The sequence below is a fragment of the Longispora fulva genome (genome assembly GCF_015751905.1).
GTDB classification, from domain to species: Bacteria; Actinomycetota; Actinomycetes; order Mycobacteriales; family Micromonosporaceae; genus Longispora; species Longispora fulva.
The window spans coordinates 8,624,755-8,676,660 of sequence record NZ_JADOUF010000001.1; the positions used below are offsets into that span (position 1 = coordinate 8,624,755).

The window sequence follows — 51,906 nt, forward strand, 5'->3', positions numbered from 1 at the left end:
ACGCCGTCTGGCACGGCGACGAGGTGACCGGCGCGTGCGTCTTCCAGCTGGAGGCGGGCCTGGACACCGGGCCGGTCTTCGGCACCCTCACCGAGACCATCCGGCCGAAGGACACCGCCGGTGACCTGCTCGGCCGGCTCGCGCTGTCCGGCGGGGAGCTGCTCGTCCAGGTGCTGCACGGCATCGCCGCCGACGCGCTGCGCGCCGTGCCCCAGCCGGCCGACGGGGTCAGCCTGGCCCCGAAGATCACCGTCGAGGACGCCGGCGTGGTCTGGACGGAGCCGGCGTTCGCCGTCGACCGCCGGGTCAGGGCCTGCACCCCCGCGCCGGGCGCGTGGACCACCTTCCGGGGCGAGCGGATCAAACTCGCGCCGGTGACCGTCGCCGGGGAGCCGCTGGCCCCGGGCGAGATCTCAGTTCAGAAGAACAATGTGTACGTAGGGACGGGAACGACATCAGTACTACTCGGCGAGGTCAGGGCCCAGGGCAAGAAGGCGATGGAGGCCGGCGCGTGGGCGCGGGGCGTCCGGATCGAGGCGGGGGAGAGGCTCGGGGGCCCGCCAAGCGCCCCAACCTCCCGGTAGACGCGCCCCGGTTCGTCGCCTTCCAGGTCATCCGCGCCGTCTCCGACAACGACGCGTACGCGAACCTGGCGCTGCCGGGCCTGCTCCGCGAGCGCCAGCTGTCCGGCCTGGACGCGGCGTTCGCCACCGAGCTGACCTACGGCACCCTGCGCAGCCTCGGCACCCTCGACCGGATCATCGACCGCAACGTCGACCGCGAACCCGACTCCGCGGTCCGCGACGCGCTGCGGATGGGCGCCTACCAGCTGCTCTACACCAGGGTCCCCCCGCACGCCGCGGTGGACACCACGGTGACCCTGGTCCGCGAGACCGTCAACGACGGGGCGGCGAAGTTCGCCAACGCCATCATGCGACGGGTATCGGAGCACACCCTCGAGGACTGGCTGGCCACGGTCGCCCCCGACGCGGCGGAGAACCCGGCCGGCAACCTGGCCGCGCGCACCGCGCACCCGGAGTGGATCGTGCGGGCGTTCACCGACGCGCTCGGCAAGGACGCCGCCGAGATCACCGAACTCCTCGAGGCCGACAACGTCCGGCCGCCGGTGCACCTGGCGGCCCGGCCGGGGCGGATCACCCAGGAAGAGCTGATGGCCGAGTCGGGCGGGTCGGCGGGGCAGTGGTCGCCGTACGCGGTGACGCTGGCCGGCGGCGACCCCGGCGCGCTGTCGTCGATCCACAAGGGCCGCTCGCACGTGCAGGACGAGGGCAGCCAGCTTGTCGCCACCGCCGTGGTGAACGTGCCGGTGCAGGGTCAGGACGACCGCTGGCTGGACCTGTGCGCCGGCCCCGGCGGCAAGGCCGGCCTGTTGGGCGCGTTCGGCGCCGAGCGCGGCGCGGACGTGCTCGCCGTCGAGGTCACCGAGCACCGTGCCGAGCTGGTCGCCAAGGCCACCCGGGGCCTGCCGGTGTACGTCAAGCACGCCGACGGCCGCACCGTCGGCCACGACCCGGACCTCGTCGAGCAGGGCTTCGACCGGGTGCTCGTCGACGCGCCGTGCACGGGCCTGGGCGCGCTGCGCCGCCGCCCGGAGGCCCGGTGGCGCCGGATGCCGTCGGACCTGCCGCCGCTGACCAAACTCCAGCGCGAGCTGCTCGCCGCCGCCGTCCGCGCGGTGCGGGTCGGCGGGATCGTCGGGTACGTGACGTGTTCGCCGCACGTCACCGAGACCCGGATGACCGTGATGGAGACGCTGCGCAAGTCGAAGATCCCGCTGGAGCTGCTCGACGCGCGGGAGTTCATGCCGGCCGGCATGCCGGGGCTCGGCGACGGGCCGACGGTGCAGCTGTGGCCGCACCGGCACGGGACGGACGCGATGTTCCTGGCGCTGCTGCGCCGGGTCGGCTAGACCTTCAGCACGCATTCCAGGTGCACCATCGGCGTGCCGGCCTCGTCGGGGGCCGCGCGACCGGTGGGGCGAAAGCCCCGGGCGGCGAAGAGCAGGCCGGCCCGGGCGTTGTCGGCGTGCGTCCACAACGTCGCCCGGCGGTAGCCGTCGCGCATGCCCGCCGCGAGCACGGCGTCGAGCAGTAGCCCGCCGAGACGCTGACCCTGGCATTTCGGGAGGACGCTGATCCCGGTCAGGTGGCACAGGTCGGGGATCAGCGGCCCGGTGCCGTCATCGGCCCGGCCGGGCAGTCGCAGGGCCATGCCGACAAGCTGACCGCCGACCTTGACGATGTGTAGCGCGGAGTCGGGGTCTCGCGCCCACCCGCGCAGCCGCTCGGCGTGCGCCGGCAGGTTCTTCCCCTCGTTGGCCCGGCTCCACACCGCCACCGCCGCGTCGATGTCGCCGGGGTTTCCTGATCGGACGGTCACCGGGTCGGTTTCGGTCATGGGGACATTGTGCGCGGCCGGGCGAGCGGGTTTCGGGGTCAGCGAGTCATTTTCGGGGTCAGGACGAGCTCCAGCCCTGGACGCGGAGCCGTTCGAAGCCTTCCAGCAGCAGGTCCAGGGAGAACTCGAACTCGAACTGGTCGTCGCAGCCCGGTCCGACCACCGAACCCTCGTCGTGCTCGGCCCGCAACGCGATCTCCACGAAGTGGGGGTAGATCCCAGCCATCGCGCTGAGCGCCGCCGCCTGGGCGTGCGGGTCCGGGGCCGCAGGTGCCGCGTACAGCTCCTGGGCGAAGCCGAACATCCGGCTGCCGAGCGCGTGCATCACGTGGTGGGTGAGGTCCACGGACATCCCGCCCGCGCGGAGCATCCCGATGGTCGAGTCCATGTACCCCAATGTGACCGGCGTCGGGGTGGTGCGCGACTCGATCGCGCGGGACGCCCATGGGTGTCGCAGCAGCGCCTGGCGCGCGGACAGGATCCGCCGACGGACCCGGGACTGCCAGCCGTCGGCGGCGGGGCCGGGCGGGTCGATCTCGCCGACGACGACGTCGACCATGCCGTCGAGCAGCTCCTCCTTGTGCGCGACGTGCTTGTACAGCGCCATCGGCACGACGCCGAGTTCCTGGGACAGCTTGCGCATGCTCAGCGCGTCGATGCCGGAGCTGTCGGCGAGCGCGACGGCGGCGCGCAGCACCCGGTCCCTGCTCAGTGGGGAGCGGCGTGTCATCGGTCCAACCCTTCCGCTTGACAGGCGTACAGCGTACACCTTAGGGTTCCGCAGCATCAGGTGTACGGAGTACACCTACGAGGTTGGGGGAAGTCATGAGCTCACTGCGAAGGAGCGCGCTGGTCGTCGGCGTGCTCTTCCTGGTCACCGAGATCGCGGCGATCGCGGGCCTGGTGCTCTACCAGCCGGTGCTCAAGGACGCGAACTACGTCCTCGGGGCCGGCGCCGACACCCGCGTCCTCCTGGGCGCGCTCTGCGAACTCGTCCTCGTCGCCGCCGTCATCGGCACGGCGGCGGCGGTGTATCCCGTGGTCCGGCGGCAGCGCCCCGCCGTGGCCCTCGGCTACGTGTGCGTCCGCCTGCTCGAAGCCGTGATCATCGTCGTCGGCGTCCTCAGCGTGCTGGCGGTCGTGAGCCTGCGACGGGACCCCGCCGGCACCGACGACGACGCCCTGGCCACCGTCGCCCACGCGCTCGTCGCGCTCCACGACTGGACCTTCCTGCTCGGCCCGAACGTCGCCCTGGGGGCCAACAGCCTGCTGCTGGCGTACCTGCTGTACCGGTCCCGGCTCGTGCCCCGGTTCATCGCCGTCCTCGGGCTCGTCGGAGGCCCGCTGATCCTCGCGTCGGCGACCGCCGTGATGTTCGGCCTGTACGAGCAGGTCTCGCCGGTGGGGTCACTGGCGGCGCTGCCGGTGTTCGCGTGGGAGGTCAGCCTCGCCGGCTACCTCCTCGTCAAGGGCTTCAGGCAGGCCGCCGCGTCTGAGCCGCCGGTGCGGCAGAGGGAGTTGTCCGCAGTGTGAGGCGGGCCGGCCGCCGCCCGCGGAGGGGCTGGCCGCCGCCCCGCCGGGCACGGGCTGCGGGGCCCGGACCGGCGGCAACGGGCCGGCCCGACCCGCCGGGTACCCGATAACGCCCGATCCTGAAAGAAACGTCCGGGTCGTCAGCGGAAATCGGTGATCTTACTCACCGAATACATCAGGTGAACTCTCCGTAGACTGTCCGCGTGTCGTACATCATCGCGCCCAGCATCCTGTCTGCTGACTTCGCACACCTCGCCGACGAGGTAGCCACCATCGAAGGCGCGGCCGACTGGGCGCACGTGGACGTGATGGACAATCATTTCGTGCCAAACCTGACATTTGGTTTGCCGGTTGTCAAGAGCCTGCTCGCCGCGACCACCCTGCCCCTCGACTGCCACCTGATGATCGAGAACCCGGACCGCTGGGCCCCGGGATACGCGGAGGCCGGCGCGCACAACGTCACCTTCCACGCGGAGGCCACCGGCGACCCGGTCGCCGTAGCCCGCGACATCCGGGCGGCCGGCGCCCTCGCCGGGCTGGCGATCGACCGGGACACGCCGATGGAGCCGTACCTCGAACTGCTCCCCGAGTTCGACACCCTCCTGATCATGACGATCAAGGCCGGCTTCGGCGGCCAGTCGTTCATCCCCGAACTGCTCGACAAGGTCCGCCTGGCCCGCAAGCACGTCAACGCCGGTCACCTCACCATCCGGATCGAGGTCGACGGCGGCATCTCCGGCGACACGATCGGCCTGGCCGCCGAGGCCGGCGCCGACGCGTTCGTCGCCGGCACCGCCGTCTACAACGAGCCGGACCGCGCCGCCGCCGTGCACCGACTGCGCGCCCTGGCGGCACCGTCGCCGTGATCCGCATCGTCCGCCGGAGCAGACTCCGGGAGTTGCGTGAGGCGTCCCCGCTGACGGGGCTGCCCGGCAACACCCGCATCCGACGGGAGATCGCGCGCCGGATCGACGGCGGGGCACCGTTCGCGGTCTGCTACCTGGACATCGACCGGTTCAAGAGCGTCAACGACGCCTACGGTTTCGTCCGCGGCGACGAACTGATCCTGCTCCTGGCGGCCGTGCTGCGGGTGGCCGTCGCCCGGGCCCCCGACGCGCCCAAGCCGGCGCGGGACCGTGCCGTGTTCCTCGGCCACGTCGGCGGCGACGACTTCGTGGTGATCTGCCCACCCGACCAGGTGCGGTCCCTGCTCACCGGGGTGCTCCGCGAGTTCGGGCGCCGGGTGCCGGCGGTGTACGACCCGGAGCACGCCGAACGGGGCTACCTGGTCAGCGTCGACCGGCGGGGCGTGAAGCACGAGTGGGACCTGGCGACGCTGTCGGTGGGGGTGGCGACGACGGAGTACCGGCGGTTCCGGGACCCGGCCGAGGTCGTGGCGGTGGCCACGGAGATGAAGTCGGTGGCCAAGGGCGAGGCGGGCTCCCACGTCGCGGTGGACCGCCGCCGCCTCTGAAACCCGCTCTGACGGGTACCGCGCCGCCAGCCCCGCCCAGAGGGTGCGTCCTCGGGTACACCACCTTCTCGTGGCCACTGTGTACGGCTGTGGCCGAGCGGCGCGCGCCAACTTGTCCGCCGGAGGGCGGCCTGCGCCTAGCATGGGTACACGTGTACCCCGAGGAGGCCGCCATGTCATCGCCATCGACCAGCCCGGGCGACCGGGTCCGCGCGCACCGCAAGGCCAGGGGACTGTCCCAGTCGGACCTCGCGGCCCAGTCGGGTCTCAGCGCCACAACCGTCAAGTTCATCGAGAACGGGAAGCGGTCGCTGACCCTCTCTGCGGCGCAGAAGCTCGCGCCGGCCCTGCGCATCGATGACCTGGCCGAGCTGTTCGGCCCGCAGGTCGGCACACTCCCGATGACCGGCAGGCTGACCCACCCGAGCATCCCGGCCGTGCGGCGCGCGCTGACCAACTGGTCTCTGACGGTGACCGGCGAGCCGCAGTCGGTGGACTATCTGCGGGCCATGGTGGATACGGCGTGGACGACCTGGCACACCTCCCAGTCCCAGCGGACCGAGGTCGGCGAGGTGCTCCCCGCGCTCCTGGAGGAACTTCAGCGTGCCGCCCGGCTGCACACCGGCCCCGAGCGGCGCAAGGTCCTCGCCCTCCTCGCGCAGGCGTACCACCAGGCCCAGGCGTATCTCGCCTGGCACGGCGACCAGGAACTCGTGTGGCTGTCCGCCGACCGGGGGATGTCCAGCGCTCTGGAGGCCGACGACCCGGTCACCATCGCAGGATCGGTCTGGTACTCCGCGCACCTGCTCCGAGCCACCGGCCGCACGGACGAGGCCGTCGAGCGGTTGCGGGAAGCCGTCGACCTGATCGGGCCCCTCGTCGAGGCCGGCCCCCGCGACGGTTCACCCGCGCGCGTCGCGGACCACACCGAGACCGTGGCGATGCTGGCCGATCTGCACCTGTGCGCGGCTCTCACCAGGGCCAGGGCCGGCGACCAGGCGGCCTGGGCCGAGTGGGGGAAGGCCCATCGGATCGTCACGACCATGCTGCCCGAGGGATACGCGCACCCGTGGACGAAGGTCGGCACGGTGCGGACCGAGGTCTACGGCGTGATGTGCGCCGTCGAGCTCGGCGACACCGCGTCGGCGACCCGGCTGGCCGACCCCCTCGACCCGGCCGCGATCCACTCCACGGAGCACCGTGCCCGGCACCTGCTGGAACTCGCCCGGCTCGCTGACCTGGAAGGTTCCCGGGAGGGTGTGCTGCACCTCCTCGGTCAGGCCGCGCACGTGTCGGCGGAGGTGGTCAGCTTCAGCCCGGTCGGCAGGGACATGGTGCGCCGGGCGGTCGAGACCGCTCCCGCCTATCTGCGTGCCTCGGCCGTCGCCCTCGCGGGGAAGGTCGCGATCGTCCTCGACTAGAGGTACAGGGCGTACCTCGACACCTGGTGTACCCGGAGTCCCTGTCGCTTCGACCTAACGTGACTGTGGAGAGACGCACGGCTGTTGAGTGGCTAGCCGCGCGTCTCTCGGCGGTCCTGCTCCGGTGTGCCCGGAGGGAGGACGGACCGTCGACGCGGCGGTGCCTGGCGACCACGAGCGCTGCCGCGTCTCTCCACACCAGCCTGGAGGAGGCCGACGTGCGGCGCGTGACGATTCCTCCGCCGATCGTGGCGGAGTTGCCCACCCTGACCGAACGGGAGACGTGGACCGAGGAGGAGTTGGGAGCCAGGGCCCAGCTGATCGGCCTCGTGCACCGTCCCGATCGTCCTGCCTACGTCTGGCGGGCTCCACGCTGGCGCTGGCTTCGCCGGCTGCCCCTTGTTCCCGTCGCCCGGGTCCAGCGGTGCACCGCGCCGTGCGACGTTGCGGCAGTCCACCGGCACGATCGGCACCGCGCAGGCCGCGTTCAACGACTATGCCGCCGATCCGCGCTACCGTGCACACCAGGCGTGGATATCCATCGAGCCGCTGACCCGCCGGCCGCGCTGGGTGTTGGAAGCGCTCTGTGCCGGAGTTTCCAGACCACTCACGAACCGGGAATAGCCCGCGCTTCCCAGGACAACCCCTCCGCAGGGGACCGGTCCCGGACAGCCCGGCCCCGGACAGCCGGTGGAGACCGGGTCGGGGACCACCGTAACCGTCTGATGATGTTGATCTTTGAAAGCCCTAGAGTGTGGCTGCATGGAGCGAGTGCGGACACTCAGTGAGAAGCTCGTGATCGACGCGCCGGCCGAGCGGATCTACGCCCTGGTCGGCGACCCGCGCCGGATGGCGGCCTTCAGCCCGGAGTGTTTCTCCGTGTGGGGGCGGGGCGAGCGGGTCGGGGACCGGTTCACCGGGTGGAACCGGCGGGCGGCGTTCGTGTGGTTCACCAACTGCCGGGTGGTGGCGGCGAGCCCGGGGCGGGAGTACTCGTTCGACGTGCGGACGTTCGGGCTGCCCGTGGCCCGGTGGGGGTACCGGCTCGTGGCCGCCCAGGGTGGCACCGAGGTGACGGAGTTCTGGGAGGACCAGCGGCGCGACGACTGGCGCGGTCGGCTGGTGGAGGCCCTGGGGCTGCTGTTCAGCGGCACCCCGGCCGGGGACCGCGCGGAGCGGAACCGGGCCGGGATGCGCGCCACGCTGCGCAACCTGTCGCGTGCCCTGGCCTGACCGTCAGGGCACGCGGGGGGTCACACGGCGGTGAGCGTCCAACGCTGCAACGCCGAACCGGTGTCGGCGGCCACCGTCACCTTGGCGTTGTCCGACGTGGACGCAGTGGTCAGCACCAACCCTGCGGGGGTGGAGATGATCGACCCGTTGATTTTCCACTTCTGGCTGGCCCCGCCCGAGCAGGGGTTCTGCACGACGTTGGCACCGCTGACGTCCGCGCACATGCCCGAGGCGCCGTTGGTCAGGGTGACCGTGCCGTCGGACTGCGGGGTCGACCGCCACTGCTGGTTGGTGCCGCCGTGCGTGGTCCAGGTGATCAGCTGGGTGCCGGCCGTGCCCGAGCTGCCCGGGTCGTCGAGCGCCTTGCCGCCCGTGGCGATCTGGTAGACGGTGGCGGTCGTGCCGTACACCTCGAACTCGTAGAGGGAGTAGCCCCAGGTGGTGGCGCGGGTCGTGCCCTGCATCCGGATGTAGCGGCCGGTGCCGGTGACCGCGAGGTCGTCCACGCCGCCGTCGGAGTTCGTCGTGGTGTTGACCGTGGTCCAGGTGGCGTCGTCGTTCGACGTCTGGATCTTGTACGCCTTGCCGTAGGCGGCCTCCCAGCGCAGTACGACGCGGCTGACCGGCTGGCTGGTGCCGAGGTCCACCCGGATCCACGAGGTGTCGGAGTAGCCCGACGACCAGCGGGTGCCCGGGTCGCCGTCGACGGCGTAGCTGGCCGGGAAGTTCGCGGTCTCCGTCCCCGACGAGGTCACCGGCTTGCCGAGCGCCAGGTTGCCCGCCGGGCCGGCCGGCCAGCCGGGCGCGTGCCCGACGAGGTCGGCGATCGGGGTGAACTGCGCGTACGTGGCGACGAGTTTCGGTGAGCCCCAGGTCTGCTGGGCCAGTCCGCGCAGCGGCAGCCGGATGCCGGCGGCGATCTGGTCCTCGGACTCGGCGTTCGGGTTGTCGCACCACACGTGGATGCTGGAGCCGAGGTTGCGGGTCGGGGCGTTGACGGTCTGGCTGCCCTGGAACAGGTCGGGGGTCCAGGTCTCGTACATCCACTTCGTGTCCGGCTTCGCGCCGCCGAGCACGTAGTAGGTCGGGGTCCAGGACTCGTTGGCGACCGTGTGGCCCCGGTCGAGGAGCTGCTGGGGGCTCAGGCCGTAGTTGTACCAGAAGTCGACCACGATGTTGGTGGCCGGAGTGATGGTGCCGTCGCCGGACTTGATGCCGTCGTTCCACATCCTCGTCTGCTTGCCACCGGCGCGCACGAGGTCGTTGGCCCAGTTCACGAAGCCGTAGTAGGTGTCCTTCGCCGTCGCGTTCGCGCCGTAGTGCGCCGTGGCGTAGGTGCCCAGCTGGGGGTACTGGGAGTAGTCGGAGACGTACTCGTCGGCCCCGATGTGCCAGTAGGGCCCGGGGAACAGCGGCAGGTACTCGGTGATCAGGTCCCGGATCAGCGTGTAGCTGGCGTCCATGGACAGGTCGATGAACTCGTTGCTGATCGCGCCCGTCCTGCTCTTCAGCTTGAGCTCGGGGTGCGCGGTGAGGGTGGTGTTCATGTGCCCGGGCATGTCGATCTCGGGCACGATTCCGACGTGGTACTTCGCGCCCAGCGCCACCAGGTCCGCGATGTCCTGCTTGGAGTAGTGGTCCGTCGACGTCAGCTCCGGGTGCGTCGCGCTCTCCAGCCGGAAGCCGAACGTGTCGGACACGTGGAAGTGGAAGGAGTTGAGCTTGAGGTACGCCAGCTCCTTGATGTGCTTCCTGACCCAGTCCACGGTGAAGAACTTGCGGCCCTGATCGATCATCAGCCCGCGCTCGGCCTTCGTCGGCCAGTCCCGCGCGGAACCGGCCGGGACGGTGCTGGACTGCTTGAGCAGCTGGAGCACGGTGCGGGTGCCGTAGAAGGCCCCGGCGTCATCGGAGCCGGCGACGGTGATGTTCGCGCCCACGGCGAGGGTGTACCCCTCCACGGGTACCGTCGCGCCGAGGGTCATGTGGATGTCGCCGGCGGCGGGGGAGCCCTGGGCGACCGTGACGGTCCTGCCGGTCAGGTCCTTGAGGTCGTCGGCGAGGACCTGCGCCTCGTCGGTGAGCCGGCCGGCGTAGACGGGGTCGACGGTGATCCGGCTCGCGGTGCCGAACGTGTAGGAGCCGGTGCCGGCTGTCCATTCGCGCAACGCCGGCACCGTCTGCGGCGGGCCGGCGGCGAGCGGGGCCGCGGCCGCGGCGGGGGTGGCGGGCATGGCCAGAGCAACGAGCATCCCGCCCAGCACCCATCGGAGAGCTTTCATGGAACCTCCCAGGAACATGCGTGAAGGTGCGTGTTCCTGGGAGGTTATGAGCACGACCACGCGCACTCAAGGATTTCGATAAATCAATCACGAACCGCGCAGGGTGCGAGCACGTCTCGTGCGGGTCCACTGTGTGGTGCGCAGGCCGGGTGCGCATTGCACGCCCAACCACCACGCTCGGTGAAAGTTCCGACAAAGTGGGTGACTGGCCGGCCGCCGGGTCCAGGTCCGCCAGGGTCTCCCGGAGCCGGCGGACGGGCTGCGGGACGAGGCGGGCTGCCGGGCCGGGTAGACGGGTTGGGCTGTCAGGCCGGGTAGATGTGGGTCTCCGTGGCCTTCACGGCCGCCCACACCAGGGCTCCGGGGGCCAGCTCCAGCGCCGCGAGCGCCGCCGGGGTCACGTCGGCGGCCACCGGCAGCTCCCCGTCGAGCCGGACCCGCACCTTGTCCCCGTGCTGGTCCACGGCAGCCACCCGCCCCGGCCACACGTTGCGGGGACTGCCGTCGGGCCGGTCGCGGAACAGCGCGACGGCCGACGGCGGGAACGCGACGAACACGTCCCCGGTCCCCGCCTCGCCGGCGGTCAGCGTGACCGGCCGGCCACCGGCAGGGGCCGGCCCGGGCGGGGGGCCGGGGACGTGTTCGTCGGCTCGCGTCCCGCCGCCGACCGGGGCCAGCTCGGCGACCACCCCGTCGCGGGCCACCCCCCGGTAGAGGTTCAGCCCGACCAACGTGGCGACATACTCCGTGCGCGGCCGGGACGTGATCTCCACCGGCGTGCCCTCCTGGGTGATCCGGCCGTCCTCGAGGATCAGGATCCGGTCGGCGAGGGTCATCGCGTCCAGGGGGTCGTGCGTGACGAGCAGCGCCGCCCCGGGGAACTCCGCGAGGTGCCGGCGCAGTTCCGCCCGGATCTCCAGCCGGCTGCGCACGTCGAGGGCCGCGAGGGGCTCGTCGAGGAGCAGCAGCCGGGGCTCGGTCGCCAGGGCCCGGGCGAGCGCGACCCGCTGGGCCTGCCCGCCGGACAGCCGCCCGGGCCGGGACCGCAGGTGCCCGCCGAGCCCGACCCTGCCGAGCCACTCGGTCGCGACCTGCCGCGCCCTGGCCTTCGACACCCCGGCGCACCGGGGGCCGAAGGCCACGTTGTCCACGGCGGACAGATGCGGGAACAGCAGATAGTCCTGAAAGACCAACCCGATTCTCCGGTACTCCGGAGCCAGCCCCTCGATCCGCACACCCCCCACGCTGATCTCCCCGCCCGAGGGCAGCAGCCCGGCGAGCGCCCGCAGCACAGTGGACTTGCCGGCCCCGTTCGGCCCGAGCAGGGCGACGGTCTCCCCGGCGGCGAGGTCGAGCTCGACATCCACGAGCCGTACCCGCAACCGCGCGCGCAGCCCGGATCCCGGGCCGGCCGTCACGACACCCACCTCTCCCGGAGCAGGGCGAGGAGCAGCACGCTGACGGCGAGCAGCAGCAGGCTCAGGGTGATCGCGGCGGCCGGATCGGTCTCCAGCGCCAGGTACACCGCGAGCGGCATCGTCTGGGTCCGGCCGGGGAAGTTACCGGCGAACGTGATCGTGGCCCCGAACTCGCCGAGCGCCCGCGCCCAGCACAGCACCGCCCCGGCGGCGATCCCCGGCCCGATCATCGGCAGGGTCACCCGACGGAACGTGGTGAACCGGCCGGCCCCGAGCGTCGCTGCCGCCTCCTCGTACCGGCGGTCCGCGCCGCGCAGCGCGCCCTCCACGGCGATCACGAGGAACGGCATCGCCACGAACGTCTCGGCGAGGACCACCCCGGGCGTGCTGAACGGCAGGGTCACGCCCAGGGACTCCAGCGCGGCCCCGAACAGCCCGTTGCGGCCGAAGACGAGGAGCAGCGCGACGCCCCCGACGACGGGCGGCAGGACGAGCGGCAGGGTGACCAGCGCCCGGATGACGCGCCGCCCCCAGAACTCGACCCTGGCCAGCAGCCACGCCAGGGGCACGCCCAGGACCAGGGACAACGCGGTCGCGCAGGACGCGGTGACCAGGGACAGCCGGAGCGCGGCGAGCACCGTCGGCTCGGCCAGCCGCGGGCCGAGGGTGGCCCACGGGGCGCGGACCAGCAGGCCGACGAGGGGGAGCACGAGAAGCCCCAGACCCAGCAAAGCCGGGATCAACAGGACAATCGGCACCTTGGACCTCACGTGGCCCACGGTACCCGTACCCGTCTGATGTGAGGTCTGTCTCCCCGCATTCTCGCGATACCCGACAGCTGGGCGCGCGTGTAAGACTGACCTCAGAACCCACCACGCGCTGGCGGGGTCGGTGCAATTCCGAACCGGCGGTGAGAGCCCGCGACCCGGTCACAGCCAGTGACCGGTTGACCCGATGAAATCTCGGGGCCGACGGTGAAAGTCCGGATGGGAGTTCAGCGCGCGGAGGCAGGGTCCGTCCGTGCGCTTCCACGCGTCCCGGGCGTCCCGTGCCCCTGCGCCCCTATTTCACAAGGGGTATGGATCAGATGTTCACGGGAATCGTCGAGGAACTCGGCGAAATCACCGCCCTGGAGTGGCACGGCGCTGGCGCCGTCCTCACCGTCCGGGGCCCGCAGGTCACCTCCGACGCGGGGCACGGCGACTCGATCGCCGTCAACGGCGTGTGCCTGACCGTCGTCACGGTCGACGGGGACACGTTCACCGCGGACGTCATGAAGGAATCCTTCGACCGCAGCTCCCTCGGGGCCGTCGTGGTCGGCGACCGGGTCAACCTGGAACGGGCCGCGACCCTGTCCACCAGGCTCGGCGGCCACCTCGTGCAGGGCCACGTCGACGGGGTCGGCACGATCCTGTCGAAGACGCCCGGCGAGATGCAGGAGGACGTCCGGATCACGCTGCCGGCCGACCTCAACCGGTACGTCGTCGAGAAGGGCTCGATCACCGTCGACGGCATCTCGCTGACCGTCGCCGTCATCGACGACGAGAGCTTCACCGTCAGCCTCATCCCGACCACCGTCGAGCTGACCACGCTGGGCCGCAAGGGCGTCGGCGAGCAGGTCAACCTCGAGATCGATGTGATCGCCAAGTACGTCGAGAAGCTGGTGAGGACGTCATGACCTTCGCAACGATCGAGGACGCCGTCGCGGCCATCGCCGCCGGCAAGGGCATCGTCGTGGTCGACGACGCGGACCGGGAGAACGAGGGCGACCTCATCTTCGCCGCCGACGCCGTCACGCCGGAGCTCGTCGCGTTCATGATGACCCACTGCCGGGGTCTGCTCTGCGTGCCGATGGAGGGCGAGGCCCTCGACCGGCTCGGCATCGAACCGATGGTCGCCAACAACACCGAACGGCACGGCACGGCGTTCACGGTGTCGGTCGACGCCCGCGAGGGGATCAGCACCGGCATCTCGGCCGCCGACCGGACCCGGACCATCCAGCTGCTGGTCAGCGAGACCACGGTCGCCGACGACCTGGTCCGCCCCGGGCACGTGTTCCCGCTGCGGGCCAAGCCCGGCGGCGTGCTGCGCCGTCCCGGGCACACCGAGGCCGGCGTCGACCTGGCCCGGATGGCCGGCCTGCGCCCGGCCGGGGTGATCTGCGAGATCGTCAACCCCGACGGCACGATGATGCGGCTGCCGGATCTGGAGAAGTTCTGCGCCGAGCACGACCTGCTGCTCATCACCATCGCGGACCTGATCGCCTACCGTCGCCGGACCGAGAGCCAGGTCGAGCGGGCCGCCGACGCCCGGCTGCCGCTGCCGATGGGGGAGTTCCGCGCCATCGGGTACCGGGTCGACCACGACACCACCGAGCACATCGCCCTCGTCTACGGCGACATCGGCGACGGCGAGGACGTGCTGGTCAGGGTGCACTCCGAGTGCCTCACCGGTGACGTGTTCGGCTCGCTGCGCTGCGACTGCGGCCCGCAGCTGAACACCGCGCTGGACCTCGTCGCCCAGGAGGGCCGGGGCGTCGTGCTCTACGTGCGCGGGCACGAGGGGCGCGGGATCGGGCTGCTGCACAAGCTGCAGGCGTACCAGTTGCAGGACCTCGGCCGCGACACGGTCGACGCCAACCTGGACCTGGGGTTGCCCGCCGACGGCCGCGACTACGGCACCGGCGCGCAGATCCTCGCCGACCTCGGTGTGCGGTCGATGCGGCTGCTCACCAACAACCCGACCAAACGCGCGGGCCTGGAGGGGTACGGCCTGGAGATCCTCGGCCGGGTGCCGCTGCCCAGCCGGGTCACGGCGGAGAACCGCACGTACCTCACCACCAAGCGGGACCGGATGGGGCACCTGCTCGACATCGAGCCGAAGGAGACCGTCTGATGGCCGGGTTCGGGGCGGACGCCCTCGGGAGTGTGGACGCGGCAGGGCTGCGGCTGGGCATCGTCGCGGCCCGCTGGCACGGTGAGCTCACCGACCAGCTCGTGGCGCGGGCGGAGGCGGCGGCCCAGGCGTGCGGGGTCACCGACGTGGCCGTGCACCGGGTGGCCGGGTCCGTCGAGCTGCCGGTCGTCGCCCAGGCGCTGGCCGAGCGGTGCGACGCGGTCGTCGCGCTCGGCGTGGTGGTGCGCGGCGACACGGCGCACTTCGACTACGTGTGCGACTCGGTGACCGACGGGCTGACCCGGGTGGCGCTCGACGCGCGCACGCCGGTGGGGCACGGGGTGCTGACCGTGGACACGGTGCAGCAGGCCGTCGACCGGGCCGGGTTGCCGGACTCGTCTGAGGACAAGGGCTGGTCGACGACGGTGGCGGTGCTGGACGCGGCGTTGACGTTGCGCAAGCTGGCCTGACGGGGTTCCGGGGAGTCCTCGTGACTCCCCGGAGCCCCCTCAGTGCGTCGCCCGGCCCAGGTCGCGCAGGATCCTCTTCGCCGCGTTGTGGCCGGCCGCTCCGATCACGCTGCCGGCCGGATGGCACCCGGCGCTGCCGGCGTACAGGCCAGGGACCCCGGTGGCGTAGGGCATCCGGTCGCTGAAGGAGACCGTGTTGTCCACGTGGTGGATGTGCCCTCCCGTGATCCCGAAGTGCTCCTCGATGCCGCGCGGCGTCAGCGCGAACACGTCGTCGACCAGGTCGGACGTGCCGGGCGCGTACCGGTCGCAGATCTGCAGCAGGTGGGTCACGTAGGAGTCCCAGTCGGGGTCGACCGGGGAGTAGGGCACCGACTGGACGAACAGGGCCGAGGAGTGGTGGCCGTCGGCGTCCTGCAGCGACGGGTCGACCGTCGTGTGCACGTACCACTCGATGGTGGGTTCCTCCGGGAGCTTGCCGGCCTGCACGTCCGCCCACATCCGGCGCAGCTCCGCCATCGGCGAGCCCGTGCCGTCCGAGCCGGGCAGCAGGTGGATCGTCGAGCCGAACGGGCTGCGCTCGCCCTCCGGCAGGCAGTCGAACCGCGGCAGGTCGCGCAGCGCCAGGTTCACCTTCAGCGTGGTGCCGGTCCGGCGCACCGACTCCATGTGCATGCTCAGGTCCACGGGCAGCTCGGCGAGGGTCATCAACTGGTACGGGTCGCACGCCCCCAGCACCACCGGCGCCGAGATCTCCTCCCCGTTCGCGAGGACCACCCCGCGCACGGAGCCGCCGACCGTGTCGACCTTCGCGACCCTGGCGCCCGTCCGGATCGTCGCCCCGGCGCGCACGGCCGCCTCGGCGAACGTCCGCGACACCGTGCCCATCCCGCCGGCCGCGATCATCCAGGTGCCGTCGGCCCCGGGCAGCCGGCACATGTTGTGCACGAGGAAGTTGTGGCCGGTGCCCGGGTCGTCGGGGCCGGCGTTGAGACCGGACAGGCCGTCGGTGACCGCGTACATGGACACCAGCAGCTCCGAGGCGAACCCGAACCGGTCCAGGTGGTCGGCGACCGAGCCCCGGACCAGGTTGACGAACACGTCGCGCAACTCGGGGCGGATGTAGCGCTCGGCGGTCTCCTCCACCGAACCCGGCTCGGCGAGCCACGCCGGGGCCAGGTCCTCGCGCAGCATCGCCAGCTCGGCCTGCATCGCCTCGTCGGCGGCCACGTCGGCGGGGGAGAAGAACGCGGCCATCTGCGTCCTGGTCCGCGCCGCGTCCGCCCCGAACAGCAGATACGGCGAGCCCGGCCCGCCCGGGGTCGGCAGGAAGTAGTGCGGTTCGCGGCGCAGGGTGGGGATCCGCAGGTCGAGTGAGTGCAGCAGCTCGGGCGGCATCAGCCCCAACAGGTACGACCCGGTCGAGTGCCCCAGCCCCGGCACCTTCGGGAAGGGGTGCTCGGTGCGGGTGGCCCCGCCGATCACCTCCGCGGCCTCGCAGACGACGACGTCGAGCCCCGCCCGGGCGAGGATCACCGCCGCTACCAGCCCGTTGTGCCCCGACCCGACGATCACCACATCCGCGCGCGAGTTCATGTGACCGAGATTACGGCGATCCGGGCCCGCGCGCCCCGATCTCCCGGCGGAGATTCCCGCGATGTGGCATCGCGCGGGGCGCGGGCGGCGCGCGGGCGGCGGCTGGCAGAATCGGGCGGGTGAAGACCTTCGAGGAGCTGTTCGAGGAACTGTCGGCGACCGCCGCGGCCCGGACCCCCGGCTCGGGGACGGTGGCCGCCCTGGACGCCGGCGTGCACGCTATCGGCAAGAAGGTCGTCGAGGAGGCCGCCGAGGTGTGGATGGCCGCCGAGCACGAGGGCCCCGAGCGGGCCGCCGAGGAGATCTCCCAGCTCTTCTACCACCTCCAGGTGCTGATGCTGGCCTGTGGCCTGGAGCTCAAGGACGTGTACCGACATCTGTGAGCCCTTTCCCCCGTACACAATCGGACAGAGGACTCTGAAATGCTGCGTATCGCCCTGCCCAACAAGGGTGGCCTCTCGGCCCCCGCCCAGGAGATGCTCCGCGAGGCCGGCTACCGGCAGCGCCCCTCCGAACGCGACCTGACCTGCCTCGACGCCGAGAATGACGTCGAGTTCTTCTACCTGCGCCCCCGCGACATCGCCACCTACGTCAGCTCCGGCGACCTGGATCTCGGCATCACGGGCCGGGACCTGGTCCGCGACAACGGCTCCGGTGCCGGCACCGAGGAACTGCTGGATCTGGGCTTCGGCCGCTCCACCTTCCGGTACGCGACCCGGGTCGGCTCGAAGCACGAGCTGGGCGGCCAGCGGATCGCGACGTCGTTCCCCGAGCTGGTGTTGAAGGATCTCGCCGCCCGGGGCGAGACCGCGACGGTGATCCGCCTCGAAGGCGCCGTGGAGAACGCGGTCCGGCTCGGCGTGGCCGATGTGATCGCCGACGTCGTGGAGACGGGCGCGACGCTGCGCCAGGCCGGTCTGGAGGTGTTCGGGGAGCCGCTGATGGAGAGCTCGGCGATCCTGATCCGCCGGGAGGGCGGCACCTCCAACGGGTCCACCGCCCAGCTGCTCCGCCGCCTGCAGGGCGTCCTGGTGGCCCGCCGGTACGTGATGCTCGCCTACGACGTGCGGGCCGACATGCTCGAGGACGCGTGCGCGCTGACCCCGGGCATCGAGTCGCCGACCATCTCGCCGCTGCACCGGGAGGGTTGGGTGGCCGTCCAGGCGATGGTGCTGCTGGCCGACTCGCACCGGATCATGGACGAGCTGTACGAGCTGGGCGCCCGGGGCATCCTGGTGACCAGCATCCACGCCTGCCGGCTGTGACTCCGGAGCCCTCGGCCTCTCGGCGAAGGCGGCTGTGCCACGGCGCGACCGTCGCCTCGAGTTTCGGGCTGTAGGGTCGACCCCGTGATCACCGCCGCGCCGTACCGGGTCAAGTTCGTCTGCTGGACGGCCGCCGCCGCCGTCGCCGTGATCTTCACGGTGGTCGCAGTGGGGCTGCGCGGGCAGAGCGAGGGCGTGGCGGTGTTCGGGGTCGGCGACCAGGTCGCGATGATCGGGCTCGGTCTGCTGGGCGCGACGGCGATCTTGTGGTTCACCCGGCCCCGGGTCGAGGCGGACGCGGACGGGATCCGGATCCGCAACCTGTTCGGCTCGTACGACCTGCCGTGGGACCTGGTCCGCGAGATCCAGTTCGACGCGGGCAACTCGTGGGCGAGCCTGGAGCTCGTCGACGACGAGGTGGTCGCGATCATGGCGGTGCAGGCCGCCGACAAGGGCCGGGCGGTGGCGGCGGTGCGTGGCCTGCGCGCACTGCACTCCGCGGCTCTGGTACGCTAGCTCAGTCGACCACGCCGTCCCACTCGTTCTCCGTAGATCGAGCGGCCGGCAGTCAAAGCGGAGCCCCGCTCCCACCCGAGTCGCCCACGGCGTCCGGGTCCGGTCAGAGAGATAGCCCCCACAGTTGGGGGTTGACTTTCGTGCCCCTTCGCGGGCACACGATCGGCAGTGGGGCCCCAGCATGCGCTGGGGCTTTTCGCGTTGGCGGCCGACGCTCTTGATTAGGTATGGATTCGAGGAGGCCCCATCAGCGCCGACGTCCGCGTTAACGAGCAGATCCGCGCACGAGAGGTCCGTTTGGTCGGTCCGCAGGGTGAGCAGGTGGGCATTGTCCCGCTGGAGCAGGCACTGCAGCTGGCTTCGGATGTCGACCTGGATCTGGTCGAGGTCGCACCCATGGCTCGCCCACCCGTGTGCAAGCTCATGGACTACGGCAAGTTCAAGTACGAGGCCGCGCTGAAGGCGCGTGAGGCTCGGCGTAACCAGCAGCAGACCGTCATCAAAGAGATGAAGCTCCGCCCGAAGATCGACATTCACGACTACGAGACCAAGAAGGGTCACGTCGTGAGGTTCCTGAAGGCCGGAGACAAGGTCAAGGTCACCATCATGTTCCGCGGCCGTGAGCAGAGCCGTCCGGAGCTGGGTTTCCGGCTGTTGCGCAAGCTCGCCGAGGAAATCACGGAGCAGGGTTTTGTCGAGTCCGCCCCTAAGCAGGACGGGCGGAACATGATCATGGTTATCGCGCCGCACCGCGCGGTGAAGGCGGCCGCCATCAAGTCGGGCTCCGAAGACGAAACCGACGAGCTCGGTGTGGATGTCCCGGTCGAGACCGAGACGCCCGCAGTCGACGCGACGCCGGCCGAGTAACCATTTTTCTTTAAGCACCAGGGGAGAACATCGATGCCGAAGCAGAAGAGCCACAGCGGCATGGGTAAGCGAGTGAAGGTGACCGGCAGCGGCAAGATCATGCGCCAGCAGACCGGCCTCCGTCACCGGCTGGAGGTCAAGTCCTCCAAGGAGACCCGTGACCTGTCGCGCTCGGTCGAGGTCTCCAAGGCCGACCTCCCGCGCGTCAAGAAGCTGCTGGGTCGCTAACCCTTCACCGTCTTACCCACCCCTCGCCGACGCGAGGGCCCGCAACATGAGGAGTTTGTAGACCCGTGGCACGCGTAAAGAGGGCGGTCAACGCCCACAAGAAGCGTCGTACGATCCTGGAGCAGGCGAGCGGTTACCGCGGCCAGCGCTCCCGGCTGTACCGCAAGGCCAAGGAGCAGATGCTCCACTCGATGACCTACGCGTACCGGGACCGCCGGAAGCGCAAGGGCGAGTTCCGCAAGCTGTGGATCACCCGTATCAACGCCGCCGTGCGCGCGAACGGGATGACCTACAACCGGTTCATCGAGGGCATGCGCCTGGCGGGTGTCGAGGTCGACCGCAAGGTCCTCGCCGACATCGCGGTGCACGACGCTGCCGCGTTCTCGGCCATCGTCGAGGTCGCCCGGGCGGCGTCGCCGACCCAGCAGGCCGCCAAGGCCGCCTGATCAGCAGCATGACGCGACCCGGGGGAGTTCCGTTCACCGAACGGACCCCCCGGGTTTCTGCTGCCCGCAAACTGCTCCGCCGCAGGTTCGCGGATTCCGAGCGGCGCTTTCTCGCCGAAGGGCCCCAAGCCGTCCGTGAGGCGCTCACCGCTGGCGTGGTGATCGAGCTGTTCGGCACGGCCTCCGGCCTGGAGAAGCTCGAGGTTCCGCAGGGCGTCCGGGTGTCCGCCGTCACCGACGCCGGCCTGGCCTCCCTGACCGAGACCGTGCAGCCGCAGGGCGTCGTGGCCGTGTGCTCCTACGTCGACGTGCCGCTCGCCGCAGCGCTCGACCCGGCCCCCCGGCTGGTGGCCGTCCTCGCCGAGATCCGCGACCCGGGCAACGCCGGCACGGTGCTGCGGACCGCCGACGCGGCCGGTGCCGGGGCGGTCCTGTTCACGGACGCGAGCGTGGACCCGTACAACGGGAAGTGTGTCCGTTCCACGGCCGGGAGTCTGTTCCACGTCGACGTGGTCCGGGGCTGTTCCCCGCTGGAGGCCGTCACGGCGTCGCAGGCCGCCGGCCTGCAGGTGTTCGCCACCACCGGCTACGGCGCGGAGAACCTCGACGACCTGGCCGACGCCGGCCGGCTGGCCGCGCCCACGGCCTGGCTGTTCGGCAGCGAGGCGCACGGCCTGCCCCCGGAGCTGCTGGAGGCCGCCGACGCGCGGGTCCGGGTGCCGGTCCACGGCCGGGCGGAGAGCCTGAACCTCGCTGCGGCCGCGGCGGTCTGCTTGTATGCTTCAGCGAGTCACCAGCGCCGGAAGGGGGCCGCGACATGAGCACGTTTAGCCGGCCCGCCGTGCGCGGGCTCCGGGGATAGCTCCGGATCTCCCCTGACATCGGCGGGCTGCGGCCCAGCCGCGCGACTTTTCCCGTCCCGCGCCGAATCGGCCCGGACGGTGGGACCTAAACTTCTCCAGTCGCAGTCTCCTGGGAGTGTCATGACCTACCGCAATGATCCTTACGATCCCAAGCAGGTCGCCCTGCTCGATCCGGCGGCCCTCGACGAGGCCGTCGCCACGGCGGAGAAGGCGTTCGCCGAGGCGGGTGACCTCGACGCGCTCGCCGCGGGCAAGCACCTGCACCTCGGGGACCGCTCGCCCGTGTCGCTGGCCCGCCGGGAGATCGGCGCGTTGCCTCCGGCCGCCAAGTCCGACGCCGGCAAGCGGGTCAACGCCGCTGCCCAGGCCGTGAAGGCCGCGTACGAGGCGCGCGAGGTCGAGCTGGTCGCCGAGCGGGACCGGCGTGCCCTGGTCGAGGAGACCGTGGACGTCACTCTGCCGTACGACCGGCGGCCGAGGGGGGCCCGGCACCCGTTGACGACGCTGTCCGAGCGGGTCCAGGACCTGTTCGTCGGGATGGGTTTCGAGGTGGCCGAGGGGCCGGAGGTCGAGCACACCTGGTTCGGCTTCGACGCGCTGAACATCCACAAGGACCACCCGGCGCGCACGATGATGGACACGTTCCACGTGGACGCGCCCGAGCTGATCCTGCGTCCGCACACCTCCAGCGTGCAGATCCGTACGATGCTCACCCAGGAGCCGCCGATCTACATCGTGGCGCCGGGGCGGACGTACCGCACGGATGAGCTCGACGCGACGCACACCCCGGTGTTCTCGCAGTTCGAGGGCCTGGTGGTGGACAAGGGCATCACGATGGCGCACCTGAAGGGCACGCTGGACCACTTCGCCCGGGCGATGTTCGGTCCGGAGGCGCGCACGAGGCTGCGGCCGTCGTACTTCCCGTTCACCGAGCCGTCGGCCGAGATGGACCTGTGGTTCCCGCAGCACCGCGACGGCCCGCGCTGGGTCGAGTGGGGCGGCTGCGGCATGGTCAACCCCCGGGTGCTGCGGGCCTGCGGCATCGACCCCGAGGTGTACTCGGGCTTCGCGTTCGGGATGGGCATCGAGCGGACCCTGATGTTCCGCACCGGTGTCGCCGACATGCGGCACATGATCGAGGGCGACGTGCGCTTCACCCGCGCCTACGGAATGGAGGGCTGACATGCGGATCTCACTGTCTTGGCTGCGTGAGCACGCCGACATCCCGGCCGGCATCACCGCCGACGAGCTGGAGAAGGCGCTGGTCAGCGTCGGCCTGGAGGTCGAGGAGCTGTCCGACCTGGGCGCCGCCGTGCAGGGGCCGCTGGTGGTGGCCCGGGTGCTGTCCATCGAGGAGCTCACCGAGTTCAAGAAGCCCATCCGGTACTGCATGGTCGACGTCGGCGAGGCCGAGCCGACCTCGGTGATCTGCGGGGCCCGTAACTTCGCCGAGGGCGACCTGGTGGTGTTGATCCGGCCGGGCGGCGTGCTGCCGGGCGATTTCCACGTGGGCGCCCGCAAGACGTACGGCCGGATGTCGCACGGCATGATCTGCTCGGCCCGCGAGCTGGGCCTGGGCGATGACCACGACGGCATCATCATCCTGTCGCCCGACCTGGCGGACCGGATCGGCCAGGACGCCCGGCCGCTGGTCGGCCTGGACGAGGTCGTCGTCGAGTTGGCGATCACCCCGGACCGGGGCTACTGCTTCTCCGCCCGCGGCATCGCCCGCGAGCTGGCCGGCGCGCTCGGCGTCGACTACCGCGACCCGGCGCTGCTTCCGGCGCCCGGCGCGCGGGGCGTCCCGGTGTCGGTGACGGTGCGTGACACGGTCGGCTGCGACCGGTTCGGCACCCGGGTGGTGCGGGGCGTGGACCCGACCCGGCCGTCGCCGGCCTGGCTGACGGCCCGGCTCACCCACGCGGGGGTCCGGCCGATCTCCCTGGCGGTGGACATCACCAACTACGTGATGATGGACCTCGGGCAGCCGATGCACGCGTTCGACGCCGACCGGGTGTCCGGCGGGCTCGTGGTGCGCCGGGCGGAGCCGGGGGAGACCCTGACGACGCTGGACGGCGCGGTCCGCAAGCTCGACGCCGAGGACCTGGTCATCTCCGATGACTCGGGCGTGATCTCGCTGGCCGCGATCATGGGCGGGGCCTCGACCGAGGTGTCCGGGGAGACCGTGAACGTGCTGTTCGAGGCCGCGCACTGGGACCCGGTGACCGTGGCCCGCGCGGCCCGGCGGCACAAGCTGCCCAGCGAGGCGTCCAAGCGCTTCGAGCGCGGCGTGGACCCGAAGCTGCCCCTGGTGGCGATCCAGCGGGCCGTGTCGCTGCTGGTGGAGTACGGCGGCGGGGTGCCCGACGACGCGATCGGCGACGTGGACCACGTGGCGCCGCGCGCGCCGATCACCATGGCCGCGGACCTGCCGAACCGGATCTCCGGTGTGGACTACACCCGGGCGGCCGTCGTCCGGCTGCTCGAGCAGGTCGGCTGCTCGGTGGAGGACTCCAGCGCGCTGCGGGTCGTGCCGCCGACGTGGCGTCCGGACCTGACCGACCCGGCGGACCTGGCCGAGGAGGTCATCCGGCTGCACGGGTACGACCAGGTGGCCAGCATCCTGCCCAGCGCGCCGCCCGGCGGCCGTGGTCTGAGCGCCGAGCAGCGCCGCCGCCGCTCGGTGGGCCGCACCCTGGCCGAGGCCGGGTACGTGGAGGTGCACAACTACCCGTTCGTGGGGGCGGAGTTCGCCGAGGCGTTCGGGCTGGCCGACGACGACCCGCGTCGGGTGGCCGTCGGGCTGCGCAATCCGATCAGCGACGAGGAGCCGCTGCTGCGGACCACGATGCTGCCGCCGCTGCTGGCCGCCCTGACCCGCAACCTGGGCCGGGGCAACCGGGATCTGGCGCTGTTCGAGGTGGGCCGGGTGTTCCACCCGTCGGCCGCCGCCGGCAACGAGTCCCCGGAGCTGGGGGTCGCCGGGCGGCCCACGGCCGAGGAGCTCGCGGCCGTGGACGCGCTGCTGCCGGCCCAGCCGTGGCGGGTCGCTGCCGTGCTCGCCGGCGAGATCGAGCCCGCCGGCTGGTGGGGCAAGGGGCGCACCGCCGACTGGGCGGACGCGGTCGAGGCGGCCCGGATCGTGGTCGACGCGGCGGGCGCGCACGTGACGGTGCGGGCGGCGCAGTACGCGCCGTGGCATCCGGGGCGGTGCGCCGCGCTGCTGGTCGGTGACGTCGTCGTCGGGCACGCCGGTGAGCTGCACCCGGCGGTGTGCGCGGCGTTGGACCTGCCCAAGCGGACGTGCGCGATGGAGCTGGAGCTCGACGCGCTGCCGTTGCCGGGGGCTCCGGGGGCGCCGACCGTGTCGACGTACCCGCCGGCGTTGATCGACGTGGCCCTCGTGGTGGACGCCGCGGTGCCGGCCGCCGACCTCGGGGACGCGTTGGCCGAGGGCGCCGGCTCGTTGTTGGAGTCGCTGCGGCTGTTCGACGTGTTCGAGAGCGAGCAGTTGGGGGCTGGGCGCAAGTCGTTGGCGTACAAGCTGACGTTGCGGGCCCTGGACCGGACGCTGACGGGCGAGGAGTCCGTGGCGGTCCGCGACGCCGCGGTCGCCGAGGCGGTCCGCCGGCACGGGGCTGTGCTGCGGGGCGCGTAAGGGATCATGATGGCCCGGAACCCCTTTTTCGGGTACCGGGCCATCACGCTTTCTCGAGGAGTCCCACGTGTCGACGGAACCTGGCGCCGACGGTGCCCCGGTGGTCGCGTTCGCCGATGTCGCGGCGTTCGAGGCCTGGCTGGACGAGCATGTGGACGCGCGGGCCGGCGTGTGGCTCAAGCTCGCGAAGAAGGGGACGGGCGTCCCGTCGCTGACCAGTGACGAGGCGGTCGACGTCGGCCTGTGCTTCGGCTGGATCTCCGGCCAGCGCCGGTCCCTCGACGACGTGTACTACCTGCAGAAGTACGTGCCCCGCCGGTCGCGCAGCCGCTGGTCGCAGGTCAACGTCGCCAAGGTGGAGCAGTTGCTCGGGGCCGGGCGGATGCGGCCGGCCGGGCTGGCCGAGGTCGACGCGGCGCGGGCGGACGGCCGGTGGGCGGCGGCGTACGAGTCGCAGCGCGACGCCACGGTCCCGCCCGACCTCGCCGAGGCGCTGGCCGCCAACCCGGTGGCCGGTCGGGCGTTCGAGGCGCTCGGCAGGACCGGGCGGTACGCCGTGATCCTGAAGCTGCTCACCTCGCGGACGGACACCGCCCGCGCCGCCCAGCTCGCCAGGGCCGTGGCGGCACTCGCCGGCACAACCGGCGAGTAACCAGGACAAATTTCACCGCCCGGCGATGTCCGCCGTGGCGGGCTCTCGGTGTTGGCGGCAAGCGGTGGCGCCCGGGGAGGGACAGTGGGAAGTGGGGGTTTCGGCCGCCGCGTGCTCTGGGGGGTGCTGAGTGCCGCGTCACAATATGCAGACTGACGTATTGTGATACGGTGCTCTGCATAGACATGCGGGAGGTGATGGGTCGTGGGGTTCCGGGTCGCCGTGGCCGGCGCGAGTGGGTACGCCGGTGGTGAGCTGCTGCGCCTGCTCGCCGGCCATCCACAGTTCGAGCTGGCCGCGATCACCGGGCACGGCACGGCCGGCTCGACGGTCGCGGAGGTGCACCCGCACCTGGTGACCCTCGCCGACCGGGTCCTCGCCCCGACCACGGCCGCGTCGCTCAGCGGCGCGGATCTGGTCTTCCTGGCCCTGCCGCACGGCCAGTCCGGGGCCCTGGCCGCCCAGTTGCCGGCGCACGTGAAGGTCGTCGACCTCGGCGCCGACCACCGGCTCACCGACCCGGCCCAGTGGGCCGCCTACTACGGTGGCGAGCACGCCGGCGCCTGGACGTACGGGCTGCCGGAACTCCCCGGCCAGCGCGGCCTGATCAGCGCCGCCGAGCGGGTCGCGGCCACCGGCTGCTACGCGGCCACGATCATCCTGGCCCTCGACCCGCTGCTCGCCAGCGGCATCGCGAGCCCCGACGACATCGTGGTGGTCGCCGCCTCCGGCACGTCGGGCGCCGGGACGAACGCGAAGAAGCACCTGCTGGGCAGCGAGGTGATGGGCGACCTGACCGGCTACAAGGTCGGCGCCCACCAGCACGTGCCCGAGATCAAGCAGGCCACCGGCGCGCGCAGCCTGTCCATGACCCCGATCCTGGCCCCGATGCCCCGGGGCATCCTCGCCACGGTGACCGCCAAGCCCATGCACCGGGTCACCGAGGACGAGGTGCGCGACGTGCTGATCGCCGCCTACGCGGAGGAGCCGTTCGTCTTCGTACAGAAGAAGGGTCAGCAGCCGCACACCGCCGCGACCTACGGCAGCAACGCCGTCCACCTCCAGGCCGTCGTCGACCTGGACTCCGGCCGGATCATCGTCACCTCGGCCCTGGACAACCTCGGCAAGGGCGCCGCCGGCCAGGCCGTGCAGTGCGCCAACCTCATGCTCGGCCTGCCCGAGACCACCGGTCTCCCGATCAACGGAGTCGCACCATGACGGTCACAGCGCCGAAGGGCTTCCGGGCCGCTGGCGTCGCCGCCGGCCTCAAGACCACCGGAGCCGCCGACCTCGCTCTCGTCGTCAACGACGGGCCTGACGCCACCGCTGCGGCCGTGTTCACCGCCAACCGGGTCAAGGCCGCGCCGGTGCTGTGGAGTCAGCAGGTCCTCAAGGCCCGGATGGCCCGCGCCGTCGTGCTCAACTCCGGCGGGGCCAACGCCTGCACCGGGCCCAAGGGCTTCCAGGACACCCACGCCACCGCTGAGCGGGTCGCCGCCCTGCTCGGCGGCATGGGCGCCGGCGACGTCGTGGTCTGCTCCACCGGCCTGATCGGCGAGCACCTGCCGATGGACAAGCTGCTTCCCGGCCTCGACCGGGCCGCCCGGGCGCTCGCCCGCGACGGTGGACCGCAGGCCGCCGAGGCCATCATGACCACCGACACGAAGCCGAAGACGGTCACGGTGACCGGCGACGGGTACACGGTCGGCGGGATGGCCAAGGGCGCCGGCATGCTCGCCCCGTCCCTGGCCACCATGCTCGTCGTGCTCACCACCGACGCCGTCGTCGGCTCCTCCGACCTCGACGAGGCGCTGCGGGAGGCCACCCGGGTCACGTTCGACCGGCTCGACTCCGACGGGTGCATGTCGACCAACGACACGGTGCTGCTGATGGCGTCGGGGGCCTCGGGCATCCAGCCCACGGTCGAGGAGTTGACCGTCGCCGTCACCGCCGCCTGCGCCGATCTGGCCGCCCAGCTGCTCTCCGACGCCGAGGGGTCCACGAAGGACATCACGATCGACGTGCAGGGCGCCGACTCCGAGGACGACGCGGTGACCGTCGGGCGGTCCATCGCCCGCAACAACCTGCTCAAGTGCGCGCTGTACGGCAACGACCCCAACTGGGGCCGGGTCCTCGCCGCGATCGGCACCACCGACGCCCTCTTCGACGCCGACAGCCTCGACGTCGCCATGAACGGCGTGTGGATCTGCCGCAACGGCGCCGCCGCCGAGGACCGCTCCAAGGTCGACCTGTCGGGCCGGGCCATCACGATCACGGTCGACCTGGGTGCCGGCGACGCCCGGGCCACGGTGCTGACCAACGACCTGTCGGTGGCGTACGTGCACGAGAACTCGGCGTACTCGTCATGATCTCCCGGGACACCAAGGCCGCGGTCCTCGCCGAGGCGTTGCCCTGGCTGGGGAAGCTGCGCGGCGCGGTCGTGGTGGTCAAGTACGGCGGCAACGCCATGGTCGACCCGCTGCTGCAGGCGTCGTTCGCCGCCGACATGGTGATGCTGCGGCACGCCGGGATGCGACCGGTCGTCGTGCACGGCGGCGGTCCGCAGATCTCGGCCATGCTCACCAGGCTCGGCATCGTCACCGAGTTCCGCGACGGGCTGCGGGTCACCACCCCCGAGGTGCTCGACGTGGCCCGGATGGTGCTCGTCGGCCAGGTCAACCGGGAGATCGTCGGCCTGATCAACGCGCACGGCCCCCTGGCCGTGGGCGGCTCGGGGGAGGACGGCGGGCTGCTCACCGCCGTCTGCCGGGACCCGGCGCTCGGCCTCGTCGGCGACGTCGCCGCCGTCGACCCGGGCTGGGTCCTCGACGCCCTGGACGCCGGCCGGATCCCGGTCATCTCCACGCTGGCCCCCGACGCCAACGGCGTGGTGCACAACCTCAACGCCGACACCGCCGCCGGGGCCCTGGCCGCGGCGCTCGGCGCCCGCAAGCTCGTCATGATGACCGACGTCGAGGGCCTCTACGCCGACTGGCCCGACCGCGACAGCCTCATCGACCAGCTCACGGTCGACCAGCTGGAGAAGCTCCTGCCGCGGCTGGAGACCGGCATGCTCCCGAAGATGGAGGCCTGCCTGCGGGCCGTGCGCGCGGGCGTGCCCGAGGCGCACGTCATTGACGGCCGGGCCCCGCACTCGATCCTGTTGGAACTCCTCACCTCGGAAGGCAGCGGAACCATGGTGGTGCAGTCATGAGTCTCGTGGACCGGTTCAATACCGCCATCATGCACACCTACGGCGGGCCCGGCCTCGGCATCGTCTCCGGCGACGGCGCGGTGCTCACCGACGAGGACGGCAGGACGTACGTGGACTTCGTCGGCGGCATCGCCGTCAACGCCCTCGGCCACGCGCACCCCGCGATCGTCGAGGCCGTGTCCCGGCAGATCCGCACCCTGGGCCACGTGTCGAACCTGTACGCGCACCCCACCGCCGTCGAGCTCGCCGAGAAGCTGCTCGCGCTGACCGGCCGGCAGGGCGCCGTCTACTTCAGCAACTCCGGCGCGGAGGCCAACGAGGCGGCGTTCAAGATGTCCCGGCGGACCGGCCGGACGGGCGTCGTGGCGACCGTCGGCGCGTTCCACGGCCGGACGATGGGCGCGCTGGCGCTGACCGGCCAGCCGGCGAAGTCCGACCCGTTCCGGCCGCTGCCCGGCGACGTCACGCACGTGCCGTACGGCGACGTCGCGGCCCTGGAAGCCGCCGTCGACGGCGACACGGCCATGGTGATCCTGGAGCCGATCCAGGGCGAGATGGGCGTCGTCGTCCCGCCGGCCGGCTACCTGGCCGCCGCCCGGGAGATCACGACCCGGCACGGCGCGCTGCTCGTCGTCGACGAGATCCAGACCGGCATCGGCCGCCTCGGGCATTGGTTCGCCTGCCAGGCCGAGGGCGTGCTGCCCGACGTGATCACCCTGGCGAAGGCGCTCGGCGGCGGGCTGCCCATCGGGGCCACGATCGCCTTCGGAGGTGCCGCCGAGCTCATCGGGCCGGGTGGGCACGGCAGCACCTTCGGAGGTAACCCCATCTCGTGCGCGGCGGCGTTGGCCGTCCTCGACACCATCGAGGCGGAGGGGCTGCTGGAGCACACGAAGGTGATGGGCGAGCGGCTCCGCGAGGGACTGCCCGGCGAGGTTCGGGGGGCCGGGCTGCTGCTCGGCGTCCTCGGCGACGGCGCCGCCGGGACGGCGAAGGCCTTGCAGGACAAGGGCTTCCTGGTCAACCCGGTGCAGCCCGACGTGGTCCGGCTCGCCCCGCCGCTGAACATCACCGCGGAGCAGGTCGACGCGCTGATCCAGGCGTGGCCGTCATGATCCGCCACTTCCTCCGCGACGACGACCTGAGCCCCGCCGAGCAGCACGAGGTGCTGGCCATCGCGGCCTCCCTCAAACGGTTCCGGATGAAGACCCTGGTCGACAAGACCGTGGTCGTCGTGTTCGAGAAGCCGTCGCTGCGGACCCGGGTGTCCTTCGAGGCCGGGATCGCGGGCCTGGGCGCGCACCCGATCATCGTGGACGGCTCCAGCACCCACTTCGGTCGGGGCGAGACGATGGGCGACGCCGCGAAGGTGCTGTCCTCCTACGCCGACGCGATCGTGATCCGCACCTTCGGCGACGACCGGATCGCGGCGCTGGCCGCCGGGGCGAGCGTGCCGGTGGTCAACGCGCTCACCGACGGGTTCCACCCCTGCCAGCTGCTCGCGGACCTGTTGACCATCACCGAGAGCTTCGGCCAGACCCAGGGCGTGACCCTGGTGTACCTGGGCGACGGCGCGAACAACATGGCCCACTCGTATCTGCTCGCCGGGGCCACGGCCGGGGCGCACGTGCGGATCGCGTCCCCGGAGGGCTTTGACCCTGACCCCGGGATCGTGGCGAAGGCCGCCCAGATCGCGGCCACCACGGGCGGCTCCGTGGCCCTGTTCCGGGACCCGCGCGAGGCGGCGACCGGCGCGGACGTGCTCGCCACCGACGCGTGGACCTCGATGGGCCAGGAGGACGACGGCAAGGACCGGCGCACCCCGTTCTGGCCGTACCAGGTGAACGAGGAACTGATCAAACTGGCGGCTCCCGGCGTCATCACCCTGCACTGCCTCCCAGCCCACCGGGGCGAGGAGATCACCGACGAGGCCATGGACGGCCCAGCGAGTGCGGTCTTCGAGCAGGCGACCAATAGGTTGTACGCGCAGCAGGCCCTCCTCTCATGGCTGGTGAACCGATGACCACGGCAATCTCCAAGACCGCCCGGCACGCGTGGATCGCTGCCCTGATCCGCGAGCACCAGGTGCGCTCCCAGACCGAACTCGCCGAACTCCTCGCCGCCGACGGGGTGGTCGTCACCCAGGCGACCCTGTCCCGCGACCTCGACGAGCTGGGCGCGGTGAAGGTGCGCGGCGGCTCCGGGCACGCGGCGTACCTGATCCCCGAGGACGGCAACCCGGCGCTGCGGCCCTCCGAGCAGGCCTCCGCCCGCCTGGTCCGGCTGCTGCGCGAACTGGCCACCGGCGCGACGTCCTCCGGGAACCTGGTCGTGCTGCGCACCCCGCCCGGGGCCGCGCAGTTCCTGGCCAGCGCGCTCGACCGCTCCGGCCTGCCGGAGATCGTCGGCACCATCGCCGGGGACGACACGATCCTCGTGGTCGCCCCCGAGGACCTCGGCGGGGCCGAACTGGCCAAACGCCTCCTCGGGTGGGCCGGGCTCGACACCCATGAGTGAGTGGCTCCCGTAGTACCCGTCGTGAGGTCTTGATCCTTTCCGCGTGGCCACGCCCCGGCCACCGCCGTCTCGTTAGGCTTTCCCTGTGACCGAACAGCAGACGTCCGAGTCCACCCGCCTCTGGGGCGGCCGCTTCACCGGCGGCCCGGCCGAGGCGCTGGCCCGCCTGTCCGTGAGCGTGCAGTTCGACTGGCGGCTGGCCCCCTACGACCTGGCGGCCTCCCGCGCCCACGCCCGGGTGCTGGCCCGCGCCGGCCTGCTCGACGCCGACGAACTGGGCGCGATGCTCGCTGCGATCGACGACCTGGAGGCGGCCTGCGCGTCCGGCCACTTCCGGCCGACCATCGACGACGAGGACGTGCACACCGCCCTCGAACGCGGCCTGATCGAGCGGCTCGGCACCCTCGGCGGCAAGCTGCGCGCCGGCCGGTCCCGCAACGACCAGGTCGCCACCGACCTGCGGCTCTACCTGCGCGACCACGCCCGCGGTGTGGCCACCCGGCTCGTGGAGCTGTGCGAGGCCCTCGTCGCCCAGGCCGCCGCGCACGTCGACACCCCGGCCCCCGGCATGACCCACCTGCAGCACGCGCAGCCGGTGTCGTTCGGCCACCAGCTGCTCGCCCACGTGCAGGCCTTCGCCCGCGACCTCGACCGGCTCACCGACTGGGACCGCCGCGCCGCGATCTGCCCGCTGGGCTCCGGCGCCCTGGCCGGCTCGTCGCTGCCGCTGGACCCGGTCGCCGTGGCCCGCGAGCTGGGCTTCACCGCGCCGGCCGCCAACTCGATGGACGCCGTCGCCGACCGCGACTTCGCCGCGGAGTTCCTGTTCGCCGCGGCCCTGACCGGGGTGCACCTGTCCCGGCTGGGCGAGGAGATCGTGCTGTGGACGTCGCAGGAGTTCGGCTGGGTCGAACTCGACGACGCGTTCGCCACCGGCTCCTCGATCATGCCGCAGAAGAAGAACGCCGACATCGCCGAGCTGGCCAGGGGCAAGTCCGGCCGGCTGATCGGCGGGCTGGTCAACGTGCTCACCATGCTCAAGGGCCTGCCGCTGACGTACGACCGGGACATGCAGGAGGTCCAGGAGCCCGTCTTCGACGCCGTGGAGACCCTCGAACTCGTCCTGCCGGCCATGACCGGCATGATCGCGACGATGACGGTGCACGCCGACGTGCTGGCCGCCGCCGCCCCGAAGGGCTACACCCTGGCCACGGAGATCGCCGACTGGCTGGTCCGCCGGCACGTGCCGTTCCGCGAGGCGCACGAGATCACCGGCGCGCTGGTGGCGCTGTGCGCGCCCACCGGGCGGGGTCTCGACGAGCTGACCGACGAGGAGCTGACCGCCACGTCCGAGCACCTGACCACCGAGGTGCGGGCCGTGCTGGACGTGCGCGGGGCGCTGGAGGCGCGGACCACCCCGGGATCGACCGGGCCGCGGGCCGTGGCCGAGCAGTTGACGGCGTTGTCGGACCGGTTGGAGACGTTCCGGGAGTGGGGCGCGGCCCACGTGGTGCCGCGCTAGGAGGGGGTTAGGGTGGGCGGCGTGACAGCCCCCACCTTCCGCGCGGCCACCGCCGCCGACGTGCCAGCCCTCGTCGACCTCGTCAACTCCGCCTACCGGGGCGACACCGGCCGGCAGGGCTGGACCACCGAGGCCGACATCCTCGGCGGCCAGCGCACCGACCCGGAATGGGTCGCGGAGGTCCTGGCCCGCCCCGGCACCGTCGTCCTGGTCGCCGAGCGCGACGGCGAGCTGCTGGCGTGCTGCGAGCTGGAACGGCACGACCCGTCGGCCTACTTCGGCATGTTCTCCGTCCGCCCGACTCTGCAGGGCGGCGGTATCGGCCGGGCGGTGCTCGCCGAGGCGGAACGGCACGCGGTCGGGGAGTGGGGCTGCACCCGGATGGAGATGAAGGTGATCTCCGTCCGCGAAGAACTCATTTCCTGGTACGAGCGCCGCGGCTACCACCGCACCGGCGACCTGAGCCCGTTCCCGTACGGCGACGAGCGCTTCGGCATCCCGCTGCGGCCCGACCTGCGCTTCGAGACCCTGGTCAAGCCGCTGACCGTCTGAACGGGCCCGGAGCGGCGCCCGCACCGCGCCCCCGGCGTCGCATGTGGACCTCGCGCGCGCCGGGTGAGAGCAATTTCGGAGAAGCGCCGACGCCACGGGTTCGATACGTTCCCTGTGCCGCTGACCGGTGGGCGGGTCCGTTCCGTGCGGGCCGGGACGCCGACGGCCGCACGGCACGCGATCCGTTCCGACTCTCTCGAACCCGGAGACCGCCCATGAGCGTGCTGGACACATTCGACGACATCATCGTCGGCGCTGGCAGCGCCGGGATCCCGCTGGCCGCGCGGCTCAGCGCCGACCCGGCCCGGCGGGTCCTGCTGATCGAGGCCGGCCCGGACTATCCGACGCCGGCCGAGACCCCCGAGGACCTGCTCGACGGCAACCAGATGTCGCTGATCGACCACGACTGGCGGTTCACCGCCGGCCTGCTCCCGACCCGCCCCACCCGGTACTTCCAGGGCAAGGTCGCCGGTGGCGCGTCCTCGGTCGGGAACACGATCGCGATCCGGGGCGTGCCGGACGACTTCGACGGCTGGGCCGCCGCAGGTAACCCCGAGTGGGCGTGGTCGAAGGTCCTGCCGCACTTCCTGGCGCTGGAGAACGACCAGGACTTCGGCGGCGAGTTCCACGGCCACGACGGCCCGGTGCCGATCCGCCGGTGGCGCCCGGAGGAGCTGACCCCGGCCCAGCGCTCGTTCTACGAGGGCTGCCTGGCGGCCGGCTACCCCCGGGTCGACGACCACAACCACCCGGAGTCCACCGGCGTCGGGCCGGCCCCGTCCAACCGCAGGGACCTGCGGGAGCGGGTGTCGACGGCGTCGGCGTACCTGACGCCGGAGGTCCGCGCCCGGGAGAACCTCACGATCCTGGCCGACGCGGCGGTGAGCCGGGTGCTCCTCGACGACGGGGTCGTGCGCGGCGTCGAGGTGTTGAGCGGATCGACGACCCAGGAACTGCGCGCGCGTCGGGTCGTCCTGTCCGCGGGGGCGGTGTGCACGCCGGCGATCCTGCTGCGCTCGGGCATCGGCCCGAGCGACGACCTGCGCCGGCTCGGGATCGACGTCCGGCTGGACCTGCCGGGTGTCGGCGCCGGCCTGAGCGACCAGGCCCGTACCGGCGTCTTCATGGTGCCCAAGCCGGGCGCGGAGAACTTCGGCAAGTCCGTCGGCCAGATCGTGTTGCGCACCACCGGGACCGGCACCAAACGCGACAACGACATGTACTACGCGATGGTCAACCACTTCGACCTGTCCGTCCAGTTCCCGCACCTGCGGGAGGCCGCGGGGGCCGGGCGGGTGTTCTGCGTGCTCGTGGTGGCCCGCGAGCCGAGTTCGCGGGGCCGGGTCACCCTGGACTCGACGGATCCGCGGGTCGCGCCGCGGATCGATCTCAACTTCCTGTCGACGGAGGGCGACCACCGGCTGCTCGCCGACGGGCTTCGGGTCGGGTGGGAACTCGCGCAGACCCCGGAGATCCGCGATCTGGCCGAGCGGGTCGTGCTCCTGGACGACAAGACGATCGGCTCCGACGACGCCGTCCGCGACTACGTCACGGGAACGGTGGACTCGGCGTACAACCCGATCGGCACCGCGCGGATGGGCGCGGCCGGTGACCCGATGGCGGTCGTGGACCAGAGTTGCGCGGTGCACGGGATCGAGGGCCTGTACGTGGCGGACGCGTCCGTGATGCCCAGCATGGTCCGGGCGAACCTCAACCTGACCACCATCATGATCGGCGAACGGGTCGCCGCACTGTTGCGGGCCAGCTGAGGGGTGGGAAAGCGATGACGCCAGACGTCTCCTCGGCGCCGATCCTGGACCTGGTCAACGGCTTCCGTGCGGCCAGGTTCCTGATGGCCGCCACGGAACTCGGCCTGTTCGAGGCGCTCGCCGACTCCCCGGCGACCATCGACGAACTCGCCGCCCGCACCCACCTGACGCGCAGGGCCGCCCGGATCTGCGCGGACGCCATGGTCGCCGTCGCCCTGCTCGACCGCGACGGCGACATCTACGCCAACAGCGCCGCGGCGGCCGCGTACCTGGCGGGCACGTCGCCGGCGGACCTGCGCCCCTTCCTCCGGTTCTCCGGCCAGATCAGCTACCCGGCGTGGATCAACCTCGTTGACGCGCTCCGGCATGGCCCGACCTCCCAGATCACCGACCTGGATCCAGGGCGGCAGAAGGTCTTCTCCGAGGGCGTCGAGGCGCTCAACGCCGGCACCGCCGCGGCCCTGGCCGACACCGTCGACTTCGGTGCCCACCACCGGCTGCTCGACATCGGCGGCGGCACCGGCTCCTGGTCGATCGCCGTCGCGCGGACCAGCCCGCACCTGACGGCGACGGTGTTCGAGCTGCCGCAGGTCGTCGACCTCGCCCGGCAGCGGATCGCCGAGCAGGGCCTGACCGAACGGATCGACGTCGTCGCCGGCGACGTCCGGACGGCGGACCTGCCGACCGGCCACGACTGCTGCCTGTTGGCGAACGTGATCCACTGCTTCTCCCCGGAGGACAACCGGCGGCTGCTGGCGGCCGCGCGGCGTGCCGTTCTCCCGGGCGCGCGGCTGCTGCTCGCCGACTACTGGACGGACCCGACGCACACCGAGCCGGTCGTCGCCGCGCTGATGGCCGGCGAGTACGCGGTCAACATCGCCGACGGGGACGTGTACAGCCTCGCCGAGGGCCGCGAGTGGCTGACCGACACCGGCTGGCGGTTCGTCGCCCACGAGCAGCTCGCCGGGGCGAAGTCGGTGATTATCGCGGAGGCGGTCTGACCCGGGAGCCCGGGCGGCCCCGGGGCCGGGTGGCGTCCTCCATGGTGGACCGGCATGCCAGACCGTTCGGGTGGGCGCCCAGTTTAAGGTGGACTTATCGGGCGCTCAATAGGACCTTTGCTTCCGATAACGATAATTCCGATGCTCTCCTCATATCACCTGGAACTCTCTACCGTCGACTCAGTTGCGTCGATGAATGGAGCTCCGATGAGGAAACGTCCCCTCGCGGCCGCGGTCTCCGCCGTGGCCATGCTGCTGGCCGTCCCGGCCGTGGCCGCCGCCCGGCCCGAGCCGACCCCCACCCCGGAACAGGCCGCCGACCGGTACGTCGCGACGGCCGGCCTGACCAGCCCCGGCGTGACCGTCGTGCGCGGCACCCCGCAGCCGGGCACCCGGGGCCTGACCTATGTGGCCTACGAGCGCCGCTACCTCGGACTCCCCGTCGTCGGGGGCGACTTCGTGGTCGTGACCGACGCGCGCGGCCGGGTCGTGGACTCGGCGGTGGCGTACCCCGGACCGATCTCCGTTCCCGGCGACCCGACCGGCGCGGACGTCGTCTACGCGCCGGGCGGCCCCCGGTTCGCCAGGGCGGGGGAGTCCGCCGACCGCCGGACCTACACGGACCCGGCCACCGGTGCCGTGATCGCCTCCTTCGACCAGGTCAGCCACGACGTCGGCCACGGGTACCACAACGGGCAGGTGGACCTGGCCACCACGGCCGGCACGCTGAAGGACCCGGGGCGCGACGGGCTGGCGTGCGGCCCGGACACCACGAAGGTGCCGTACACGAACAGCACCACGACCTGGGGGAACGGCGACGCCAAGGATCTCGTGACCGCGTGCGTGGACGCCTACTACGCCGCGGCGAAGGAGTACGACATGCTGCGCGACTGGCTCGGGCGCAGCGGCATCGACGGCACGGGCAAGGCGTTCCCGCTGTACGTGGGCTGGGACGACGCCAACGCCTACTGGTACACCGGCTCGACCTACGCCCGGTTCGGCCACAACCAGAACAACACCCGCTGGCTGACCTCCCTCGACGTCGTCGGCCACGAGCTCGGCCACGCCATCTTCCAGCACACCCCCGGCGGTTACGGCACCTCGGGCGAGAACTACCCGCTCAACGAGGCCACGGCCGACGTCTTCGGCGTCCTCACCGAGTTCTACGCCAACAACCCGAACGACCCGGGCGACTACGACATCGGCGAGGAGGTCGACTTCGGCGGCGACGGCAAACCGATCCGCTACATGTACGACTCCTCCAAGGCCGGCCAGCTCAACTGTTACACGAACCCGATGCCCAACAACGACTACTACTCGGCCGGCGGCCCGCTGCGACACTGGTTCTACCTGACCGCCGAGGGCTCCCGCCCCGCCAACGGCCGCCCGACCAGCCCGACCTGCGACAACTCCACCGTGACCGGCCTGAGCCTGCGCACGGCCGGCGAGATCTTCTACAACGCGCTACTGCGCAAGACCTCCACCTGGGACTACGCGGCGGTGCGCCGCGACACCCTGGCGGCGGCCCGCCAACTGTTCCCGAACAGCTGCGCGGAGTTCACCGCGGTCCGCGCCGCGTGGAACGCCGTGAGCGTGCCGGCCCAGGCGGGCGAGGCCACCTGCACGGGCACCCCGTCGCCGACGACATCCCCCAAGCCGACCGGCTCCCCGAAGCCCACGGCGTCCCCGACGTCAGCGGGTCGCACCTTCACCGACGGCACCGCCCGGCCGATCAACGACCTGGCCACCACCACCGGCTCGGTCACCACCAGCCTGACCGGTCCGGCCGCCAGCCCGGTGACCCTGACGATCACCCTCCAGCACACCTGCGCCGAGGACCTGACGATCACCCTGCGCGCCCCCGACAACAAGACCTATCCGGTACTGGCGAGCAGGAGCGGCACCTGCACCCGCTGGTCCGGAGCCCGCACGTTCACGGTGCCGGCGGTGACCTCGCCGGCCGGCGGAACCTGGAAACTCCTCGTCGCCGACGACTACCGCCGCGACACCGGCACCCTGACCTCCTGGACCATCACCCTGTAGCCGACGCCCCGGGTCCGGACGGGCGGCATCCCCGCACCGCCCGGGCCGCGCACCCGGAAAACAGCGGTGCCGTGAGCGCGCACATGATGTGCTGGTTTCCATGTCCCACGGCATCGAACTGCCCCCAGGGCACGTGGCCGAGATCGCCCGTGCCCTGCTGGGGTGGGAACTCACGGCGAACGGCGTGCGCCTCCGGCTGACGGAGGTCGAGGCCTACGGCGGCGTGGGTGAGGACCCCGCGTCCCACGCCTTCCGGGGCCGTACCCCGCGGAACGCCGTCATGTTCGGCCCACCCGGCCACGCCTACGTCTATTTCGTGTACGGCATGCACTGGTGCCTCAACGTCGTCTGCGGCCCTGAGGACCAGGCGTCGGCCGTCCTGCTCCGGGCCGGCGAGGTGATCTCCGGAGTGGACACGGCCCGCTCCCGAAGAAGCGTCACCCGGACCGCGGGAGCAGCCCCGGTCCGGGACCGCGATCTGGCCCGGGGCCCGGCCCGCCTCACCTCGGCCCTCGGAGTCGACGGCACGGCGGACGGCACGCACCTCCTCGACGGCTCCGGCCCGGTGCTCCTCACCCCGCCGCCTACCCCGGTCCCGGCCGGACTGGTCGCTACGGGTCCCCGGGTAGGTGTGGTCGACGAGGACTTCCCCTGGCGCTATTGGCTCACCGACGCCCCGAGCGTGAGCGACTACCGCCCCCGGCCGGGGCGGCAGGGTGACTAATGCGCGACAGTCCGTAGTTGCCGCCACCAGAGTCCAGAAGAATGACCTCCGTGGATCTGTTGGTGGAGATCGGCGACCCGGGGGGCACCGGGCGCGAGCTGGAGTCGTTGTACACGGCGCTCGTCGCCGCCGACCACGAGGACGTGGACCTCGCCCGACGAACAGCCCCCGGGCAGGCGGGCGCGATGGGCCTGGCCGCCGACGCGCTGCTGATCGCCGTCGGCTCGGGCGGCGCGGGAGTCGCCCTCATCCAAGCCATCTGCACCTGGTTGCGGTCGCGCAGGTCAACGATCCGGGTGAAGATCAGCACTGGGAGCACGACCGTCGAGGTCGACGTGTCCTCCGCCCGGCACCCGCACGACGTACTCGCCCTGTTGGAGGCGGCCTTCCCCACGGACGGGCCCCGGTAGCTGTGGAACCGTTCCGGCCCGATCCGGCCAAGTCCCGTGCCGTGCTGGTCGGGGTGAGCACCTACCAGGACGGGGAGAACTACCCGGCGCTGCCGGCGGCCGAGGCCAACGTGCGCCGGCTGGGCCAGCTCTTGGCCGACCCCGACTACTGGGGGCTGCCGGCCGGGCACTGCGTCGAGCTGGTCAACCCCGGCAGCGCGGAGCTCGTCTTGGACGCAGTCTACGAGGCCAAGACCCGGGCCGCCGACACCGTGGTGTTCTACTACACGGGTCACGGCAGCGGGATCGAGGACGACCTGGTCCTCACCCTGCCCCGGACCATGTACGCGCGGCGCAGGTACCAGGGCGTCCGCTACGGCCAGATCAGCGACCTGCTGCGCGAGGAGGGGTCGCGCAACGAGGTCGTGATGCTGGACTGCTGCTACAGCGGTCTGGCGCACACCATGGCGGATCCGGGCTCCCATCTTCAGGCCCAGATCGGGCGGATGCCGCGCAGCACCTATGTCCTCACGTCCTCGCCTCGGGACTCGGTCTCCTTCGCGCCACCCGGGGCGACGTACACGGCCTTCACCGGTCAGCTCCTCGGTTGTCTGGAGGCCGGACTCACCGATTCCGGGGAGCACCTGCGGTTCTCCGACGTCTTCCGGGCGCTGACGGTCCGGCTGCGCGCGGCCAGGTTCCCCGCCCCGCAGCAGAGTGCCGGTGGCGTCGGCACCGACCTCGCCATCGTCCGCAACCGCAGCTGGCGCGGAGCGCCCACCGAAGCGACCGCGCCCACCGATCCGGCCGGGCACCCGACACTCGCACCCATCGAGGCGGCCCGGCGGCCCGCCAGCGACGACGAGGCCTCCGGCGCGGTGTTCGTCGCCGAGCGGATCGGACGCACCCTCGGTCCGCACGGCCGCCCCGTCCAGCTCGTCGACGCCCACGGCGCGGAGCAGTTCCCCATGGACGCGCTCGACGTCGCCGCGTTGACCCACCTGCCGACCCCAGCACAGGAACGGGGCGTCCGGCGGATCCGTGACCTTCTGCACCGGTGCAGAACGGAGCTGAGCGACGGCGCGGGCACGTCGGCCCTGATCGCGGCCAGCCTGATGGACGGCGCCCGGTCGCTCACCGCGCTGCCGTCCACCCTCGCGACAGGCCTGCGGGTATTCGCCGGCACCGTCACCGCCGCGCTGCTCGCGAACAGCCGACCCGCCCTCGCGGACGACCTCGCAGACCTGGCGGTGGGGCTGACCGGTGACCCAGCCCTCGCCCCGGAGATCCGGGAACTTGCCCGGCTCGGCATCCCGCAGAGCCTCGTACTGCACGAGGTCGGCCCCGAGGGGTACGCGGTGGTGCTACCCGGTCCACTTCTTGTACCCGCAAGGATCGTCTGGCCGGAGAAGCCGGTGCGGGTCCCACTGGCGAACCCCGTCATCGCGATGGTCGCGGGTCGGTTGAAGGATCAGATGATCGGCAGCCTGCGTCGCCATGCGGGAGGCGCGCCGCTGGTCATCCTGGCCGAGCGGATCGCTCTCACCGTGCTGGGCGGGCTCCGGGTCGAGGCCACCCAACTGCTCGCCCGGCGGGAGGCAGGTGAGTCGGGGCTGATCGTCGCGCAGCTGGGCGAGGACGTGGCGCTCCGCGCCGACCTCGGGGCCCTCGTCGGTGCCCAACCGGTCGTGGGCATGGCGGGCACGGTGCTGGCCGGCCGGGCGGCGGAATGCCGTGTGGACGGGCCCGGCCTGATCATCAAGGAGCCGGCCGGGGACGCCGACCGGATCGGGTGGGCGTTGTCCGCAGCCGCCGGCGCGCTCGCCGAGGCCCGGGACGCTGAGGCCCGGGCCGAGGCGAAGGCGCGGATCGGCCGGCTCGGCTGCGTGGCACCGGGTCTGCGGATCGGGGAGGCGCCCGCCAGTCCCAGTTATGCGGATCTCCGGCGGTGGAACCGGCTCCGGCGGCTACCGGCCGTGCTGCGGGCCGCCGCTGTGGGCGGGGTCATTCCCGAAGGGTGTGCGGCCCTGGAAGCCGTAGGGGCCACGTTGGACGCGCACGACCCGTTGGCGGTGGTGGCCCGGCGCGCGTTGTCGGCCCCGGCGGCGGCGCTGCGCGCGAATGCTCGTGGAGCCGACCCTGTGCCTCTGTGCGCGGCGACGGAGACCCTGGTCGGCGCGGTCCATCTGGCCTTCGAGGCCACGGCGCGCCACCTCGAGGAACGTGCTCAGGACTGAGCGGTTCCGCAGCTGCCGCAGAAGCGGGCGGTGACGTCGGTCGTCGCGCCGCATGCCGTGCAGAACCGGGTCTCCGCGAGGGCCTCGACCACCGGGGTCGAGACGGTGGCCGTGATCGGTGGCCCGGTCCGGAGCGCGACTTCGGGGGCGATCCGGCTGATGCTCTCGTGCACCACGGCCATGGCCTCGTTGTCGAGCTTTGCCGCGCGGATCAGTCCCCAGGCCTGGGTCGCGATCAACGGCAGGGCCACCAGGCTCGCTGCGGTCGCACCGGCAGCAAGCAGCGCGATCCGGATCCCGGCGACGCTGAGCGCCGCAGGGGCCATCTGCCTGCCGAACAGCCCGATGCCCGCCGTGACGACGAGTGTGTCGTCGTCGGGGGTCAGCAACACCTTGAGCGCGAGTTTGAGTCCCAGGATCGCCCGGATCGACCTGCCCCGGGAGATGCTGATGTCCCAGCCGCCGGCGATCGAGTCCTCCAGCACCACGTCGAACTTCTTGTCCCGGAAGTGATGGGCGAGGTCGGCCGCGACGCCGTCCAGCCCGGGCACCTCACCCCAGTAGGTCCGTTCGCTGCGAAACGTGCCCATCGCACACTCCTTGTCGGCCGCGGAACTCAGTCTTCGATGGCCCGGATCCCGCAGGCCGCACAGAACTGCGCGTCGGCCGGCATCGGCCGTCCGCACCGTCCGCACCGTCGGAGCTCCCGGACCGCCCGGCCGGCGGCGGCCAACGCGGCAAATCCGGAGCCGGACATCCAGAGCTGTGCCTCGCGGGCACGCACCGCTGGGTAGGGATGGGTGACCATCCCCCCGTTGCCCGTCCAGGCCAGGGCGCGCTCCCACCGCGAGTCCATCAGCGCCTCGTAGTCGGCGGCCTGGGCGGAGAAGTCCAGGATGCTGTACTCGCCGTCGTGCACCGGTAGGACGCCCCCGGCGAACCGCATCAGGACCCGTAGCCACACGTCGACGTCGCCGATGAAGGCGATTGCCGCCCGGTCGGCGCTCAGTTCGCTCTTGCGGTACCAGTCCATGAGTTTCGCCTGAACAGCCATGACCGTGATCGCCACGATTTTGCTGGCATTGCCCAGATTCACGAGTTGCGCGGCCATCGACCGGTAGAGCACGTGGTCGCACAGGATGTGCGCGCACTCGTGGGCGAGGACGGCCTGGATCTCCTCGGGAGGCATCCGCTCGATGAGGTCGCTGTAGATGACAATCGAGGTCCGAGTCCGCCCGGTGGTGTACGCGTTTAGCGGGCCGTGGGCCAGGAAGAGTTCGGGTTCCTCGATGCCGTAGGCCTCGCAGATCGGCGCGAGCAGCCGGTAAATCGACCCGAGCTGGCGGGGGCCGAGCCGGACCATGGTGGACATCTGTTCCTGCCGGGTCCGGCGCTCGTCAAAGTTCCTGAGGTAGAAATCGGTGAGTTTGCGCAGGCCGGGAACCTGTTCGAGATTGTCTCTGGCGATTCGGTCGAGGGGGTGGATGAAGTCCTGAACCCGGAACACCATGGATTCAGCCTTCCACCTCCGAAGGACGGAACTCAAGTCAGATCAAGGACTCCCGCTAATTCCTACTACTTTAATAGGTTAACGATGTGATGGCGGGCACCAGACCCTGGACAGCCCCCTGCCTGGCCGCTACGTTCCACCCATGAACCGGAGTCGAGTGCTCGTACGACGCAGAGTCGTCGACTTCCTCCGCGTGTGCAGCAGCGCCTGTCCGGGGTCGACGAACGCCTAGTCCACCCCCGCGCCGCCCCCGCCACCCTGGAGCTCCGTCATGCCCGGCATCCTCGCCATCTCCGGTTCACCGTCCCCCACCTCCCGCACCGCCCGGGTCCTCGACCACCTCGCAGCCCGGCTCACCGCGGCCGGCGAGCACGAGGTCACCACGATCGGCGTGCGCGACCTGCCCGCCGAGGCCCTGATCGGCGCCGACGCGCAGCACCCCGCCGTCGCGGCCGTCGCGGAGGCGATCGCGGCCGCCGACGGGATCATCATCGCCACCCCGGTGTACAAGGCCGCCTACAGCGGGGTGCTCAAGGCGCTCCTGGACCTGCTCCCGCAGTACGCGCTCGCGGGCAAGACGGTGCTGCCCCTCGCGACGGGCGGGACCGTCGCGCACGTGCTGGCCATCGACTACGCGCTGCGCCCGGTGCTGACGTCGATGGGCGCGGCGCACGTCGTACCCGGCTATTTCCTGCTCGACACCCTGCTCGGCGCCGGGCCCGACGGCGGCATCGTCTTCGCCGACACCGCCCAGGCCGGCCTGGACACCGTCGTCGCCGCCTTCCTCGCGGGGCTCCCGGTCATGGCCTGAGCCGTCCCTCACGGAAGGGCCCGCCCCCGTCAGGAGGCGGGCCCCGCGCCTGGCCCTAGAGGGACCGCAGGCTCGCGCCGCCGGTCGTGCCCGCCGGGCAGAACGCCGCCACGAACAGGTTGATCACGGCGGTCGAGGTGCCGCCCTTGTAGACGGTCTCCGACAGCGTCAGGCGCTTGGACCCGTCCTCCGTCTGGAACGAGTACGTGCCGTAGCCCGGGATCCCGCCGGTGTGCCCCCACAGGGTGATCCCGCACGGCAGCGGCTGCTGGTAGATCCCCAGCCCGTACGCCAGGCCGCCGGGCACGGTCGTCTTCATCTCGGCGAGCTGCGCCGGCTTCAGCAGCTTCCCGGACAGCACCGCCCGGTAGAACGTGTTGAGGTCCTCGGTCGTCGAGAGGATCTCCCCGGCCGAGTACGCCGCCGACGGGTTCCACGTCGTGATGTCCACGGCCTGCCCGCCGACCTCGACGTACCCGTGCGCGTGCGGCCCCGTGACGAACGGGCTGTTCCCGGGCACTGAGGTGTCGTGCAGCCCGGCCGGCCCGATGATCCGGCGCTGCACCTCCGACCCCCACGACCGCCCGGTCACCTTCTCGATGACCATCCCGGCGAGCACGTAGTTGGTGTTCGAGTACGCCCACGACGTCCCCGGCGGGAAGTTCGGCGGCTGCGCCACGGCGAGGTCCACGAGCTGATCGGGCGTCCACCGCTTGTACCGGTCGGCCACCAGCTCCTCGGGGGTGGTGAACAGCACGTCGGTGTAGTTGAAGATCCCGCTGGTGTGGTTGAGCAGCTGGCGCACCGTGATCCCGCCGCCGTTCGGCACCCGCCCCGGCAGCCACCGCTCCACCGTGTCGTCCAGCCGCAGCCTGCCCTCGCCGACCAGCTGCAACGCCACGGTCGACGTGAACGTCTTCGTCACGCTGCCGACCCGGAACCGGCCGTCCCTCGGCACCGGCCGGTTCCGCCCCAGCTCGGCGACCCCGCTGACGTCGCGTTCGACCCGGCCGCTCTCCCGGTACTCCAGCACCGCGCCCGGCGCGCCGGCGGCCACCACGGCGTCGAGGGCCGGCTGCAACCGGCCCGGTCGGGCGTCGGCGGCGCTGGCCGCGACCGGGACGGCCAGGACGACGGCCACCGCCAGTACCACGGAAACTGCTCTTCGAAGTCTCATTTTCCACTCCTTCGGCAACTCTGCGGCATTTCACCGTTGAGTCTGCCGAAGACGGGCCGTGCCCGAATCGGACCACGGGACGACGCCGGAGTGGTACCTGGGAGGGACGCGGACCCCGACATCGGCCCCGGGGAGGCGGGGCGGAAAACCGAGTGCCCCGTAGGGGACAATCACTCGCATGACCAGTGTTCTCGACGAACTCCAGTGGCGTGGCCTCATCCATCAGTCGACCGACCCGGACGCCCTGCGCTCCGAGCTCGCGAAGGGGCCGATGACCTATTACTGCGGGTTCGACCCGACGGCGCCCAGCCTGCACATGGGCAACCTGGTCCAGATCCTTGTCCTGCGCAGGCTCCAGCTGGCCGGCAACAAGCCGCTCGCCCTGGTCGGCGGCTCGACCGGCCTGATCGGTGACCCGAAGGAGTCCGCCGAGCGCACGCTGAACTCCAAGGAGACCGTGCACGAGTGGGTCGGGCGGATCCGGGCCCAGATCGAGCCGTTCCTGGACTTCGACGGCGCGTACGGCGCGACGATGGTCAACAACCTCGACTGGACGGAGGGCCTGTCGACGCTGGACTTCCTCCGCGACATCGGCAAGCACTTCCGGGTCAACAAGATGATCACCAAGGACGCGGTGGCCACCCGGCTGAAGTCCGAGGAGGGCATCAGCTTCACGGAGTTCAGCTACCAGATCCTGCAGGGGATGGACTACCTCGAACTCTTCAAGCGGTACGGCTGCCGCCTTCAGACCGGGGGCAGCGACCAGTGGGGCAACCTGACCGCCGGCACCGACCTGGTCCGCCGGGTCACGGGGGAGTCCGTGCACCTGCTGGCGACCCCGTTGGTCACCAAGGCCGACGGCACCAAGTACGGCAAGACCGAGGGCGGCACCATCTGGCTCGACCCGGAGCTGATGTCGCCGTACGCTTTCTACCAGTTCTGGATCAACGCCGGTGACGCCGACGTGATCAACTTGCTGAAGATCTTCTCGTTCCTGGACCGCGAGGAGATCACCGAGCTGGAGACTGAGACCGCGGAGAAGCCGTTCGCCCGGGCCGCCCAGAAGCGGCTCGCCGGCGAGGTGACCACCCTCGTGCACGGCAAGACGGAGACCGAGCAGGCCATCGCCGCGAGCCAGGCGCTCTTCGGCCGCGGCGCGCTCGAGGAGCTGGCTCCGAGCACTCTGCGGGCTGCGCTGTCCGAGGCCGGGTTGGTGCAGGTCCAGGACCCGCAGTTGTCCGTGGCCGCCCTCTTCAAGGAGGCCGGGCTCACCGCTGGGCTGGGGGAGGCCCGACGGGCGGTGGCCGAGGGTGGCGCGTACATCAACAACGAGCGGGTGGTCGACGCCGACGCGCCCGTTCCGGGCGATCGCCGGCTGCACGGGCGGTTCCTGGTCCTGCGGCGCGGCAAGAAGACGATCGCCGGAGTCGAGTTCGTCTGACGGGTACGAGGGGCCCGAGGCGTCGTCTCGGGCCCTTTTCCCTGGTCAGGGGCCTTCGTGGCCCCCGATTTGACCCAGGGGTGAACGCTCGCGTAAATTTCTCTCTGCCAGCGAGGAACGGGGCAAACCGGAAGAACTACACCGGGGCGCAGCGGGACCGGGCAACTTGGTGGGGGGCGGTGCGAGCCGCTGAAACCGACCGGGTAGAGTACGGCGAGACAGAGCGGTGCGGCCGCCGGGTGAAGCCCCGGTGAAGATCCGCGAAACCGATCTGGTAGGTTGGAAAGAACCCCGGAAGATCCACTCGAAAGAGTGATCAGATGGTGTGTGTTTGTTCTTTGAGAACTCAACAGGGTGTCGGAAAGTTAGTGCCAATTATGATTTACCCCGTCCCAGCTTCGGCTGGAGATGTGGATTCCTTTGGTAATGGACAACAGCGGCAAAGTAATATCTTTGCCAGCTATTGTTCTTTGCCGGGGTGCAAACAAACCTTATTGGAGAGTTTGATCCTGGCTCAGGACGAACGCTGGCGGCGTGCTTAACACATGCAAGTCGAGCGGAAAGGCCCTTCGGGGTACTCGAGCGGCGAACGGGTGAGTAACACGTGAGCAACCTGCCCTTGGCTTCGGGATAACCATCGGAAACGGTGGCTAATACCGGATACGACACAGTCTCGCATGGGATCTGTGTGGAAAGTTTTTCGGCCAGGGATGGGCTCGCGGCCTATCAGCTTGTTGGTGGGGTGATGGCCTACCAAGGCGACGACGGGTAGCCGGCCTGAGAGGGCGACCGGCCACACTGGGACTGAGACACGGCCCAGACTCCTACGGGAGGCAGCAGTGGGGAATATTGCGCAATGGGCGGAAGCCTGACGCAGCGACGCCGCGTGAGGGATGACGGCCTTCGGGTTGTAAACCTCTTTCAGCAGGGACGAAGCGCAAGTGACGGTACCTGCAGAAGAAGCACCGGCCAACTACGTGCCAGCAGCCGCGGTAAGACGTAGGGTGCGAGCGTTGTCCGGATTTATTGGGCGTAAAGAGCTCGTAGGCGGCTCGTCGCGTCGGTTGTGAAAACTCTAGGCTTAACCTGGAGCTTGCAACCGATACGGGCGGGCTAGAGTTCGGTAGGGGAGACTGGAATTCCTGGTGTAGCGGTGAAATGCGCAGATATCAGGAGGAACACCGGTGGCGAAGGCGGGTCTCTGGGCCGATACTGACGCTGAGGAGCGAAAGCGTGGGGAGCGAACAGGATTAGATACCCTGGTAGTCCACGCTGTAAACGGTGGGTGCTAGGTGTGGGGACCTCTCCAGGTCTCCGTGCCGCAGCTAACGCATTAAGCACCCCGCCTGGGGAGTACGGCCGCAAGGCTAAAACTCAAAGGAATTGACGGGGGCCCGCACAAGCGGCGGAGCATGCGGATTAATTCGATGCAACGCGAAGAACCTTACCTGGGTTTGACATGTGCGCTAAAACTCTAGAGATAGAGTGTCCTTCGGGGGCGTTCACAGGTGGTGCATGGCTGTCGTCAGCTCGTGTCGTGAGATGTTGGGTTAAGTCCCGCAACGAGCGCAACCCTCGTTCCATGTTGCCAGCACGTTATGGTGGGGACTCATGGGAGACTGCCGGGGTCAACTCGGAGGAAGGTGGGGATGACGTCAAGTCATCATGCCCCTTATGTCCAGGGCTTCACGCATGCTACAATGGCCGGTACAATGGGCTGCGATACCGTGAGGTGGAGCGAATCCCAAAAAGCCGGTCTCAGTTCGGATCGGGGTCTGCAACTCGACCCCGTGAAGTCGGAGTCGCTAGTAATCGCAGATCAGCAACGCTGCGGTGAATACGTTCCCGGGCCTTGTACACACCGCCCGTCACGTCACGAAAGTCGGCAACACCCGAAGCCGGTGGCCCAACCCGTAAGGGAGGGAGCCGTCGAAGGTGGGGCTGGCGATTGGGACGAAGTCGTAACAAGGTAGCCGTACCGGAAGGTGCGGCTGGATCACCTCCTTTCTAAGGAGCCTCTTTACCGCGAAAGCGGTCAAAGACCCCGCACTGGGCGAGTGTCCTGGTGGGGGTGTGCTTAATGGTGGAGACACTAACTAGTTCAACTCCGACAACGGCCACAACCCCTAGTACAGCCAGCTCGCTGGTGGGAACGGAAGAGTGGTGCGGTTGGAGTTGTAAGACACCCTGTTGAGTCCTGAAAGAACAAACCATGGTCCTGCGGACAGCAGATGCAAGCATCTGGGGTCCGCAGACTGCTGGGGATGTCTTTCATGCGAGGACACAGTCCGCGCCTTCTGCGACATACCGGTCGACGATGCCAGTGATGGTGGGTTCGGTGTTGGTGTTGTGGGTGGTGGTGTGGGGTTGGTTGTTTTTTGAGAACTGTATAGTGGACGCGAGCATCTTATTTACTTTGGTCAATGTTGTGGTCAAGTTGATAAGGGCACACGGTGGATGCCTTGGCACCAGGAGCCGATGAAGGACGTTGGAGGCTGCGATAAGCCTGGGGGAGTTGCCAACCTAGCGTTGATCCCAGGATTTCCGAATGGGGGAACCCAGCCAGAGTCATGTCTGGTTACCCACGTCTGAACACATAGGGCGTGTGGAGGGAACGCGGGGAAGTGAAACATCTCAGTACCCGCAGGAAGAGAAAACAACATGTGATTCCGTGAGTAGTGGCGAGCGAAAGCGGATGAGGGTAAACCGAGTGGCGTGTGATAGCCGGCAGGCGTTGCGTCATCGGGGTAGTGGGACCACTTGGATTCTTCTGCCGAAGGATCGGGAAGTCAAAAAATTGTGTGTTAGTCGAATGGCTTGGAAAAGTCGACCGTAGACGGTGAGAGTCCGGTAGGTGAAAGCGCACAGTCTTTCTGGAGTGGTATCCCGAGTAGCTGCGGACCCCTGAAATCTGCAGTGAATCTGCCAGGACCACCTGGTAACCCTAAATACTCCCTGGTGACCGATAGCGGACTAGTACCGTGAGGGAAAGGTGAAAAGTACCCCGGGAGGGGAGTGAAATAGTACCTGAAACCGTGTGCCTACAATCCGTCGGAGCTGACCGCCTTGTGCGGGAGGTGACGGCGTGCCTTTTGAAGAATGAGCCTGCGAGTTAGCGATACGTCGCGAGGTTAACCCGTGTGGGGTAGCCGTAGCGAAAGCGAGTCTGAATAGGGCGACTCAGTGGCGTGTCCTAGACCCGAAGCGGAGTGATCTAGCCATGGGCAGGTTGAAGCGCGGGTAAGACCGCGTGGAGGACCGAACCCACCAATGTTGAAAAATTGGGGGATGACCTGTGGTTAGGGGTGAAAGGCCAATCAAACTCCGTGATAGCTGGTTCTCCCCGAAATGCATATAGGTGCAGCGTCACGTGTTTCTTGCCGGAGGTAGAGCACTGGATAGCCTAGGGGGCCCACAAGCTTACTGAAGTTAGCCAAACTCCGAATGCCGGTAAGTGAGAGCGTGGCAGTGAGACTGCGGGGGATAAGCTCCGTAGTCGAGAGGGAAACAGCCCAGATCACCAGCTAAGGCCCCTAAGCGTGTGCTAAGTGGAAAAGGATGTGGGATCGCATAGACAACCAGGAGGTTGGCTTAGAAGCAGCCACCCTTTAAAGAGTGCGTAATAGCTCACTGGTCAAGTGGTTCCGCGCCGACAATGTAGCGGGGCTCAAGCACACCGCCGAAGCTGTGGCACTCACACAATAGCCCGGCCCGTAAGGGTCCAGGTGTGTGGGTGGGTAGGGGAGCGTCGTGTGGCGAGTGAAGCAGCGGTGTGAACCAGTTGTGGACGCCACACGAGTGAGAATGCAGGCATGAGTAGCGAATGCAGGGTGAGAAACCCTGCCGCCGGATGACCAAGGGTTCCAGGGTCAAGCTAATCTGCCCTGGGTAAGTCGGGACCTAAGGCGAGGCCGAGAGGCGTAGTCGATGGACAACGGGTTGATATTCCCGTACCCGCGAAGAAGCGCAAACGCTGAACCTTCCTGTACTAACCACCTCCTGAGACGGATCCCTTCGGGGTGAGGTTGATGGGGCTGGGAACTTGGGGGGTAGTAGGTGAGCGATGGGGTGACGCAGGAAGGTAGTCCAGCCCGGGCGGTGGTTGTCCCGGGGTAAGCCTGTAGGGCGAGACATAGGCAAATCCGTGTCTCATACAGCCTGAGAGGTGATGCCGAGCCGATTATGGTGAAGTGGATGATCCTATGCTGCCGAGAAAAGCCTCTAGCGAGTTTCGAGCGGCCCGTACCCCAAACCGACACAGGTGGTCAGGTAGAGAATACCAAGGCGATCGGGTGAACTGTGGTTAAGGAACTCGGCAAATTACCCCCGTAACTTCGGGAGAAGGGGGGCCGGAGACGTGATCCCACTTGCTGGGGGAGCGTTGTATGGCCGCAGAGACCAGGGGGAAGCGACTGTTTACTAAAAACACAGGTCCGTGCGAAGTCGTAAGACGATGTATACGGACTGACGCCTGCCCGGTGCTGGAACGTTAAGGGGACCGGTTAATCCTTCGGGGTGAAGCTGAGAACTTAAGCGCCAGTAAACGGCGGTGGTAACTATAACCATCCTAAGGTAGCGAAATTCCTTGTCGGGTAAGTTCCGACCTGCACGAATGGCGTAACGACTTCCCCACTGTCTCAACCACAGGCCCGGCGAAATTGCAGTACGAGTAAAGATGCTCGTTACGCGCGGCAGGACGGAAAGACCCCGGGACCTTCACTATAGCTTGACATTGGTATTTGAATTAACTTGTGTAGGATAGGTGGGAGACTGTGAAGCGGGCACGCCAGTGTTCGTGGAGTCAACGTTGAAATACCACTCTGGTTGATTTGGGTATCTAACCTCGGACCGTGATCCGGTTCAGGGACAGTGTCTGGTGGGTAGTTTAACTGGGGCGGTTGCCTCCCAAAATGTAACGGAGGCGCCCAAAGGTTCCCTCAGCCTGGTTGGCAATCAGGTGTTGAGTGCAAGTGCACAAGGGAGCTTGACTGTGAGACTGACAGGTCGAGCAGGGACGAAAGTCGGGACTAGTGATCCGGCACTCGCATGTGGAAGCGGTGTCGCTCATCGGATAAAAGGTACCCCGGGGATAACAGGCTGATCTTCCCCAAGAGTCCATATCGACGGGATGGTTTGGCACCTCGATGTCGGCTCGTCGCATCCTGGGGCTGGAGTAGGTCCCAAGGGTTGGGCTGTTCGCCCATTAAAGCGGTACGCGAGCTGGGTTTAGAACGTCGTGAGACAGTTCGGTCCCTATCCGCCGTGCGCGTAGGATACTTGAGAAGGGCTGTCCCTAGTACGAGAGGACCGGGACGGACGAACCTCTGGTGTGCCAGTTGTTCCGCCAGGAGCACGGCTGGTTAGCTACGTTCGGAAGGGATAACCGCTGAAAGCATCTAAGCGGGAAGCCTGCTTCAAGATGAGGTATCCCACCCCTAGAGGGTTAAGGCCCCCAGCTAGACGACTGGGTTGATAGGCCAGAAATGTAAGCCCGGTAACGGGTTCAGTTGACTGGTACTAATAGGCCGAGGACTTCACCACCATTCACCACAGTAATGTCGCGTCCACTATACGGTTCACAGAAAACAACACCCACCAAACCCACACGAAAGTGTGTGAGTTCAGTGCGGGTGCTGTTGTTCTGAGAGAGTTACGGCGGTCATAGCGAAGGGGAAACGCCCGGTAACATTCCGAACCCGGAAGCTAAGCCCTTCAGCGCCGATGGTACTGCCCTGGGGACGGGGTGGGAGAGTAGGACGCCGCC

46 protein-coding genes, 3 rRNA genes and 1 riboswitch (1 of these 50 only partly in view) are annotated in these 51,906 nt (G+C 70.1%); of the genes, 40 read left to right on the top strand and 9 right to left on the bottom strand.

Features of this window, described 5'->3' with window-relative positions:
• Window positions 1–584, top strand: the 3' portion of a protein-coding gene (gene fmt / locus IW245_RS39845) for a methionyl-tRNA formyltransferase (RefSeq protein WP_197008212.1). It extends 367 nt beyond the left edge of the window; only the last 584 of its 951 coding nucleotides appear in the window; the start codon falls outside the window, past its left edge; the stop codon is at window positions 582–584.
• On the top strand, window positions 512–1,930 hold the full coding sequence (locus IW245_RS39850) for an RsmB/NOP family class I SAM-dependent RNA methyltransferase (RefSeq protein WP_197008213.1): 1,419 nt from the start codon (window positions 512–514) through the stop codon (window positions 1,928–1,930). Before fmt ends, IW245_RS39850 begins: the two co-directional genes overlap by 73 nt.
• On the opposite strand, the gene IW245_RS39855 is transcribed toward IW245_RS39850, so the two are convergent.
• Both IW245_RS39855 and IW245_RS39860 read right to left on the bottom strand, forming a co-directional pair.
• Window positions 1,927–2,418, bottom strand: a complete 492-nt coding sequence (locus IW245_RS39855) for a GNAT family N-acetyltransferase (RefSeq protein ID WP_197008214.1) — start codon at window positions 2,416–2,418, stop codon at window positions 1,927–1,929. The genes IW245_RS39850 and IW245_RS39855 overlap by 4 nt on opposite strands.
• 58 nt (window positions 2,419–2,476) lie before the next feature.
• Entirely contained in the window at window positions 2,477–3,148 is a 672-nt protein-coding gene (locus IW245_RS39860; protein WP_197008215.1) for a TetR/AcrR family transcriptional regulator, read from the bottom strand.
• Between the two features lie 95 nt (window positions 3,149–3,243).
• Here IW245_RS39860 and IW245_RS39865 point away from each other — a divergent pair, with 95 nt between their 5' ends.
• The 6 genes from IW245_RS39865 (at window position 3,244) to IW245_RS39890 (ending at window position 8,079) form a co-directional block, all read left to right on the top strand.
• Window positions 3,244–3,951, top strand: coding sequence for a DUF4386 domain-containing protein (locus IW245_RS39865; protein ID WP_197008216.1), 708 nt, complete (start codon window positions 3,244–3,246; stop codon window positions 3,949–3,951).
• A 203-nt stretch (window positions 3,952–4,154) separates the two neighbouring features.
• Window positions 4,155–4,817 carry a ribulose-phosphate 3-epimerase gene (gene rpe / locus IW245_RS39870; protein ID WP_197008217.1) on the top strand — a complete coding sequence of 221 codons (663 nt, stop codon included), beginning with the start codon at window positions 4,155–4,157 and terminating at the stop codon, window positions 4,815–4,817.
• The gene (locus IW245_RS39875) at window positions 4,814–5,425 is read left to right on the top strand and encodes a diguanylate cyclase (RefSeq protein WP_197008218.1); all 612 of its coding nucleotides are present in this window, start codon (window positions 4,814–4,816) and stop codon (window positions 5,423–5,425) included. Before rpe ends, IW245_RS39875 begins: the two co-directional genes overlap by 4 nt.
• Window positions 5,426–5,598: 173 nt before the next feature.
• Window positions 5,599–6,846: a helix-turn-helix domain-containing protein gene (locus IW245_RS39880; RefSeq protein ID WP_197008219.1), complete on the top strand. Its 1,248-nt coding sequence runs from the start codon at window positions 5,599–5,601 to the stop codon at window positions 6,844–6,846.
• 444 nt (window positions 6,847–7,290) lie between these two features.
• Window positions 7,291–7,470 carry a hypothetical protein gene (locus tag IW245_RS39885; protein ID WP_197008220.1) on the top strand — a complete coding sequence of 60 codons (180 nt, stop codon included), beginning with the start codon at window positions 7,291–7,293 and terminating at the stop codon, window positions 7,468–7,470.
• 138 nt (window positions 7,471–7,608) lie between these two features.
• Complete coding sequence (locus IW245_RS39890; RefSeq protein ID WP_197008221.1) at window positions 7,609–8,079, top strand: SRPBCC family protein; 471 nt, start codon at window positions 7,609–7,611, stop codon at window positions 8,077–8,079.
• Window positions 8,080–8,099: 20 nt separating this feature from the next.
• Here the strand turns inward: IW245_RS39890 and IW245_RS39895 are convergent, their stop codons facing one another.
• From IW245_RS39895 to IW245_RS39905, 3 genes are all read right to left on the bottom strand, one after another.
• Entirely contained in the window at window positions 8,100–10,361 is a 2,262-nt protein-coding gene (locus IW245_RS39895) for a family 20 glycosylhydrolase (protein WP_197008222.1), read from the bottom strand.
• 305 nt (window positions 10,362–10,666) lie between these two features.
• Window positions 10,667–11,779 carry an ABC transporter ATP-binding protein gene (locus IW245_RS39900; protein WP_197008223.1) on the bottom strand — a complete coding sequence of 371 codons (1,113 nt, stop codon included), beginning with the start codon at window positions 11,777–11,779 and terminating at the stop codon, window positions 10,667–10,669.
• A complete protein-coding gene (locus IW245_RS39905; protein WP_197008224.1) occupies window positions 11,776–12,549 on the bottom strand; it encodes an ABC transporter permease in 774 nt (257 codons plus the stop codon). Before IW245_RS39905 ends, IW245_RS39900 begins: the two co-directional genes overlap by 4 nt.
• Before the next feature lie 104 nt (window positions 12,550–12,653).
• A riboswitch (FMN riboswitch) is annotated at window positions 12,654–12,782 on the top strand.
• A gap of 84 nt (window positions 12,783–12,866) precedes the next feature.
• Between IW245_RS39905 and IW245_RS39910 the strand changes: the two genes are divergently transcribed.
• Genes IW245_RS39910 through ribH form a run of 3 tightly spaced genes read left to right on the top strand, consistent with a single transcriptional unit; the run spans window position 12,867 to window position 15,144 of the window.
• Window positions 12,867–13,457 carry a riboflavin synthase gene (locus IW245_RS39910; RefSeq protein ID WP_197008225.1) on the top strand — a complete coding sequence of 197 codons (591 nt, stop codon included), beginning with the start codon at window positions 12,867–12,869 and terminating at the stop codon, window positions 13,455–13,457.
• Entirely contained in the window at window positions 13,454–14,674 is a 1,221-nt protein-coding gene (locus IW245_RS39915; protein WP_197008226.1) for a bifunctional 3,4-dihydroxy-2-butanone-4-phosphate synthase/GTP cyclohydrolase II, read from the top strand. Before IW245_RS39910 ends, IW245_RS39915 begins: the two co-directional genes overlap by 4 nt.
• On the top strand, window positions 14,674–15,144 hold the full coding sequence (ribH, locus tag IW245_RS39920) for a 6,7-dimethyl-8-ribityllumazine synthase (RefSeq protein WP_197008227.1): 471 nt from the start codon (window positions 14,674–14,676) through the stop codon (window positions 15,142–15,144). Before IW245_RS39915 ends, ribH begins: the two co-directional genes overlap by 1 nt.
• Window positions 15,145–15,183: 39 nt before the next feature.
• On the opposite strand, the gene IW245_RS39925 is transcribed toward ribH, so the two are convergent.
• Window positions 15,184–16,740, bottom strand: a complete 1,557-nt coding sequence (locus IW245_RS39925; RefSeq protein ID WP_197008228.1) for a phytoene desaturase family protein — start codon at window positions 16,738–16,740, stop codon at window positions 15,184–15,186.
• Between the two features lie 119 nt (window positions 16,741–16,859).
• Between IW245_RS39925 and IW245_RS39930 the strand changes: the two genes are divergently transcribed.
• From IW245_RS39930 to IW245_RS40045, 24 genes are all read left to right on the top strand, one after another.
• Entirely contained in the window at window positions 16,860–17,123 is a 264-nt protein-coding gene (locus tag IW245_RS39930) for a phosphoribosyl-ATP diphosphatase (protein WP_197008229.1), read from the top strand.
• Between the two features lie 39 nt (window positions 17,124–17,162).
• Window positions 17,163–18,005 (top strand): ATP phosphoribosyltransferase, encoded by an 843-nt coding sequence (hisG, locus tag IW245_RS39935; protein ID WP_197008230.1) that lies wholly within the window; start codon window positions 17,163–17,165, stop codon window positions 18,003–18,005.
• An 84-nt stretch (window positions 18,006–18,089) separates the two neighbouring features.
• Window positions 18,090–18,521, top strand: a complete 432-nt coding sequence (locus IW245_RS39940) for a PH domain-containing protein (protein ID WP_197008231.1) — start codon at window positions 18,090–18,092, stop codon at window positions 18,519–18,521.
• A gap of 246 nt (window positions 18,522–18,767) precedes the next feature.
• Window positions 18,768–19,388 carry a translation initiation factor IF-3 gene (gene infC, locus IW245_RS39945; protein WP_233472987.1) on the top strand — a complete coding sequence of 207 codons (621 nt, stop codon included), beginning with the start codon at window positions 18,768–18,770 and terminating at the stop codon, window positions 19,386–19,388.
• Window positions 19,389–19,421: 33 nt separating this feature from the next.
• A complete protein-coding gene (gene rpmI, locus IW245_RS39950) occupies window positions 19,422–19,616 on the top strand; it encodes a 50S ribosomal protein L35 (RefSeq protein ID WP_197008232.1) in 195 nt (64 codons plus the stop codon).
• A gap of 65 nt (window positions 19,617–19,681) precedes the next feature.
• Window positions 19,682–20,062, top strand: a complete 381-nt coding sequence (gene rplT / locus IW245_RS39955; RefSeq protein WP_197008233.1) for a 50S ribosomal protein L20 — start codon at window positions 19,682–19,684, stop codon at window positions 20,060–20,062.
• An 8-nt stretch (window positions 20,063–20,070) separates the two neighbouring features.
• Window positions 20,071–20,883: a TrmH family RNA methyltransferase gene (locus tag IW245_RS39960; protein ID WP_197008234.1), complete on the top strand. Its 813-nt coding sequence runs from the start codon at window positions 20,071–20,073 to the stop codon at window positions 20,881–20,883.
• Window positions 20,884–21,045: 162 nt separating this feature from the next.
• Window positions 21,046–22,107 carry a phenylalanine--tRNA ligase subunit alpha gene (gene pheS, locus IW245_RS39965; RefSeq protein ID WP_197008235.1) on the top strand — a complete coding sequence of 354 codons (1,062 nt, stop codon included), beginning with the start codon at window positions 21,046–21,048 and terminating at the stop codon, window positions 22,105–22,107.
• 1 nt (window position 22,108) lies between these two features.
• A complete protein-coding gene (gene pheT, locus IW245_RS39970; protein ID WP_197008236.1) occupies window positions 22,109–24,583 on the top strand; it encodes a phenylalanine--tRNA ligase subunit beta in 2,475 nt (824 codons plus the stop codon).
• 67 nt (window positions 24,584–24,650) lie between these two features.
• Entirely contained in the window at window positions 24,651–25,235 is a 585-nt protein-coding gene (locus IW245_RS39975) for a YdeI/OmpD-associated family protein (protein ID WP_233472951.1), read from the top strand.
• Window positions 25,236–25,439: 204 nt separating this feature from the next.
• Window positions 25,440–26,453, top strand: a complete 1,014-nt coding sequence (argC, locus tag IW245_RS39980) for an N-acetyl-gamma-glutamyl-phosphate reductase (RefSeq protein WP_197008237.1) — start codon at window positions 25,440–25,442, stop codon at window positions 26,451–26,453.
• Window positions 26,450–27,604 (top strand): bifunctional glutamate N-acetyltransferase/amino-acid acetyltransferase ArgJ, encoded by a 1,155-nt coding sequence (gene argJ, locus IW245_RS39985; RefSeq protein ID WP_197008238.1) that lies wholly within the window; start codon window positions 26,450–26,452, stop codon window positions 27,602–27,604. The genes argC and argJ overlap by 4 nt, the downstream gene beginning before the upstream one ends.
• Complete coding sequence (argB, locus tag IW245_RS39990; protein ID WP_197008239.1) at window positions 27,601–28,449, top strand: acetylglutamate kinase; 849 nt, start codon at window positions 27,601–27,603, stop codon at window positions 28,447–28,449. Before argJ ends, argB begins: the two co-directional genes overlap by 4 nt.
• A complete protein-coding gene (locus IW245_RS39995; RefSeq protein WP_197008240.1) occupies window positions 28,446–29,564 on the top strand; it encodes an acetylornithine transaminase in 1,119 nt (372 codons plus the stop codon). Before argB ends, IW245_RS39995 begins: the two co-directional genes overlap by 4 nt.
• Window positions 29,561–30,472 (top strand): ornithine carbamoyltransferase, encoded by a 912-nt coding sequence (gene argF, locus IW245_RS40000; protein WP_197008241.1) that lies wholly within the window; start codon window positions 29,561–29,563, stop codon window positions 30,470–30,472. Before IW245_RS39995 ends, argF begins: the two co-directional genes overlap by 4 nt.
• Entirely contained in the window at window positions 30,469–30,966 is a 498-nt protein-coding gene (locus IW245_RS40005) for an arginine repressor (RefSeq protein WP_197008242.1), read from the top strand. Before argF ends, IW245_RS40005 begins: the two co-directional genes overlap by 4 nt.
• 85 nt (window positions 30,967–31,051) lie before the next feature.
• Window positions 31,052–32,488: an argininosuccinate lyase gene (gene argH, locus IW245_RS40010; protein ID WP_197008243.1), complete on the top strand. Its 1,437-nt coding sequence runs from the start codon at window positions 31,052–31,054 to the stop codon at window positions 32,486–32,488.
• Window positions 32,489–32,509: 21 nt separating this feature from the next.
• Window positions 32,510–33,040, top strand: coding sequence for a GNAT family N-acetyltransferase (locus IW245_RS40015; protein WP_197008244.1), 531 nt, complete (start codon window positions 32,510–32,512; stop codon window positions 33,038–33,040).
• A gap of 215 nt (window positions 33,041–33,255) precedes the next feature.
• Window positions 33,256–34,809, top strand: coding sequence for a GMC family oxidoreductase (locus tag IW245_RS40020; protein WP_231399098.1), 1,554 nt, complete (start codon window positions 33,256–33,258; stop codon window positions 34,807–34,809).
• A 14-nt stretch (window positions 34,810–34,823) separates the two neighbouring features.
• Window positions 34,824–35,810: a methyltransferase gene (locus IW245_RS40025; protein ID WP_197008245.1), complete on the top strand. Its 987-nt coding sequence runs from the start codon at window positions 34,824–34,826 to the stop codon at window positions 35,808–35,810.
• 207 nt (window positions 35,811–36,017) lie between these two features.
• Window positions 36,018–37,853 carry a M4 family metallopeptidase gene (locus IW245_RS40030; RefSeq protein ID WP_197008246.1) on the top strand — a complete coding sequence of 612 codons (1,836 nt, stop codon included), beginning with the start codon at window positions 36,018–36,020 and terminating at the stop codon, window positions 37,851–37,853.
• 100 nt (window positions 37,854–37,953) lie between these two features.
• Complete coding sequence (locus IW245_RS40035) at window positions 37,954–38,577, top strand: DNA-3-methyladenine glycosylase (RefSeq protein WP_197008247.1); 624 nt, start codon at window positions 37,954–37,956, stop codon at window positions 38,575–38,577.
• 41 nt (window positions 38,578–38,618) lie between these two features.
• A complete protein-coding gene (locus IW245_RS40040; RefSeq protein WP_197008248.1) occupies window positions 38,619–38,987 on the top strand; it encodes an effector-associated constant component EACC1 in 369 nt (122 codons plus the stop codon).
• A gap of 2 nt (window positions 38,988–38,989) precedes the next feature.
• The gene (locus tag IW245_RS40045; protein ID WP_197008249.1) at window positions 38,990–41,203 is read left to right on the top strand and encodes a caspase, EACC1-associated type; all 2,214 of its coding nucleotides are present in this window, start codon (window positions 38,990–38,992) and stop codon (window positions 41,201–41,203) included.
• On the opposite strand, the gene IW245_RS40050 is transcribed toward IW245_RS40045, so the two are convergent.
• Both IW245_RS40050 and IW245_RS40055 read right to left on the bottom strand, forming a co-directional pair.
• A complete protein-coding gene (locus IW245_RS40050) occupies window positions 41,194–41,793 on the bottom strand; it encodes a zinc ribbon domain-containing protein (protein WP_197008250.1) in 600 nt (199 codons plus the stop codon). The two genes, IW245_RS40045 and IW245_RS40050, sit on opposite strands and share 10 nt — an antisense overlap.
• Before the next feature lie 26 nt (window positions 41,794–41,819).
• A complete protein-coding gene (locus IW245_RS40055; protein WP_197008251.1) occupies window positions 41,820–42,713 on the bottom strand; it encodes a M48 family metallopeptidase in 894 nt (297 codons plus the stop codon).
• A 271-nt stretch (window positions 42,714–42,984) separates the two neighbouring features.
• Here IW245_RS40055 and ssuE point away from each other — a divergent pair, with 271 nt between their 5' ends.
• Window positions 42,985–43,524 (top strand): NADPH-dependent FMN reductase, encoded by a 540-nt coding sequence (gene ssuE / locus IW245_RS40060; RefSeq protein WP_197008252.1) that lies wholly within the window; start codon window positions 42,985–42,987, stop codon window positions 43,522–43,524.
• 55 nt (window positions 43,525–43,579) lie between these two features.
• Here the strand turns inward: ssuE and IW245_RS40065 are convergent, their stop codons facing one another.
• Window positions 43,580–44,701, bottom strand: a complete 1,122-nt coding sequence (locus IW245_RS40065) for a serine hydrolase domain-containing protein (RefSeq protein WP_197008253.1) — start codon at window positions 44,699–44,701, stop codon at window positions 43,580–43,582.
• A 178-nt stretch (window positions 44,702–44,879) separates the two neighbouring features.
• Between IW245_RS40065 and tyrS the strand changes: the two genes are divergently transcribed.
• From tyrS to rrf, 4 genes are all read left to right on the top strand, one after another.
• Window positions 44,880–46,142, top strand: a complete 1,263-nt coding sequence (tyrS, locus tag IW245_RS40070; protein ID WP_197008254.1) for a tyrosine--tRNA ligase — start codon at window positions 44,880–44,882, stop codon at window positions 46,140–46,142.
• Window positions 46,143–46,633: 491 nt separating this feature from the next.
• Window positions 46,634–48,149, top strand: a 16S ribosomal RNA gene (locus IW245_RS40075).
• 423 nt (window positions 48,150–48,572) lie between these two features.
• A 23S ribosomal RNA gene (locus IW245_RS40080) occupies window positions 48,573–51,683 on the top strand.
• A gap of 110 nt (window positions 51,684–51,793) precedes the next feature.
• Window positions 51,794–51,906: ribosomal RNA gene (gene rrf, locus IW245_RS40085) — 5S ribosomal RNA — on the top strand; the annotation flags it as partial.

Excerpts from the sequence above, each read along its gene's own strand:
- IW245_RS39890 (WP_197008221.1), top strand. The coding sequence starts at position 7,609 with ATGGAGCGAGTGCGGACACTCAGTGAGAAGCTCGTGATCGACGCGCCG.
- IW245_RS39995 (WP_197008240.1), top strand. The coding sequence starts at position 28,446 with ATGAGTCTCGTGGACCGGTTCAATACCGCCATCATGCACACCTACGGC.
- IW245_RS40055 (WP_197008251.1), bottom strand. The coding sequence starts at position 42,713 with ATGGTGTTCCGGGTTCAGGACTTCATCCACCCCCTCGACCGAATCGCC.
- IW245_RS39925 (WP_197008228.1), bottom strand. The coding sequence starts at position 16,740 with ATGAACTCGCGCGCGGATGTGGTGATCGTCGGGTCGGGGCACAACGGG.
- IW245_RS40040 (WP_197008248.1), top strand. The coding sequence starts at position 38,619 with ATGACCTCCGTGGATCTGTTGGTGGAGATCGGCGACCCGGGGGGCACC.
- IW245_RS40020 (WP_231399098.1), top strand. The coding sequence starts at position 33,256 with ATGAGCGTGCTGGACACATTCGACGACATCATCGTCGGCGCTGGCAGC.
- argJ (WP_197008238.1), top strand. The coding sequence starts at position 26,450 with ATGACGGTCACAGCGCCGAAGGGCTTCCGGGCCGCTGGCGTCGCCGCC.
- rpmI (WP_197008232.1), top strand. The coding sequence starts at position 19,422 with ATGCCGAAGCAGAAGAGCCACAGCGGCATGGGTAAGCGAGTGAAGGTG.
- IW245_RS40050 (WP_197008250.1), bottom strand. The coding sequence starts at position 41,793 with ATGGGCACGTTTCGCAGCGAACGGACCTACTGGGGTGAGGTGCCCGGG.
- ssuE (WP_197008252.1), top strand. The coding sequence starts at position 42,985 with ATGCCCGGCATCCTCGCCATCTCCGGTTCACCGTCCCCCACCTCCCGC.
- IW245_RS39865 (WP_197008216.1), top strand. The coding sequence starts at position 3,244 with ATGAGCTCACTGCGAAGGAGCGCGCTGGTCGTCGGCGTGCTCTTCCTG.
- IW245_RS40030 (WP_197008246.1), top strand. The coding sequence starts at position 36,018 with ATGAGGAAACGTCCCCTCGCGGCCGCGGTCTCCGCCGTGGCCATGCTG.
- IW245_RS39960 (WP_197008234.1), top strand. The coding sequence starts at position 20,071 with ATGACGCGACCCGGGGGAGTTCCGTTCACCGAACGGACCCCCCGGGTT.
- IW245_RS40035 (WP_197008247.1), top strand. The coding sequence starts at position 37,954 with ATGTCCCACGGCATCGAACTGCCCCCAGGGCACGTGGCCGAGATCGCC.
- IW245_RS39880 (WP_197008219.1), top strand. The coding sequence starts at position 5,599 with ATGTCATCGCCATCGACCAGCCCGGGCGACCGGGTCCGCGCGCACCGC.
- argB (WP_197008239.1), top strand. The coding sequence starts at position 27,601 with ATGATCTCCCGGGACACCAAGGCCGCGGTCCTCGCCGAGGCGTTGCCC.
- IW245_RS39860 (WP_197008215.1), bottom strand. The coding sequence starts at position 3,148 with ATGACACGCCGCTCCCCACTGAGCAGGGACCGGGTGCTGCGCGCCGCC.
- argF (WP_197008241.1), top strand. The coding sequence starts at position 29,561 with ATGATCCGCCACTTCCTCCGCGACGACGACCTGAGCCCCGCCGAGCAG.
- hisG (WP_197008230.1), top strand. The coding sequence starts at position 17,163 with ATGCTGCGTATCGCCCTGCCCAACAAGGGTGGCCTCTCGGCCCCCGCC.
- IW245_RS39895 (WP_197008222.1), bottom strand. The coding sequence starts at position 10,361 with ATGAAAGCTCTCCGATGGGTGCTGGGCGGGATGCTCGTTGCTCTGGCC.
- IW245_RS39855 (WP_197008214.1), bottom strand. The coding sequence starts at position 2,418 with ATGACCGAAACCGACCCGGTGACCGTCCGATCAGGAAACCCCGGCGAC.
- tyrS (WP_197008254.1), top strand. The coding sequence starts at position 44,880 with ATGACCAGTGTTCTCGACGAACTCCAGTGGCGTGGCCTCATCCATCAG.
- IW245_RS39910 (WP_197008225.1), top strand. The coding sequence starts at position 12,867 with ATGTTCACGGGAATCGTCGAGGAACTCGGCGAAATCACCGCCCTGGAG.
- IW245_RS40005 (WP_197008242.1), top strand. The coding sequence starts at position 30,469 with ATGACCACGGCAATCTCCAAGACCGCCCGGCACGCGTGGATCGCTGCC.
- IW245_RS39915 (WP_197008226.1), top strand. The coding sequence starts at position 13,454 with ATGACCTTCGCAACGATCGAGGACGCCGTCGCGGCCATCGCCGCCGGC.
- IW245_RS40025 (WP_197008245.1), top strand. The coding sequence starts at position 34,824 with ATGACGCCAGACGTCTCCTCGGCGCCGATCCTGGACCTGGTCAACGGC.
- pheT (WP_197008236.1), top strand. The coding sequence starts at position 22,109 with ATGCGGATCTCACTGTCTTGGCTGCGTGAGCACGCCGACATCCCGGCC.
- IW245_RS40065 (WP_197008253.1), bottom strand. The coding sequence starts at position 44,701 with ATGAGACTTCGAAGAGCAGTTTCCGTGGTACTGGCGGTGGCCGTCGTC.
- pheS (WP_197008235.1), top strand. The coding sequence starts at position 21,046 with ATGACCTACCGCAATGATCCTTACGATCCCAAGCAGGTCGCCCTGCTC.
- ribH (WP_197008227.1), top strand. The coding sequence starts at position 14,674 with ATGGCCGGGTTCGGGGCGGACGCCCTCGGGAGTGTGGACGCGGCAGGG.